A 54630-nucleotide genomic window follows, 5' to 3' on the forward strand; every position below is an offset into this window, starting at 1 on the left:
CCACCACCTCGACACCGGCGCCGAGGCGATGAAGCTGCACCGCGAGTTCGAGGAGCGCACCCCGCGTCCGATCGCCACGGTCACGACGGTGGCGGACCACCTGGACCACATGCGCGAGGTGGCCGGCATCGACCACCTGGGCATCGGCGGCGACTACGACGGCACCGCGTTCACCCCCGACGGGCTGAACGACGTCTCCGGCTACCCGAACCTGCTCGCCGAGTTGCTGGACCGCGGCTGGTCCAGGGCCGACCTGGCCAAGCTGACCTGGCAGAACGCGGTGCGGGTACTGGGCGCGGCCGAGGACGTGGCCCGCGGCCTTCAGGCGACCCGGGCGCCGTCCCTCGCCACCATCGAGTCACTGGACGCCGGCGCCGCCTGACCGTCCAGGGCGGGGTAGTCGTTGTACCCCTCCGCCCCGCCCACGTACATGAAGTACCGGTCCCGGACCGGGTTCAGGGGTGCGCCGCGGCGCAGCCGCTCGACCAGGTCCGGGTTGGCGAGGAACGGCCGGCCGAGCGCCACCAGGTCGGCGCCGGCCGCCAGCATCCCGCGTGCGGCCCGGGCGACGGCCTCGGCGGAGAGGTCGGTCAGGTCCGGGTTGCCGATCAGGACGCCGGGCCAGCCGGCGCGGATCCGCCGGTACCAGCCGCTGGCCGGGTCGGAGCGCACCAGGTGCAGATAGGCGAGGTCCAGCCCCTTCAGACGGTCCAGGAGCGCGGCGTAGAGGCCGTCGGTGTCCTCCTCCAGGACGCCGTTGACGGTGGAGGCGGGGGAGACGCGGATACCCACCCGGTCCGCGCCGATCGCGTCCGCCACCGCCTCGGTCACCTCCGCCGCGAACCGCACCCGCTGCCGCGCGGAGCCGCCGTAGCCGTCGTCCCGGCGGTTGGTGTTGTCCGCGAGGAACTGGTGCAGCAGCATCCCGTTGGCCGAGTGCACCTCCACCCCTTCGAAGCCCGCCGCGACGGCCCGGCGGGCCGCGGCGGCGAAGTCGGCGATCGTGGCGCGGATGTCGTCCGCCGTCATCGCACGGGGCACGGCGGCCGGCCGGTGCCCGCCAGGCGTGAAGATCGTCTCCGGCAGCGGCAGCGGCGAGGGCGCCACCGGGGTCAGTCCGGTGGTCGCCGGATGGCTGACCCGGCCGCCGTGCTGGAGCTGGAGGAACATCCGCCCGCCGGCCGCCCGCACCGCGTCGGTGACCTGGCGCCAGCCGGCCACATGCCGGTCGGTGTGGATCGCGGTGATGTCCGGGTACGTCTGCCCGACGGCGTTCGGCGTCGAACCCTCCGCGACGATCAGGCCGGCCGAGGCGCGCTGGGCGTAGTGGGTGGCCATGATCGGGGTCGGGGTGCCGTCGGCCGCCGCGCGGTTACGGGTCAGCGGGGCCATCACCAGGTGGTTCGGCAGGGCGAGCCGGCCGAGCCGGGCCGGGGCCAGGAAATCCGTTGTCTGCGTCATGCCGGCAAGGTAGAACTTGACACTGATGTCGGATTCAAGCCCGTCCCGGGGAGGCGGCAGATGCGGATCGGTGAACTGGCCCGGCGCACCGGCGTGAGCGAGCGCTCACTGCGCTACTACGAGACCCGGCAACTGCTCAGCAGCGAGCGCACCCCCGGCGGCCACCGCGACTACCCCGACGCGGCCGTCGACCGGGTCATCCGCATCCAGGAGCTGTACGCCGCCGGACTGCACAGCGACAAGATCCGGCAGCTGCTGCCCTGCATGCGCGACCGGGACGGCGGCCCCGCCGCGACCGCCACCCCGAAGCTGGTCGCCGACCTCACCGCCGAACGCGACCGCATCGACCGCATGATCGCCGACCTGCGGCGCTCCCGCGAGACCCTGGACGAGGTGATCCGCACGGCCCGCGACGCCTGAGCGGGCCACCACCCCCCGAACGCCCCACTCACCAGGAAGGCCCCCTCGGCTCCGTGCGACCGTGGCGGTACGCCAGCGACGCAGCCCACGACCTACGGAGCCCGCCATGGCCGACCTGCAGCCCGACAGCGCCACCACGGCCGAGGTCGGTGCGGACGACACCCTGCCGGACACCCCCGACGCCCAGCCGCCCTGCTCCGCGGCCGTCCTGGAACAGGCCCACGCCCTGCTCGCGGCCCACCCGGTCGCCGACGGCCACAGCGGACTGCCCTCGGCCCTGCGGCGGCTGTCCCGGTACGACCTGGAGCTGGGCGAGCCCGCCGTCGACACGGACATACCGCGGCTGCGCGAGGGCCACGTGGGCGCACTGTTCTGGTCGCTGCACCTGCCCGAGGCCACCGGCGGCGACCACCCCACGACCGCGGCCCTGGAACAGCTGGACTTCGCGCGCTCGGTGATCGACGCCCACCCGGAGGGGCTGCGCCTGGTGCACACCGCCGGGGAGATCATCGACGCCCGACACCGCGGCCGGGTCGCCGTGGTGCTGGGCCCCGCCCCGGCCACCGCGCTCGACGACTCCCTCGCCGTCCTGCGCGTCCTGCGCGCCCTCGGCCTGCACGTGCTCACCCTCACGGGCACGGCCTGGGCGGGCGAGCAGGGCCTGAACCGGTTCGGCGAGGAGGTCGTCCGCGAGATGAACCGGATCGGCGTGCTCGCCGACGTCTCCGGCGCCGCCACGGCCACCGTCGAGAGCACCCTCGCGCTCTCCAGGACCCCGGTGCTGTGCACCCGCTCCGCCGCCCGCGCCCTGCGCCCCCACCCGGCCAACCTGCCCGACGGGCTGCTCGCCGCGCTCGGCACGGCGCGGGGCCTGTGCCTGGTGCCGCTGACCGCGGAACAGACCGGGCCGACGGTCCATGACGTCGCCGACCACCTCGACCACGTCCGCGACATGGCCGGCCCGGACTGCGTGGGCCTGTCCGGCACCTACGACACCGGCGTCGTCCACCCCCGCGGCCTCGCCGACGCCTCCCGCTATCCCCACCTGATCGCCGAACTGCTCCGGCGCGGCTGGTCCGACACCGAGCTGTCCCTGCTGACATGGGGCAACGTCCAGCGGGTGCTGCGCAGCGCGCACTCCACCGCCCGCGCCGCGCAGCACCGCCACGGACCGCCCCCGGCGCAACCCGGCCAGCCGGAAGGTCCCTAGGGCCTCTCTTCGCCGGCCGTCGCGGTCCGCTCGCCGGCCGGTGCGGGTTGTGCCCTGCGGCCCGCTGGAAGGCGCCCCCCGGGACGGCTCAGCACGCGCACAGACAGAAGGGGTGCCCCGCCGGATCGGCGTACACCCGGAAGGTCCGCTCGCGGTCCTCCACGTCCAGGGGCCGGGCCCCCAGCTCCAGCACCCCCTTCTCCGCCACGGCCAGGTCCGCCACCCTCAGGTCAAGGTGGAACTGCTGCGACTCCTGCGGCGCCGGCCACTTCGGCGCCACGTACCCCGGCGCCCGCTGGAAGGCCAGCGCCGGCCCGCCGGGCACCTTCAGGTCCACCCACTCGCCGTCCTCCTGGTCCGCCTCCACCGTGCCGCCCAGCACGGAGGCGTAGAAGCCGGCCAGCGCGCGGGGATCGGGACAGTCCAGCACCACGACATCGAGCTTGGCGAGAGCCATCACTACCTCCTCGGGTCACCTGCGGGTCACCTGTCTGGTTACCGGTAAAGGCAAGTAACCGGTAACGGTTACTGCATGCTCCCGCATCAGCGGTAACGTCGCAAGCATGAGTGAGAGATCGGCCGCCCCCGGAGCCCTCGCGCTGGTCGAGTCCCTGGTCAACACGCTGGACCTGGAGACCGGCGCCGACACGCTCGACACGGAGAAAGGGCGCGGCCGCTTCGCGGTCCCCGAAGAGGGACTGGAGGAGACACGGGAACTGCGGGAGTCACTGCGGGCCGTCCTGCTCGCCCACGCCGGGCACCCGCCGCACCGCCCGGTGACCCCGCTCGGCGAGCTGCTGTCCCGGGCGCCCCTGTACCTCGCCGTCGACCAGCAGGACGGATCCGCGGGCATCGCCGCCCCCGCCGGCACCGCACCACTGCTCTCCCGCGTCGCCGCCGCCGTCGCCGAGGCACTCGTCGCCGGCACCTGGAGCCGGCTCAAGGCCTGCGAGGCCGAGGACTGCCACTGGGCCTACTACGACCGCAGCCCGGCCGGGCGCGGCCGCTGGTGCTCGATGCAGGTGTGCGGGGCGCGGGCGAAGATGCGCCGATACCGGGCCAAGGAGAAGTAAGACACAGGAAGTTCACCGGCCGCCCATGTGCCCGGTGGTGCAGAATGCGGAAAGACGCCGGTTCGGCCGACTGAGCCTCGGCCGAACCGGCGTCACCCCGCTGCCTACGCCGTCGGGCGCCCCATCGCCCGGTACGTCCAGCCCGCCCGGCGCCACAGCTCCGGGTCGAGCGTGTTGCGGCCGTCCAGGATCACCCGGTCCGCGGCGACCTCGCCGAGCGCCGCCGGGTCCAGCTCGCGGAACTCCCGCCACTCCGTGAGGTGCAGGACGACATCGGCGCCCCGGACCGCCGCCTGCGCCGAGTCGGCGTACCCCAGGGTCGGGAAGACACGCCGGGCGTTGTCCATGCCCTTCGGGTCGTACACGGTGACCTGACCGCCCTGGAGGTGGATCTGACCGGCCACGTTCAGCGCGGGCGAGTCACGGACGTCGTCCGAGTCGGGCTTGAACGTGGCGCCGAGCACCGCCACCCGCTTGCCGAGGAACGAGCCCCCGCCGAGCGCCTCCCGGGTCATCTCCACCATCTGTCCGCGCCGGCGCATGTTGATGGAGTCGATCTCGCGCAGGAAGGTCAGCGCCTGGTCCGCGCCCAGCTCACCGGCCCGCGCCATGAACGCCCGGATGTCCTTGGGCAGACAGCCGCCGCCGAAGCCGATCCCGGCGCGCAGGAACTTGGCCCCGATCCGGTCGTCGTGCCCGATGGCCTCCGCCAGCTTCGCCACGTCACCGCCCCCGGCCTCGCACACCTCCGCCATCGCGTTGATGAAGGAGATCTTCGTGGCGAGGAAGGAGTTCGCGGCCGTCTTCACCAGCTCGGCGGTCGGGAAGTCCGTCACCACGAACGGGGTGCCCCCACCGATCGGTGTCGCGTACACCTCACGCAGCAGCTTCTCGGCCCGCTCGCTGCGCACGCCCGCCACGATCCGGTCCGGCTGCAGGGTGTCCTGGACGGCGAAGCCCTCGCGCAGGAACTCCGGGTTCCAGGCCAGCTCGGCGTCCGCGCCGGCCGGCGCGTGCTCGGCGAGGTAGCCGGCCAGCCGGTCGGCGGAGCCCACCGGCACGGTCGACTTGCCGACGACCAGCGCCGGGCCGTGCAGATGCGGGGCGAGCGAGGCGATCGCGGCGTCGACGTAACTCATGTCGCAGGCGTACTCACCGTGCTTCTGCGGGGTGTTCACGCAGACGAAGTGCACATCGCCGAAGGCCCCGACCTCCGCCCAGTCCGTGGTGAACCGCAGCCGTCCGGTGGAGCCCTCGAAGCCCGCCACATGCTTCCTCAGCAGCTCCTCGAGCCCCGGCTCGTACATCGGGGTCTCGCCGCGCTCCAGCATCGCGATCTTCTCGGGCACGACATCGAGCCCCAGCACATCGAAGCCCAGCTCGGCCATGGCCGCGGCGTGCGTGGCGCCGAGATAGCCGGTGCCGATCACGGTGATCTTCAGGCTCATGGGGATGCGCTCCAGCTAGGGGACTCTCACGTGCGGTGCCTGAGCATAGTCGGGCCGCCCACCGGGCAATTTCCCGCTGTCGCGTAGCTCACGTAGGCGTCCTACCGGCGGCCCTCTAAAATTTGAGTTACTTAACGGTAATTAGCGTCAGTATCACTGCGTCTTTGGAGCGTGAGAGACCGTGGCCGGATCGGCTGACTTCGACCTGTACCGCCCGTCCGAGGAGCACGACATGCTCCGGGACGCCGTCCGATCCCTGGTCGAGGCGAAGATCGCGCCGTTCGCCGCGGCGGTGGACGAGGAGGCCCGCTTCCCGCAGGAGGCCCTCGACGCCCTGGTCGCAGGCGACCTCCACGCGGTGCACGTCCCCGAGGAGTACGGCGGCGCCGGCGCCGACGCGCTCGCCACGGTCATCGTGATCGAGGAAGTGGCCCGCGCCTGCGTCTCCTCCTCCCTGATCCCGGCCGTGAACAAGCTCGGCTCCCTCCCGGTGATCCTGTCCGGCGGCGAGGCGCTGAAGAAGAAGTACCTGACCCCGCTCGCCAAGGGCGACGCGATGTTCTCGTACTGCCTCTCCGAGCCGGAGGCGGGCTCGGACGCGGCCGGCATGAAGACCAAGGCGGTCCGCGACGGTGACCACTGGATCCTCAACGGCGTCAAGCGCTGGATCACCAACGCGGGCGTCTCCGAGTACTACACGGTGATGGCCGTCACCGACCCCTCCAAGCGCTCCAAGGGCATCTCCGCCTTCGTCGTCGAGAAGTCCGACGAGGGCGTCTCCTTCGGCGCCCCGGAGAAGAAGCTCGGCATCAAGGGCTCCCCGACCCGCGAGGTCTACTTCGACAACGTCCGCATCCCCGCCGACCGCATGATCGGCGAGGAGGGCACCGGCTTCGCGACCGCCATGAAGACCCTGGACCACACCCGCATCACCATCGCGGCCCAGGCCCTCGGCGTCGCCCAGGGCGCCCTCGACTACGCCAAGGGCTACGTCCAGGAGCGCAAGCAGTTCGGCAAGGCGATCGCCGACTTCCAGGGCATCCAGTTCATGCTCGCCGACATGTCGATGAAGATCTCGGCGGCCCGCGCCCTCACCTACCAGGCCGCCGCCGCCTCCGAGCGCGGCGACGCCGACCTCACCTACCTGGGCGCCGCCGCCAAGTGCTTCGCCTCGGACGTGGCGATGGAGGTCACCACCGACGCGGTCCAGCTTCTCGGCGGCTACGGCTACACCCGCGACTACCCGGTGGAGCGCATGATGCGCGACGCGAAGATCACGCAGATTTATGAGGGCACGAACCAAGTTCAGCGGATCGTGATGGCAAGGAACCTTCCCTAGCAGGGTTTTTGCAGGTCAGGAGCTGTTTCGAAGGTCCGGCGGGACGCCCCCGGCGTTCTGTTCGTTGCGGCCTGATCAGGGCCGTTCCTGGGCGTCATGCTGGGGGAATCCTGGGCAGATGCCGGGGTGAAAACAGCCACTGACCTGCACAAACAACACAGCCCCCGGTGCGACGCCGGGGGCTGTTGTCGTACGCGGATCAGGCGACCTCTGATGCCTCCGTCGGGTCGTCGGCGCCGGGCGTCAACATCGTCGCTGTCACCTGTGACGACCTGCACGCAGCGGCCTCCCTGGTCACATACGCCATGAACACGGTGGAGGCCATTGCCACCGGAAGCGGGAGCAAGACCAGGAAGTGTCAGCCGCTCAGTCTCGCGGAGAAGGTTCGGGCCAGGATCGAACTTCATGGAGGATCGGCCACGTCCTCGCAGATCCTCCCGTACGTGGGAGCGACGGCGGCTGACGTCCGAGCACTTCCGGAGGTTGTGGTGACTGTAGAACGGTCAGGCAAGACGGGTCGGCCGGCCACCGTTTTCGCACTCCGCGGTGAGGATTCCGAGTCCGAGCCAGAACCGGTCTCCCACTCTTCCGCCCCCATGCTGGCCGCAGCAGATCGGGAGGCGCAGCGGCCCACCGTGGTCCGCCTGGACGCTTACCGTCCGGAACCGAAGCAGGCCCCGGAGCCTGCGCCAGGACCGAAGCGGCCGGTTCGCCCGCCGGTTTCCGTGACCGAGCGGCCCGAACCGCTCCGAGAGGACCCGTTCCGCGCACTGCTCTAGCGAATAGGCCGGAAAAGCAGAAAACCCCCGCATCCGAACTGCGGGGGTTTTTCTTGCTTCTGAGACACGGCGGGCGCACAGCGACGCGTTCAGGCGCTCACCTCGGAGCGCACCGGAACGGGCGGGTGCACTCCCGTAAGTACCTCCGCTCGGGCAACCAGGTGGGGCGCGAGATCGGAGTACCACCCACGGGCTACGGCTTGCAGCATCTCCGCCAGGGCCCCGAGTTCCCCGATTCGACCGGCCGGGGTGTCGAGGATCGGCGCGAACTCCTTGCGGATGCGGGCGGCTACGTCGGGAACGAGGAGGCTATTGGCGTGGAGGAGTCCCGCGTCGTAACCGAACGGCACCCAGCCCCACCGCTCCCAGTCCAGAAGGCACAGGGGCACGGAGGTGAGGTTGCCCCAGTGCAAGTCACCGTGACCGGTCACCCGCTCCACCTTGGCGGGGGCCGGGATGCCGAGGAACTGGGGGAAGGCCCGTTCGATCCACCCGTCCCGGACGGTCGTCTTCACGCCCTTCGCTTCGGCGAGCAGGGCAAGGGCTTGGCGAAGGTCCGCCCACCACTCGTCGGGCAACCCAGGGTCGTGGTCGATGTCGGCCCGGTCCGGGGACACCACGGGTTGCGTGAGGTAGTCCAAGACTTCCGCCTCGAAGGCCCACTCGCCGTCTGTCCAGTCGTGCACTCCGTGCAGGCGGGGGCGCGGGACGCCGTCAGGCACCAGTTCCGAGGCCCCGACGATGCCCTCCCCCTGCTTCCTGCCCGCGTTGCGTTTCGCTGTCCGGCTGACCCGTAGCCACCGGTCGCCTGCCTGACGCCCGAGGGTGACACCGAGGAAGCCCCACGCGAGCGGACCCGAGCACGTCAGCCCCAGAGCATTGGCCGCCCGGTCGTGGGCGGCCTCCATCAGGGCCTGTACCTCCTTATTCAGAGGCGAGTTCATCCGTCACCTTCCTGAGTTCCGGGGCCGTCAGCGGTGCAGCCAGAGCCTTGGCGGCATCGTCCCAGTGTTCGCGGGTGCTCGCGGAGGTGAGGACGACGTCGAGGCCAGGGCATGAGCCAGCGGCCAGCAGGGCAGCGGCTGCGGCCGACAGGCCGGGGCGGATGAGGTTCACCAGTTCGGGTGTCATGGCATCGAGGAGTTCGCCCCCGTGCAGGGGCGCGGAGCCAAACGTGATCAGCCCCGCTTCCTTCGCCTGTACCAGTGGTCCGCCGCCGTTCAGGGCCTGTGCGATCGGGGCATCCATGATCAGGCTGACGGGCATCTGCAAGCCTGTGAGGTGGTGCTCGGCAGAACCCGCCGCCTGCCGCGCGAGCGTAAGTAGCTCGGGAACGCTGAACGCTCCGGAGGACAGGCCCGACCAGGTGGCGACGCCGTACCCGCCGATCCTGCCCGCATAGGCGAACTTCTCCAGCGCCGTGAAGGCTTCCCGTACACGCCCGTGCAGAGTGGCACGGTCAAGGCCGTGCCCGTGATGCTCAGGGTTGTGCACGAACACCAGGTCCACGCGCCCGAGCGCGGCCAACGAGTGCTTCGTCTGCCAGCGGACGAAGCCCCGTTCAAGGCTGTGCCTACCGGCCGCCTCTTCCTGGGTGAGCACGCCGTCAGTCAGGGCGGTGCGGCCCTGTTCCTCCGTGAAGAAGCCCGTCTTCGTGGCTACCCGGGCGGTCGGGTACTCCCCGAGAAGCGGGCGCAACTCCTCATGCGCCCGACCGTGGGCGTAATGGGGTGCCGTGTCCACCCAGGGGCTACCGGCAGCCAGGGCGGTGCGTGCCGCCTGGCTGACGGCACGCACGCGGTATGTCCCCAGGGAGAGTGCGGCGGTCACAGCGCCGTCCCCGTGACTGTGACGGCGTGGCCGTAGATGAGGACGGAGACCAGTTCGGCCACCTCCTTGACCTCCAGTCCGGCGGAGTCGGCCATCTCGCCCAGCGTGGTCGGCTGGTTGGTCAGCAGTGTGCCCAGCGCGGGAGCGGCGGACTCGGCGAAGTCCCATGCGGTACCGGCCGCCGAGAAGGTGACCGTGCCCTGTTCGCGGTTCGCCGTCAGGCGGCCCCTCGGAGCGGTGAGCTTGACCGTGATCCCCGACCGCGCGGGGAGTCCGCCGACGTACGGCAGGGACGGAATCGCGTGGCCCAGGTCGGTGGTGTCGATCGACTCCGCCCACCGCTCCACGAGGCGCCGGTCAGCCATCATGTCGGCCACCTCACGGTGTACGGCGTCGATGAATTCCGACTGTTCCGCCAGCGAGCCGAAGCGCGGAATGTCCCTGCGCAGCGCGAGGGACGCGCGGAGTTGATCGACGACCCAGAGCATCAGGTCAGCGCCCGTGTGCGGGACCATGCCGAACGTGAGGTGAAGGGATTCTGTCCCCTGGTCAGCGGTGACCGCGTGCCACCAGCCGCGCGGCAGGTAGAGCACGTCACCCGGGGACAGAACGAGGTCTGCCAATGGGTCGCCCTCCGGTTCCTCCGGCGACTCCACGTCCCGGAAGGTGGGCGCTTCACGGGTCATCCCCCACAGGCGCCACCGCTTGGAGCCGTGCAGCTGGACCACCACCACGTCGTGATCGTCCCAGTGCCGGCCGAAGCCTTCCCGTTCGGTCCACGAGGCGTACACGTTGGCCTGTACGGAAGTCCCGAGGAAGCGTTCCAGGCCCTCGGCAGCCGCCCCCACCGTGGGGTGGATCTTCTCCACCGCGTCGAGGACCAGCGACGCCCCGTCCCTGAGCTGGGCGTGGAAGTCAGACGGCTGGATGCGGGACCAGGTGACCGCGCGGCGGTTCGTGGTCGGGATCGCGTAGCGGTGCAGCGGGACCATCTCGCCGTCGACCGATAGGCGCAGCCGGGGCGGTTCCAGCCGCTGCGTGGCGATGATCCGGTTCAGGTCGTCCCAGGAGAACAGGCCCGCCGTGTCGGCGACTCCGGGGAAGTGTGCGTAGGAGCGGTGGTACGTCTGGGCGAGGAACTTGTCCCCGCCCAGACGCCCCGCCCACGAGGCTGCTTCAAGCAACGTGGGCGCTCCCGTCAGTCGTTGCCGTCGGAACGGCCACTGCTGACGTCAGACTCCTGCTCGGCGCGGGTCCGCGCGGCCACGATCTTCCGCTTCGCGACGAGCAGTCCACCCCCGTCTGGAGTCATCGAACTAACGTTCCCTTCCATTGTCGGACTACCTCTCTTCTCGGGAACTCCCACCGGGGATCCGGTAGGAAGCAGAGGGGGCAGCGACGAGCGCGGCGGTTACCGGATCGCAAGGACTCCGGCCAAGAACAGGGCCAGGCCGCCAAGGATCATGGCTAGGTAGAGCGGTCCCGCATGCGGGCCGAGGTGGCGCAGCACCCGCCGCCCTAAGCCGGACATCACGCCGTGCCCGGCGTAGTCAGGCGTCCCGCGCACTGAGGGCACCTGCACGGCGGGTACTTGGTCGGCGAACCCAAGATCAGTGCGTTGCGCGGGTTCACCTTCACCGTGCGCATCGGGCTGTACGTCCTACCGCCGTCGCACGACACGCGCAGCGTCATTCGTCCGCCGTCGCGGTTTCTCGTTTCGTTTCGCTCGGTCGCCGCCATGGGGGAAATCATTGACCCGGAAAGCGGCGGCTGTGTAGTTCTTTCCCGTCATGGACTAAAGATCATGAACGGCAAGCGGCAGACCACTCCGCCAACAAGGCTCGCGCTTCTTCCCCGAACAGTGCATAACTCTCCAGCGTGGAGAACAGCTCCAAGTGCATTTCGATGTCTCTTGGATCTCTCAGGATCACGACACCGGTCGTGTTCTCCACAGTGGCCAGCGTGTTGTCATAGACGGTGAAGGTGTCCATCGGAGCCATGGGCTTGTATCCCGCGATGGGGATAACGCCGAGCTTCACGTTCGTAAGGTGGGTCAGTGAGGTCAGCCGGTCAATTTGCATCGCCATCGCAGCCGGGGGCAGCAGCGGCCACCGAACAGCCTGCTCAGTCAGGATGAAGGTAAACCGCTTCTTCGTGTCGTAAAGAACCTCCTGCCGCTCCAGCTTCCTCGCGATCGTCTTGGTGACATCGGCCGGAGAATGGGCAAGACTGGCCCGGATGTACTCAGGAGTGGATAGCAGTCCTGTAATCATCGAGAGCACAAAGAACCGGAACTCCGTAGACGAGGATTCAAGCGCCGCAAGCTCAGTTTGCTTCTTCTCCAGGCCCCTACGGCGCAGTGACCGAAGGTCTTGCCATTCGGTGTTGGCCAGCCTCGCGAGGGCAATGACCTCCTCGATGACCTCAGGCGGAGCCACCACGGCCCGGAGGATTCTTTCCAGGTCCAGCAGGCTCGGTTGCGCTTTCCCATTCTCGATCCGGCTGATCTTCGATTGGGACATGTTGCAACGCCGAGCGAGCCGGTCCCTAGTGAGGCCGGCTCGCTTGCGTAGTTCTTTCAGCAGGGCTGCCAGTTCCTGTTTAGGCTGCCCCATCTCCGCAGGATCGATCGTCACCCGCTCACGTACTCCAGGAACGGGACTGATTCAGCAACGGCAATCTGCTTCCACTGCCGGTACGGCTCCGGATCACCCTCGTACAGTTCCCGGTTGATCTGCGTCCCGTCCGCCCGGTAGTTCATCAGGACCACCTTGGACTCATCGAACATCCAGAAATCCTGATCCGGAAGTCCCGGATTCTCCCGGTCGGTGAGGTCGAGGATGCGAATATCCTCGCCCACCTTCACGTGGTGTCGGTAGTAATACTCGAACTCGAACCGAAGGTAGGTCGAGAGCGGGCGGGTAACGACGTGCACCCTGCCGACGCTCTTTCCTTCCGAGGTCCATTGCCGGACCTCGTCCATCCAGCCCGACGTGTAATCGTCCGGCGACTTCTCACCTGCGAGGAAGCGTTTCAGTCTCTCCGCTTCCTGGGGCATGGTGTAGACGGGCAGCGTCTCCAACCGCCACGCCTCACGCTCCATGGAATCGAAGCAGTCATTCCACGCGTCACCATCCAAGTGCACGAATTGCCTCCCTGAGAACCGCCTCGGGGATCTCCACGAGCCCCTCCCCGGCGGGCGGGGTAAAGGCGTTGGACACGTCGCCCTGTACCACGAACGACCCAGCCGCCGTGCGGTACACGTTCGGGCAGTCCTTCTCTCCGCACTCGCCGTTGCCGTTGCCCGTGAGCCGGGTGAGTGCCGAACGTTCGGACATGCCAAACCCCCTTGCTCTGACCCCGTTTGGGCCGCCTGACCAACGACAGTAGAAGGGGTGACGCTACGCGTCTATGCGTGCACGCGACTATGCGTGTCCTTGCATAAAGTGGCCCGGACCACCCCGGGACGTGGTCATGCTCCGTGCCTGGGCAGACTGGACGGACCTGGCCGCCGTCGGGGACGGCTGACGACAGCCCCGAGGACGGACGCCGGAGGAGGGTTGGTCACATGACCAACCATCACAGCCTCGAAGGGCGCCGGGCCTGCTCGTCTACCGCGCGACTGGTAGCGCCTCCAGCGCGCCTCCTGCCTGCGCAGGCTGTTGGCGATCATGGGGAAATGCTGGGGAGGCCCGCTCTGGGAGGGGTGTTCGTGCAGGCCAGGGTCATGACCTGTAAAGCGCCCAGATCTATGAGGGCACGAACCAGGTCCAGCGGATCGTCATGGCTCGCAACCTGCCGTAACGGCGAGAGCCACGGTTGTTCGGGAAGGCGCCCCACGGGGCGCCTTTGCGCTGTCCGGGTGCACCTGCCGACCGGTCGGTCACATGCGGGGCGGCCACCGGGGACGTAGGACGGAAGCACACGGGACCCGTCCCGGGTCCCCGCCTCCGAGGAGGAGCCATGACCCAGCCCGGAACGATGACGCCCATGACCCAGCAGATGCAGGACTGCGTCAACGCCTGCATGGCCGCGCACACCATGTGCGAGGAGACCATGAGCTCCTGCATGCAGATGGGCGGCCAGGCCCAGATGCAGATCATGCGCGCGCTCATGGACTGCTCCGAGACGACCCGTATGTGCGCCGACATGATGATGCGCCGCTCGCCCATGTCGGGCGAGATGTGCGCGATGTGCGCCAAAGCGTGCGAGATGTGCGCCGAGGCGTGTATGGCGATGCCGGACGACCCGCAGATGATGCGTTGTGCGGAGGCGTGTCGCCGCGCGGCGGAGATGTGCCGCGCCATGGCGGGCGCCAAGATGTGACGCCCTGCCGAACGCGGTCGAGGGCACCCGTCCGGGTGCCCTCGACCTGTGTACGGCGATGACCGTCAGTTGCTGGAGACCGTGACCTTCTGGTCGTTGTTCAGCTCGTCCACCAGCGTCTTGACCTTCGCCTTGTCCCAGACGAGGTTGCCGCCGACGGAACCGGAGATCGGCATGTTCATGGACGTGCCGTCACCGCCCTGCACGCCCTTCATCGCCCAGAACATCGAGCCCAGGTCCCACAGGCTCATGTCCTTGTCGACGATCAGGGAGTCCAGACCCGCACCCATCACCGGGTAGAACTTGAACGGGTTGAGGATCGTGGACGGGGTGGCCACCTGGTGGGCCAGCGCCGACAGGAACTTCTGCTGGTTCTTGGTGCGCTGCAGGTCGGAGGTGGCGAACGCGTGCCGGGTGCGGACGAAGGCGAGGGCCTGCTGACCGTTCAGGGTCTGCTTGCCCGCCTTGAAGTCGGCGCCGGACCACTTGTCCTTGAAGCCCTTGTCGATGTCGATCTCGACGCCGCCGACCGCGTCCACGATGTTGGCGAAGCCCTGGAAGCCGATCTCGACGTAGTGGTCGATGTGCAGCCCGGTGTTGGCCTCGATCGTGCGCACCAGCAGGGTCGGCCCGTCCTCGGCGTAGGTCGCGTTGAGCTTCTCCTGCCGCCCGGTGGCCGGGTAGACCTTCCCGGACGTCGAGCCCTTGTACGAGGGGACGGTCACGTTCGAGTCGCGCGGCAGCGAGATCAGCGTGTCGCCGTTGTCGCCGACGTGCAGGATCATCATCGAGTCCGTGCGCTTGCCCTCGGCGCCACCGGTGTGCAGCTTCTTCTCGTCCGCCTTGGACATGCCCTCACGGCTGTCCGAGCCGACGATCAGGTAGTTCGTGCCGGAGCCCGACGCGGGCCGGTCGATGACCTTGGCCAGGTCGACCTCGCGGCGCAGCTTGGAGTCGGCCCAGAAGTAGGTGGCGACCGATGTGACGACCAGCACGGTCGCCACGGTGATCGTGGTCCACTTGATCCGGCGCCGCCAGTTCGGCGCGGGGCGCGGGGCGCGGGGCGGCGCATCCGGGCCGCGGCCGCCGGGGGCGCCGTAGACCTGCCCGGTGTTGTAGCCGCTGTCGTAACCGGCGCCGTCGTCGTATCCCTGGCCGTCGACGTACGACGGCTGCTGCGGGACTCCGGCCCCGTACGGCGGCGCCGCCGGGCCGGGGTCGCCGTAGGAGCGCTGCCCGGGCGGTACCGCCGGGCCGCGCTGCACCTGACGCATCACGCGGGCGCCTTCCGGCTGCGCGCCGGCACTGCCGCGTCCGTACCGCGGGCCGCGGTTGTCGTCGGACCATCCCTGGGGCCAGTCATTCATGGGCCCCAGTGTGCAGGGCGCCGCGGTGTGCCTTACAAGGGCTGTCGGAAAATAAGAGCGCCGCTGTTGCGAAGCTGACACAAATTCCCGGAAAGTCACTTCGGCATAAGGTGGAGGGCATGACAGACCAGGCCACGGACGCGATTCCGGACATCGAACCGGACATCCCCGGCAAGCCGACCTCAGCTTCGCGTACCACCCTCAGCCACATCATGACCCACAGCGACACCAATCTGCTGGGGACGGTGCACGGCGGGGTGATCATGAAGCTGGTCGACGACGCGGCGGGCGCCGTGGCCGGCCGGCACTCCGGTGGCCCCGCCGTCACCGCGTCCATGGACGAGATGGCCTTTCTGGAGCCGGTCCGCGTCGGTGACCTGGTCCATGTGAAGGCGCAGGTGAACTGGACCGGCCGGACCTCCATGGAGGTCGGCGTGCGCGTCCTCGCCGAGCGCTGGAACGAGTCGGCGCCGGCCACCCAGGTCGGCTCGGCCTACCTGGTCTTCGCGGCCGTCGACGCCGACGGCAAGCCGCGCCGGGTGCCGCCGGTGCTCCCGGAGACCGACCGGGACCGCCGCCGCTACCAGGAGGCCCAGATCCGCCGCACCCACCGGCTGGCCCGCCGCCGCGCGATCCGCGAGCTGCGCGAGAAGAGGGCCGCGGAGGGGTTCGAGGACTGAACAACTTCCTTGAACCGCCGGGGGGTTGTACGGAAGTGGCAAGTATCACTCCGATCGTCTGTCGATGGTCTGTGCGGATAGTGTGAGCGACCCGGTGGGTGGCGGTGTGCCCGCCCGCCGTCCGACAGACGGAGAGTGACGGGGGGCTGGGCGTGGTGGCCCCTGCGGGGGGTGCTGAGGCGTGGACAGGCCGGGCCGTGAGTGGGGCGACGACATCGATCCCGCGGACCAGTGGGTGCGCAACCCCCACACCGGCGAGTACGAGCTGCGGCCGGGCCCGCCCGCCGAGCAGCCCACCGTGCCCGGGCCCCGTTCCGCACCGGACGCCGGGCCGGGCCGGGAGGGCCGTGGACGGTCCACGGGGCGTCCGCAGCGCAGGGCCGCCGGGAAGGGGCCCGCGGGCAGGAAGTCGGCGGGTAAGAAGAGGTCCACCGGAAAAAGGATCCTGCTGTGGACCAGCGGCACCCTGGCCTTCGTGGTCGTCGCCGGTGCCGTCGGCGGCTACCTCTACCTCAAGCACCTCGACGACAACATCAGCACCACCGACACCGCCGGCGCCACCAGCGACTCCTTCAGCAAGGACAAGGCGTTCAGCGTCCTGGTGATCGGCACCGACAAACGGCAGGGCAAGGGCGACGCCGGCTACGGCGACGCGAACAGCGTCGGGCACGCCGACACCGACATCCTGCTGCACGTCTCCCAGGACCGGACGAACGCGACCGCGCTCAGCATCCCCCGCGACCTGATCACCGACATACCGGACTGCCCGACCAAGCAGCCCGACGACTCCACCAAGGTCATCCCGGGGACGAAGGGCGTCCGCTTCAACCAGAGCCTCGGCCAGCTGGGCCGCGACCCCGGCTGCACGGTCCGTACCGTCGAGCAGCTCGCCGGCGGGATGAAGGTCGACCACTTCATGATGGCCGACTTCAACGCGGTGAAGACGCTGACGACGGCCGTCGGCGGGGTCGACGTCTGCCTGGCGCACCCCGTGAAGGACAAGAAGTCACACCTCGACCTGCCCGCCGGACCGTCGAAGATCGAGGGCGAGCAGGCCCTCGCCTTCGTCCGCACCCGCTACAGCTGGGGCAACCACGGCGACCTCGACCGCATCAAGGTCCAGCAGAAGTTCCTCGGCGCCCTGTTCCGCAAGATGAAGTCCGACTCCACCCTGACCAGTCCGACCCGGCTGATGGACCTGGCGGAGACGGCGACCAGGGCACTCACCGTGGACAAGGGCATCGGGCACATCACCACGCTCAAGGACGTGGCCCTGGAGCTGAAGAAGGTACCGCCGAAGAACATCACCTTCCTCACCCTGCCGGTCCGCGACAACCCCGCCGACGGCCCGGTCCACAAGACGGTCCTCGTGCAGCCGGGGCCCGCCGGGCAGATCTTCTCCGCGATCAAGGGCGATGTCTCCTTCACCGAGGTGAAGAAGCGGCAGAAGGCGACCCAGGACGCCAGGCTCAAGGGCCCGCGGTCGGCGCCCGGCGACGTCCGCGTCGACCTCTACAACGCGGGCGCCCCCGACGGCTCCGCCCAGGCGGCCCTGTCCTGGCTGCAGACACAGAAGGGGGTCACCAAATCCACCCAGCTCGGCAACACGGGGGCGCACCAGCCGAAGACCACGCTGGAGTACGCCCCCGGCCAGGCCGCCCAGGCGCGCGAGCTGGCCGATCTCATGGGGCTGGCCGGCGACGCGCTGAAGCCGGGCAGGAGCGAGACCAACGACCAGGGGCTGCCGGCGATCGTCCTGCGCCTCGGCGCCGACTTCCAGGGCGCGGGCATCCCGGTCGACGGCCCGGCCGAGCCCCCGGCCGTGCCGAAGCAGACGGCCGACGAGGTCAAGTGCGCCTCCTGAGCCGGACAGACGAGGTCAAGTGCGCCTCCTGAGCCGGACAGACCGGGCACGCCGCGGGACTAGGAGCCCGAGCACACCACCTCGTTGCCGCGCACCACGTTCTGCTGCGGCTGCTGCGGGTCGTCGTAGCGGACCTTGCGCACGTCCTTGAAGTCGGCGCCGACGACCACCTTCAGCAGCGGGCCCTGGCTCGGTACGGGGCGCAGTTCGGCGCCGGGCAGGGCGGCGGCCAGGGAGCGGGCCGAGCGGTCCCAGCGGGGGTCGTAGGAGATGACGGTGTGCGGGGCGTGGGCGGGGGCGTCCACCGGCTGGTGGGTCGTGGCGAAGCCGGTCGCCGCGAGCGCCTCGTCGACCCGTTTGGCGAGGCCGGCCGTGCCGGTGCCGTTCGCCACCAGGACCCGGACCTGTCGCGGATCCACCTCCACCGGCGTCGCCGGGGCCGGGCCGTGTTCCGGGCGGTCCGCGGTGAGCGGCCGGTCGTCGCGCAGGGCCGAGAACAGCTGGGCCGCCCTGGTCTCGTCCCACTTCAGGGTCGAGCCGATGCCCTTGGCCGGGTAGTTCAGCTGCCCGATGGGCACGGTGGTGAACTCGGAGGAGGACGGGGAGAAGTTCCGCATGGCCCGGCCGAGGTCGAGCAGCTCGTCGGTGCCGAAGCCCTCGTCGGCGCGGACCGAGCCGAGCACCGCCCGGGTCACGTCCCGGAACCGCATCGGGTTCAGCAGCACCCCCGAGGAGGTCGCCTTGTCGATCAGCTCGGCAAGGAACTGCTGCTGCCGCTTCATCCGGCCCAGGTCGCTCGCCCCGTCGATGTGCCGGGCCCGCACGTACTGCAGCGCCTGACCGCCCATGAGGGTATGGGTGCCGGCGGCGAGGTCGAGGCCGGCGTAGGAGTCCTTCAGCGGCGTCGTCGTGCACACGGTCACCCCGCCGAGGACGTCCACGGTCTTCATGAAGCTGGCGAAGTCGACCTCCAGATAGTGGTCGATCTTCACATGCGTCATGTTCTCGACCGTGCGGACGGTCAGCTGGGGGCCGCCCTCCGCGTAGGCCGCGTTCAGCCTGATCGGGTGCGGTCCGTGCTGCTGCCCGGAGACCGGGTCGGTGTGCGCGGGCACCTCGGCGTAGGAGTCGCGGGGCAGGCTCACCACGGTGGCCCGGTCCCGGTTCGCCGAGATGTGCACGATCATCATCGTGTCGGTGCAGTGGCAGGGCGCCCCGCCCAGCCGGTACGCCCGCCGGTCCCGCTCGGTGATCCGGTCGCGGCCGTCGGTGCCCACCAGCAGCACGTTCGTGCCGTGGCCCGCGCGCGGCCGGTTCTTCATGTCCTTGAAGGCGTCGACCCGGGCGATGCCCGCGTCCAGGCTGCTCATGACCGCGTGCCCGATCCCGGCGGAGGCGAGCACCACGACGGACAGCGTGGTCACCGCCCGCATGGCCCAGCGGGGCCGCCGGGGCGGCCGGACGGACCGCACGGGCCGCACGGGCCGCTCGGGCGGGCGCGGTACACGGCGGGGCGGCTGCGGTCGACGCTGCGGACGCGCAGGGGACCGGGGCGGGCTGGCCAAAGGGGACACCTCCGGACGAGGCCGTACGTGGGATCCGTGAGCACCGTAGGCCGATACGATCTCCAGCCCGGTCTTACGCCCCTGCGGCGCGCACCGGTGTCCCCCGTTCGCGGTAACGTGAGGCCCCTATGAACGCCAAGTCCGACGTGCGGCTCCCCGCTGTGTCCGTGATCATGCCCGTCCTCAACGAGGAGCGGCATCTGCGCGGGGCCGTCCAAGCGATCCTCGCGCAGGAGTACGCCGGCGAGATGGAGGTCGTCATCGCCCTCGGTCCGTCCACGGACCGCACGGACGAGATCGCCGCCGAGCTGGTCAGCGAAGACCCGCGCGTGCACACCGTCCCGAACCCGACCGGCCGCACGCCCGCGGCGCTGAACGCTGCGATCAAGGCCTCCCGGCACCCGGTCGTGGTGCGCGTCGACGGCCACGGCATGCTCTCGCCGAACTACATCGCCACCGCCGTGCGGCTCCTGGAGGAGACCGGCGCGCAGAACGTCGGCGGCATCATGCACGCCGAGGGCGAGAACGACTGGGAGCACGCGGTCGCCGCCGCGATGACCTCGAAGATCGGTGTCGGCAACGCCGCCTTCCACACCGGCGGCGAGGCCGGCCCCGCCGAGACCGTCTACCTCGGCGTCTTCCGCCGCGAGGCCCTGGAGCAGCAGGGCGGATACAACGAGGAGTTCATCCGCGCCCAGGACTGGGAGCTGAACTTCCGCATCCGTGAGGCGGGCGGCCTGATCTGGTTCTCGCCCGAGCTGAAGGTGTCGTACCGGCCGCGGCCGAGCGTGCGCGCCCTCGCCCGGCAGTACAAGGACTACGGCCGCTGGCGGCATGTCGTCGCCCGCTACCACTCCGGCTCCATCAACCTGCGCTACCTCGCCCCGCCGGCGGCGGTGTGCGCGATCGCCGCCGGGATCGTGGCCGGCGCGGCGCTCACCCCGTGGGGCTTCCTCGTCCCCGGCGGCTATCTGGCGGCGATCGTCGCCGGCTCCGTCCCGGCGGGCAGCGGGCTGCCGCTGAAGGCCCGGCTGCAGATCCCGGTGGCCCTGGGCACCATGCACATGTCGTGGGGCTGGGGCTTTCTGACCAGCCCGAAGTCGCTGGCCAAGAAGGTCATCGCGTCCCGGCGCCCGGCGGTGCTCGTCTCGCGCTGAACACGGCGGTGCACCACGAGGCCGGCCGGACCCCGGCCCGGTGCGCGGACGCGAGGGGGCCCGCTGCTCAGGCAGCGGGCCCCCTCACCTCTGTCCGGTCCGTCCGGTCGCGGGCCGGCCGATCACCACTGGTAGGGCTTGTACACAGGCATGCACGGGGTGGAGTCCGAGCCGTTGATGGCGTCGGAGCCACCGGGCAGGTCGCCGGCCTTCGGCTTGGACTGCTTGGGGTAGCCCGTACCGGTGCGCCAGTCCGCGCCGACGACGACCGTGACCCCCGAGACGTCGGTCGACTGCTTCACCGCGGTCATCGGGATGCCGAGTGCCTTCGCCACCGCCTGCGCGTCGCCCTGCAGATCCGCGCTCGGATACTGCACGACCGTACTGTCCTCGGACAGCGTCCCCGAGGTGTCGGCGGTCGCCCGGGTGTAGCCCTTCTGCCCGAGCACCTCGCTGATGTCGTTCGCCCGCCCGCCGACCGCGGCCTCCGTGGCGGTCCGGGTGGCGTTGCGCACCAGCACCCCCAGCCGGCCCGGGTCCGTGGAGGGCGCCTTGGTCGCCGGGGCCGTGCTCGCGACCTGCTTGGCGGCCGACGGCTTGCCGTTCTTGTCGAAGGGCACGTCGTCGCGGAGCATCTGCCACATCTTGTCGGCGTTGGCCTGGTCCGGCACGACGTGCTCGCCGTTCTGCGGGTCGTCGACGTGGGGCATCGTCATCGACGTGATGCGGTTCGTCGGCACCGACTTGAGCTCCATGGCCAGGTCGTACAGCTTCTTGACCGTGCCGATCTCCTCGGAGACCTGGAGCGACTTGGTGGCCGCCTCGGCCAGGTCCATCAGCCGCCCGCTGTCGGTGAACACGTTCTGCTTCTTGAGCGTACGGATCATCGAGTTCAGGTACATGTGCTGGGCGCGGGCCCGCATCAGGTCACTGCCCCAGGCGTGCCGGGTGCGCAGCCACTGCAGGGCCTGCTCGCGGTAGATCTTCTGCGACCCGGCCTTCAGCTTCAGCCCGGAGCCGCCGGGCTGGGCCGACGTCGGGTGGTCCCAGACGTTCTGCTTCACACAGACCTCGACGCCCCCGATGGCGTCCGCCATGTTCACCACACCCGCGAAGTCGATCATCATCCAGTGGTCGATGTAGACCCCGGTGAGGTCCTCCCAGGTGGCCAGCGTGCAGCCGGCGCCGCCCCGGGCCAGGGTGGTGTTGATGATGTCGTCGGTCTCCGGGTACTTCCTGCCGGTCTTGGGGTCGGTGCACTTGGGGATGTGTACGCGGGTGTCCCGGGGGATGCTCACCATGGCGGCGCTCTTGCGGTCCGCGGACAGGTGGATGAGCATCTGCACGTCGGCCAGCGGAGGGGCACCGACGCTCTGCCGGTGCCCGCCGAGCTTCAGGTCCTCCGGGGTGTTACGGCTGTCGGAGCCGATCAGCAGGATGTTCAGCGGCGTCTGCCCGGCCGCGTTCGCCGGCGTCCTGACCGCCTTTGAGTCGTCGCCGCTACTGCGCTGACCCTTGCGGATGTTGGAGTTCAGGTGCTGGTAGTACAGGTAACCGGCGCCGGCCGTACCGAGTATCACCACCGCCAGCACCGTCGCCGACCAGCGCAGGGCGCGCCGTCTGCGCCGTGGCCGCTCGGCCCGTGGATCGCCTCTGCGCCGTCCCCCGCCGTGCCGGCCGGACCCCTCGGTCGCCTTCCGGGACCGCGGTTCGAGCGACATGCCGTCGTCGACCGCAGGGTCCTGCCCGCGCACATCGCTCTGCGTCAAACTTCCTGCCCTCCCCACCCTTGCGCCGTACAACGGGTCCGTCCCGCGCCCAGTTAGACGCGCGACGGACCCGTTGGGTTACCTACGACGCGCACTTCACCTTGTCCGCCGTGGACTTGTCGACGTCCGGTGCCTTCGCCGAAGCGGTGAGCGAGACACCCGCACCCTTGAAGTCCTTGCCCAGGGTCAGCGTCATCGCCGGCAGCCCCTGGGAGTTGGTCACGCTCTTGCCGGGCTTGAGCGCGGAGCCGGGCAGACCCATGAGGTGCGCCAGCTCCCGGGCCTGTGCGGCCTGGTCGGGCGCGTACTCCAGTGTCGTCTTGTCCAGCGGCGCCGGTGCGTTGCCCGCGTTCTCGGACTTGAGCACGCCCTCCTCGGTCTGCATCCACCGGAGGGTGTCCTGCGCGCTGCCGGGGTCGGCACCGCCGTTGAGGACCCGCACCCGTACGTCGGAGGGCGCGGACCGGCTGCCCTTCAGGCGCGCGGCTTCCGCGTCCTTCTCCGCCTTCTGCCTCTTCTTCACCTCGGTGAAGGAGACGTCGTTCTTGATCGCGTCGAAGACCTGGGGCGCGGTGCTCTGGTTGACGACGACCGTCTTGTGGACGACGCCGTCGGCCGGGTTGTCGATCACGGGCACCGTCACGAACGAGATGTTCTTCGGCGGTACCTTCTTCAGCTCCAGCGCGATGTCCTTGAGCGTGCCCACGGAGCCGATGCCCTTGTCGACGGTCAGCGCCTTCGTGGCGGCCTCGGCGAGTTCGACCAGCTTGGTCGGGTTGGTCAGCGTGTCGCTGGAGGACATCTTGCGCATCAGCGAGGCCATGAACTGCTGCTGCACCTTGATGCGGTCCAGGTCGCCCTGGTTGCCCCAGCTGTGCCGGGTCCGGACGAAGGCCAAGGCCTGCTCGCCCTCGACCTTGGACGGGCCGGCGGGCAGCTTCAGGTGGGAATCCTTGTCGTTCACCGCGTGCGCGAGGCACACGTCCACCCCGCCGACCGCCGTCGTCAGCGTCTTCACCGCGTTGAAGTCGACCATCATGAAGTGGTCCGGCACGATCCCGGTGACCTCCTGCACGGTGCGCATGGTGCAGCCGGGGTCGCGGTCGTCCTGGCCCAGGCTGGTGTTGAAGCGCACGTTGTCCGTGCCCGGGATGACCTTCTCGCTGCCGTCCGGCTGTTTCGTCGGGCAGTCCGGCACGTTCACGATCAGGTCGCGCGGGATGCTGAGCGCGGTGGCGTTCGTCCGGTCCTTGGCGACGTGCAGCAGGATGTTGGTGTCGGCGTGCCCGACGCTGCCCTTGTCGCCGTAGCCCTCGTTGCCCTTGCCGGTGCGTTTGTCGGTGCCGATGATCAGGATGTTGAAGGCGTCGTCCTTGCTGAAGCCGTCCTTGGCGGCGCTGCCGACGTCCGTCGTGGTGACGTTGCCTTCGAGGTGCTTGAGATACAGGTAGCCGGCGGTGCCGATGGCGACCAGCACGAACGCCGTGGTGCCGGCGGTCCACACCAGCACCTTCTTCGCCTTCGACTTCTTCTTCACCGGCCGCCGGGCCGCCCGCCGCCCCTGCGGCGTCTCCGGCTCGCCGCCGCGACGCCGGGCCGAGCGCGGCGGCGGTACGTCACCGCCGCGCCCCTGGCGCGTCCCACGGGCGGCGCCGGACGCCGGGCCGTCGCGGCGGCGCGGCGCCCGGGCGTTGTCCGGGGGAGCGGGTCTGCGGGGGCTGGGGACCGACGACTGCGGTGCGGAAGGACCCAGTCGCAGTTCGTATTCGCCGGTGTTCGGATTGAGCACCCACTGGTCTGCGGGGTCGATGTTGTCCGCCCGCCCACGGCCTTGCGCGTCCACGGTTGTCCGAATCCTCCGTCGGGGCCACGCGGCGCCTTCCCCCCAAAGGCGCTCGGGTCTCGGTGAAACAGTGCACGACCCCAGGACGGACCTCGCGGCCAGGTGCACCGGATCGCTCACCCTATCCGCCCAGTTCAGCCTGGAGCGACGCCGGTGACAAATTCCCTCCGCCTACAACTGGGCAATCCGTCGCATTTCCCGGACGGAGATTCGGTGTCTTGATGTGCGCATTACTCACAGGTGTGTTCGGCGGCGGTGTTCCCCTGGAAGGTGGGCGTGGGGGAGGGGTCGCTCCTGCCGTCCGCCTCCTGGGCGCTCTGCGGCGCCTTCCGGGCCACCGCCACGGGCTGATCGGCCCGCAGCCGGGCGAACAGCTTCTCGGCCTCCGGCTCCACGAGTTGGTCACGATTGGCGTCGTAGACGTACGACTCCCTCGGTACGGTCAGGAACTGCACCCGTTCGGTGGGGATGTCGCGCAGCCCGCGTACCAACTGGTACAAGCCACGCAGACTGGCCAGGTCCGGGTCGGTGGTCAGCGAGGAGGTCGCCGCGTCCAGCACCGGGTACAGCTTCACCGGGTTCAGCAGCACGTCGTTGCTCTGCACCTTGTCGACGAGCGCGCCGAGGAACCGCTGCTGGCGTTCCATCCGTTCGGTGTCGCTGCCGTCGCCGAGCGACTTGCGGGCCCGCACGTACCCGAGGGCCTGTTCCCCGTCGAGCAGTACCTTGCCCGCGGGCAGTTTCAGCCGGGCGGCCTTGTCGTCGATGGGTTCCTTCAGGCAGACCTGCACCCCGTCGACGGCGTCCACCATGTCCTTGAAGCCGCTGAAGTCCACGACCATGTGGTGGTCGACCCGAATGTCCGTCAGCTTCTCGACCGTCCGGATCGTGCACGCGGAACCGCCCACCTGGAAGGCGCGGTTGAACATCGCGAACACCGGCAGGCTGCGGCTGCCGTCCGACTGCCGGCAGCCGGGGATGTCCACCATCAGGTCCCTCGGCAGCGACACGGCGGTCGCGCTGCGCCGGTCGGCGGCCAGATGCAGCAGGATCGTGGTGTCGGAACGCTCGCTGCCCAGATCCCGCCCGTAGGCGGAGTTGCCGTCCCCGGCGCGGGTGTCGGAGCCGATCAGCAGGATGTTCTGCGCGCCCCGCACCAGCGTGGTGGGCCGCTCCCGCTCGTACCGGGCCAGTTCGCGGGCGGCCGCCTCGTCCGGTGTGATGTTCGCGCTGAGCTTGGCGTAGACGGCCCAGCCGGCCCCCGCGGCGGCCGCGACCAGCACGGCCAGCCCGAGCGCCGTCCCCTTCGCCCACCGCCGCCGACGCCGCCGCCGCAGCCCGTCCCCGGTGGCCGCGGCCCCGGGGCCGGGGACCTTGCGGGCGGAGTCGGTCACGGGCGGGTACCCCCTCATGGCGTACGAGCGTCACGTCCTGCTCCTACGACCATGGCGGGGGAGGGGGTCCCGCAGCGCCCTTTGCTACTCCGACCGGGGGAAGCGCGGCCCCGTCACCGCCGGACCGCGGTCACCCGCTCACTCTCGATCCGCTGGGCGAGGGCTTCCTCGTCCAGCCGCTCCAGATGCCGGCACAGCACCACCGACCCGCCGACGGCCAGCGGCGCGTACAACCCCGCGCTGACGCCCTCCCACGTGTCGTACGAGAGCCCCGACAGCAGCCTCGAACCCGGCCCGGTCAGCTCCAGCGCGGGCGCCTGGGCCATGGCCCGCTCCACGACCTCCGCCCCGCTGAACTCCCGTCCGGCGACGATCAGCGCGGCGTCCTCCGGGTCCACCGCGGCGAACGGCGCGAACCGGTCCCCCTGCCCCGGCACTTCCACGGCGTAGTCGACGAACCCCTCCGGGGCCTGCGGGAACCTCCCGCCCAGCGGCCGCAGCGCGAGAGCGATCCGCTCTCCCCGGCAGGCCCGCGCCGCGTCCAGCGCGTCCGGCCCGCTGACGACCACGTCGGCGGCGGCGGGATCCCCGCCGAGGTCCGCGACCGCGCCCACCGACGCGCACGCCAGCAGCCACACCGCCGTCTGCCAGTGCGCGGGCAGCAGCAGCGCGACCCGGTCACCGGGTCCGGCGGAGAGCTCGCCCTGGAGGAGGTTCGCGGTCTTGGCCACCCAATTGGCGAAGGTGGCCACGGACAGTTCGACGCGTTCGCCCGTGGCGTCGTCGTAGAAGGTCACCAGCGGGCGGCCGGGGTCCGCGGCGAGCGCGGAAGCCAGCAGGTCGGCAGGGGTGCGATCGGTGGCGTTCACCCGGAAAAGGGTACGCGCGGGCGCTCGCGCCCGGCGTGCGGCGGGGGCACCGGTTCGGCGGAACGGTTGCCGACGGCCCGTCAGTTCACCGATGGACAGATTTGTCTGACTATGTCCAAGATCGTAAGCATGCGTGGATTCCTGACCTCGTCCCTGGGCACCCCGTGGATCGCCGTCTGCTCGATCGGCGTGACCTGCGCCGCGACCCTCGCAGTCCCGCTGACCCCGCCCGCGTCCGCCGCGCCCGCACGCGCCGCCGCCCCGAACGCCGCCGATCCCGTGATCCCCGGAAGCACCCGCTCACTGCCCCTCGGCCCGCTGTCCGCCGAGCGGGTTCGCGGCACCGCCCCGGAGCAGGGTCTGTACCGGCCCGACGGCGAGGACTTCTCGCTGGTCGGCGTCGTCTGGCGCGACCCGGGCACCGCACTGCGCGGCCGGGTCCAGGTGCGGGCCCGGTCGGCCGCGACGGGGGAGTGGTCCCGGTGGCAGGACCTCGACCCGCACAACGCCGACCACGGCGCCGACCCGGGCACGGCGGAACGGGACGCCCGGCGGGTGCGCGGGGCGACCGCGCCGCTGTGGGTGGGCGCTTCGGACGGCGTGGACGTACGGGTCCGCGCCGACGCCGCCCTGCGGGGCGGCCGTACGGGCGGGCAGCGGCCACCGCTGCCGTCGGGACTGCGCGTGGAACTCGTCGACCCCGGCGACGAGGGGCCGCCCGCGGGCGCGCCGGCCGGCCCGCCCCACACCAGCCTGCACACGGCCGCGGCACGGGAGGCCTCGGCCGCCAACACCGACGTCACCCGCTTCGGCGCCATGGCGATCCCGGCGCTGGACAAGCGGGCCACCGAGCGCGAACTCGCCCGCCTCCAGGGCCCGCTGCGGGGCAAGCCGCACATCGGACCGCGCCCGCGGATCGTCACCCGCCGCGGCTGGGGCGCGGACGAGTCACTGCGCCTGAGCGGGTTCACCTACATGAAGAAGATCAAGGCGGCCTTCGTGCACCACACGGCCTCGGGCAACAAGTACGCCTGCTCCCAGGCCTCCTCGGTCATCCGCGGTATCTACCGCTACCACGTCCAGAGCATGGGCTGGCGGGACATGGGCTACAACTTCCTCGTCGACAAGTGCGGAACCATCTACGAAGGCCGGGCCGGCGGCGTGGCGAAGGCGGTCCTCGGCGCGCACACCGCCGGCTTCAACGCCGACAGCATGGGCATCGCCGTGATCGGCACGTACGGCTCGGCGAAGCCGCCCGGCGCCGCGGTGCGGGCCGTCGCCCGGCTCACCGCGTGGAAACTCGGGCTCTACGGGGCCAATCCGCGTGGCAGGACATATCTCACGTCCGGCGGTGGCAACCTCTACCCCAAAGGTAAGAAGGTACGACTGAACGTGATCTCCGGCCATCGGGACGGATACGCCACCGAGTGCCCCGGCAAGCGGCTTTACGCCAAGCTCGGCACGGCCCGTTCCAGCGCGGCGCGCTACCAGGGGCGCTGACGCGGCCGGGGAGCGCGGTCAGCACCGTCTCGGAGGGCCCTGCCGGTCTCACACCGTTCTCATACCGATCTCGCGGGAAAACGCGGGGTCGTCAAGGGCGCCGCCGCTACGGTCTGCATACACTGACCGGCCGAAACGAGTAGAACGAGCAGTTCGGCCGATCCCGGCAGGAAGCAGAGACGACAGGTGACAGAAGCGATCCTCCTGGTCGGCGGCAAAGGCACCCGGCTGCGTCCGCTCACGGTGCACACGCCCAAGCCCATGGTCCCGGCCGCCGGGGTGCCGTTCCTCACGCACCAGCTGGCGCGCGCCAAGGCGGCGGGCGTGGACCACATCGTCCTCGCCACCAGCTATCTGGCCGAGGTCTTCGAGCCGTACTTCGGCGATGGTTCCGGACTCGGCCTGCACATCGAGTACGTGACCGAGGAGGAGCCCCTCGGCACGGGCGGCGCCATCCGCAACGTCGCCTCCCGCCTGCACTCCGGCCCCGACGACCCGGTGCTGATCTTCAACGGCGACATCCTGACGGGCCTGGACATCAGGGCCCTGGTCGACACCCACGCGGCGACGGGCGCGGACGTCTCCCTGCACCTGACCAAGGTGACGGACCCGCGGGCCTACGGCCTGGTCCCCACGGACCCCTCCGGCCGGGTACTGGCCTTCCTGGAGAAGCCGCAGACGCCCGAGGAGATCGTCACCGACCAGATCAACGCGGGGGCGTACGTCTTCCGCCGCTCGGTCATCGACACGATCCCGGTGGGCCGCCCGGTGTCGGTCGAACGCGAGACGTTCCCCGAGCTGCTCGCGGCCGGAGCCCATCTCCAGGGCATGGTCGACTCCACGTACTGGCTGGACCTCGGCACGCCGGCGGCCTTCGTCCGCGGCTCGGCCGACCTTGTCCTGGGCCACGCGCCCTCCCCGGCCGTCCCCGGCCGCTGCGGCGACCGCCTCATCCTCCCCACGGCCACGGTGGCGCCGGACGCGAAGCTGACCGGCGGCACGGTGGTCGGCGAGGGCGCGTTCGTCGCCGAGGGCGCCCGGGTCTCCGGCTCCACCATCCTGCCCGGCGCCGTCATCGAGCCCGGCGCGGTCATCACCGACTCCCTCATCGGCACGCGGGCCCGCGTGGGCGAACGCACGGTCCTGACCGGCACGGTCATCGGCGACGGCGCGGTCATCGGCCCCGACAACGAGCTGCGCGAGGGTGTGCGGGTGTGGTGCGACGCCCGCATCCCGGCGGGGGCGCTCCGCTTCTCCTCCGACCAGTAGCCCACCCCGGGCTACCGGGGATCACGGTCTCGGCACTCCGCCTGCCGTTCGGCCGTTCGGCCGTTCGGCGGAGGCCGCTGGGGGCGCCGTGTGGGTGGCTCGGTGTGCGGCTCGACACGGGTCGCTCGGGGGCGCCGTGTGGTCGCTTCGCCTGCGGCCCGGTGGGGGCTGCTCGCGCAGTTCCCCGCGCCCCTGAGGAACTGCAGCACCGTCGGCTCGAAGGCCCCGCCGTCTCCGCCCAGCGTCCACCCAGCTGCGGGCAGTCGTGCCGCTGGGTCCGTGTCCAGTGGTGCCGCTGGGGCGGTGTCCACCTGGCAGCGGGTCCGTCTCCACCCAGCTGCGGGCAGTCGTGCTACCGGACCGGCGCCCACCTGGCAGCGGGTCCGTCTCCACCCAGCTGCGGGCAGTCGTGCTACTGGACCGGCGCCCACCTGGCAGCGGGTCCGTTTCCACCCAGCTGCGGGCAGTCGTGCTACTGGACCGGCGCCCACCCGGCAGCGGGTCCGTCTCCACCCAAGCTGCGGGCAGTCGTGCCGCTGGGGCGGCACGGGTGGGCGCAGCGGCACCCCGCGAGCGCGGGCAAGTGAACCCCCCGTCGTCTCGCGGCAGCACCGCGCACCCCGCAAGCGCCGGCAAGCGAAGCCGACCCCCGCCCGCGAAGCGCGCAGGGCGCCTCAAAGCAACCCGATGTCCACCCGAGGCATCTTCGGCGCCCGCCGAGCCGGCCCCTGCCCGCTCAACAAGATCAGCCGCACCGCCCGATGCCGCTGCCCGGCATACGGCTCCAGCAAGCGCAGCATCCCCGCGTCATCGGCGTGCCGGTCCCCCGCCAACGCCCACCCCACGATCCCCGGCAGATGCAGATCCCCCACGGTCACCGCATCCGCCGCCCCGTGACTGCGCTGCACGACCTCCGCCGACGTCCACGGCCCGACCCCCGGCACGACCTCCAGCCGCGCCTGTGCCTCGGCCGCCGGCATCCCCACCGCCTGCTCCAGCCGCGCAGCGACCCGCACGGCCCGCAGGATCGTGGACGCCCGCTTGTCGTCGACCCCGGCCCGATGCCACTCCCAGGAGGGAATCAGCGCCCACCCCCGCGGCGCCGGCATCACGAACATCGGCCGCTCCCCGGCGCCCGCCGGTCCCGGCGCCCGCTCCCCGAACCGCCGTACGAGCAACCGCCACGCCCGGTACGCCTCGTCCGTCGTGACCTTCTGCTCCAGCACCGACGGGATGAGGGACTCCAGCACCAGCCCCGTCCGCGTCAGCCGCAGCCCCGGCCGCCGATGCCGCGCCAGCGCCACCACCCGGTGCCGGGGCACGAACGCCTCCGGCTCGTCGGCCGCGCCGAGCCACTCGGGCAACCGGTCCAGCAGCCACTCCGCTCCCGGCCCCCACGCCTCTCCGAGCACCTCACCGCCGTACCCGCGCACCCGTAGCGTGCCCGGCCCGGCGGGCGTACGGCAGGCGCGCCACACGGATCCGTCCGCGGTGGCCCGGAAGGTGGGGTCGGCGGGCCCGCGCCGCAGTGGTCCGAGCACCAGTCCCAGATCGAGCGGCCCCTCGGGCACCCACCGGCGCACCCGGACCGGCGCCGCCGCCTGCCGCGGTATCCCGGCACCGGCACCCGCGGGTACGCCGGCATGGCCTCCGCGCACGGTCGTACGCGTGGGCCGCTGAGGGAAACGTCCTGCCACGAATGAGGTCCTAGGGGAGCCGGTGCCGTCCTCTGAGCCTAGGCGCTGCCCAGGCCCTCTCACCGCACTTCACCGCACTTCGACGAACCCGCTCGCGTCCCGCTCCGGCCTCGGTCTCGGCTCCTCGGCCGGATGCCCGACCGCCACCGCGCCCATCGGCTCCCAGTCGGCGGGCAGCGCGAGCGCCTCGCGCACCACGTCCCGGCAGAACATCGTGGACGACACCCACGCCGAGCCCAGCCGCTCCCCGGCGAGCGCGACCAGCAGGTTCTGCACGCCCGCGCCCATCGCGACGACGAACATCTCCCGCTCGGCGCCGTCCCGCCGCGCGTCCCCGTAGTGGTGCGCGCCGTCCATGACGAGGCACGGCACGACCAGACAGGGAGCGTGACGGAGGACGTCGCCGCGGCGGATCCGCTTCGCGACGGACTCCTCGCTCTTGCCGTCCCGGCGCAGATCGGCGATCCACGCGTCCCGCATGGCGTCCAGCAGCCGGGTCCGGGACTCCGCCGACTCCAGCAGGACGAACCGCCACGGCGTGGTGTGGTGCGGCGCCGGCGCGGTCACGGCCGCCGCCACCGCGCGCCGTACCGCGCCGGGGTCCACCGGTTCGTCCGTGAAGGCCCGGACCGTACGCCGCTGGGTCACCGCCTCCCGGACCGCCTCGGACGTGCCGAGCCGGAACATGTCGTCCCGCGCGGTCCGCACCAGTGCCCGCGCGCCCTCGCCGTCCTCGCGGTCCACCACGTGCGGCAGCCCGCGCACCACGGCCACCGGCCGGCCGGTCGCCTTGCCCTTGACCAGGTCGCCGGCGGCGGCCAGCTCGTCCGCGCTGGCGACGACCGTCGCGCTGAGCGCATTGCCGTGCCCGTCCGTACCCCCGCGCAGGTCGTCCAGCACACGCACCCCGGCCGCGCCGATCGCCACGTCCGTCAGTCCCGCGCGCCAGGGGCGCCCGAAGGTGTCGGTGATGACGACACCGACGTCGACGCCGAGGGCCGCGCGCAGGCCCGCGCGGATCGCCCGCGCGGACGCGTCCGGGTCCTCGGGCAGCAACAGCACCGTGCCGGCGGGGGTGTTGGAGGCGTCGACCCCGGCGGCGGCCATGACCAGGCCCTGCCGGTTCTCCACGATGCGCAGCGCGCCGCGCCGGGCCACGACCCGGACGGTCTCGGCGTCGATGGCCGCCTCCCGGTCGGCGGCCTGCACGACCCGGCCCTCCGCCTTGGAGACGATCTTGGACGTGACGAGCAGCACGTCCCCGTCGGCCAGCCCGGGCTCGGCGGCGGCGATCAGCTTGGCGAGGTCGTCGCCCTGCTGCACCTCGGGGATGCCGGGCAGGGCCCACACCCGGTACTCGGAGCGTTCCTCGCTCACGCTCCCCGCACCTCCTCGGCCAGCTCCAGCGCCTCCCGCGCCATCTGCGCGGATGCGTCGACGTCGGTCATCATCAGCGGCACGGCCCGGCAGCGGATCCCGTCCGCCTCGACGCGCTCGACCGCGGCCGCGTCCACGGTGTCGACCAGCCAGCCGTCCAGCAGCCCGGAGCCATAGTGCTCGGCGACCGCGGCGGCCGTGGACTCCACACCGACCGCCGCGAGCACCTTGTCGGCCATGCCGCGCACGGGCGCGTCCCCGACGATGGGGGACAGGCCGACCACGGGCACGCCCGCGTCCGCGATCGCTTCGCGGACCCCGGGCACGGCGAGGATGGTGCCGATGGACACGACGGGGTTGGACGGCGGGAAGAGGATGACGTCCGCCTGGGCGATGGCCTCCAGCACACCGGGTGCCGGCTTGGCCTGCTCGGCGCCCACGGGCACCACCGCCTGCGCCGGGACCGAGGCGCGCAGCCGTACCCAGTACTCCTGGAAGTGGACAGCCCGGCGCTCGCCCTCGACCTCGACGGCGACATGGGTCTCCACGCGGTCGTCGGTCATCGGGATCAGCTTCACGCCCGGCTTCCAGCGCTCGCACAGCGCCTCGGTGACGGCGCTGAGCGGATATCCCGCGCCGAGCATCTGCGTGCGGACGATGTGCGTGGCGAAGTCCCGGTCACCGAGGCCGAACCACTCGGGTCCGACGCCGTAGGCCGCCAGTTCCTCCTTGAGGTGGAAGGTCTCGTCGGTCCGCCCCCAGCCCTGCTCCTCGTTGATGCCCCCGCCCAGCGTGTACATCACCGTGTCCAGGTCGGGGCAGACCTTCAGCCCGAAGAGATGGATGTCGTCGCCGGTGTTGCCGATCACGGTGACGTCCGCGTCCGGCACGGCCCGCTTCAGACCACGCAGGAAACGGGCACCGCCGATGCCGCCTGCCAGAACCACAATGCGCATGCGCCAAGTCTTGCAGGCGGGTACGACAACGCGTCAGGCAGTCACCGGACGAGCCTCGCAGTGCGGTGCGCTGTGCATGGGCATCGCGGTCAGGCCCGGGTAGTAGACGTGCAGGCTGACCGCCGGCTCCAGCGCGTCGTTGACGACCTCGTGGACGTAGCCCGGCGCGAAAACCCGCTGCGCTCCCGGCGTCAACGCGCGCGTGCCTCGTTCGGTGCGCTCGGTCAGCGTTCCCTCCAGGACGGTGAGGACGCCCGAGGAACGGCCGTGGTCGTGCAGCCCACTGGCCTGCCCGGGCACCCAGGACAGCAGCCACACCTCGTAGCCGGGACCGGTGCGCAGCCGGTGGTACCAGCGGGTGGTCGCGTCGTAGCGGACGAGGTGGGCCCACTGGGAGCGGTCGGCGGCGATCGAGCGGGCGAGGCCCGCGAACTCGGCGACGGTGGCCGGGTGCTCGCGCGGCGGCTGGAGCAGGTGCGGGACTTCGAGGATGTCGCCGGCGATCTGGAGGTCGTTGTCGCTGTTCATGGGGCGCGGTGGTTCCTCAGCGGAAGAAGTGGGGTCCTGGCGGAGGGTCCTGCGAAGGACGGAGCGGCCGGGTCGGCTGGGAGGACTCGGCGACAGCTGGAGCGACGGACGGGCTCAACAGCTGCAACAGCGACAGCAGCTACAGCGAGACCGGGCAGCACCGTGGGACCCGGCGGTGCGGGTCGAGGTGGGTGCCAAGTTCGCGAGCATGCCCACTAGGACACCGGCTCACACCTGAGCTGTCAACTCGACGCCCGGTATGTGGGACAGGTTTCACCTCATCCGGTTCATCTGTCAGGTGAAAGGTTTGTTCACCCGGACCCGGGGACACATGGGGCACATCCGAGCGCTCAAGCCTCGTGCAACGCGATCGAACACAGAGGCGTCCTTCTTCGTACAGAGGGTTGTGCGGGGTTCGACCGCCTCCTCGGCCCTCGCCCGCGTGTCGAGGTTTATGCCGATTTGAACACTTTCCGCATGGCCTTGGTTCCGCAGAGTGAATAACGGGCTCAATAGCAGATCTCGGCTTGACTCGCCCGGAGCAGCACACTTGTAATTTCACTCGTGTCGTTCAGCCGAAATCGGTAGCGGCAACACGGGGACGCGAAAGACAGACGAGGGGCGCACATGACCGAGCTGGTGCAGCAACTGCTGGTCGACGACGCGGACGAGGAACTCGGCTGGCAGGAGCGCGCACTGTGCGCCCAGACCGACCCCGAGTCCTTCTTCCCTGAGAAGGGCGGCTCCACCAGAGAGGCGAAGAAGGTCTGCCTCGCCTGCGAGGTCCGCTCCGAGTGCCTCGAGTACGCCCTCGCCAACGACGAGCGCTTCGGTATCTGGGGCGGCCTGTCCGAGCGGGAACGCCGCCGGCTGAAGAAGGCCGCCATCTGACCGGACATTCAACCCAAAACATCATGAACGGCCCGTCGCCGGTGGGTTATCCACAGGCGGCGGGCCGTCGTCATGGCCAGCCGATAGTGTGGTCGCTCGTCCGAGACGCCCCGCTGTCCCCTCGGCACCCGAGAGGGCGCGGGCGTCCACCGCAGTCCATCGAACCGGGGCCCGCACCTCGATGTCCGTGCACAGCCATACGGCAGCCCAAGACTCGGCTGCCACACCTGAGTTCCCGCGTCACGTGGTGACCGCGGTCCTCGTCTCCCACGACGGCGCCCGCTGGCTGCCCGACGCCCTCGCCGGGCTGCTCGGCCAGGAGCGCCCCGTGCAGTACGCGGTGGCCGCCGACACCGGCAGCGCGGACGACTCCGCCCGGCTGCTCACCGACGCCCTCGGTGACGCAGGCGTCCTGCACCTCGCCCGGCGCACCGGCTTCGGCCAGGCCGTCGAGGAGGCGAGCCGTACGGCCCCGGCCCTCACCGCGGAAGAGCTGCCGTACCTCAAGCGCCCCAGCGGCTGGGACCCGGTCACCCGCTCCTGGCGCGACGACGCCTACGACCTGCCCGACCTGCCGTACGGCGAGCCGATCCAGTGGCTCTGGCTGCTGCACGACGACTGCGCCCCTGAACCCGACGCCCTCGCCCAGCTGCTGCGGGTCGTCGACACCGAACTGGAGCTGGGCCGCGACGACGTGGCGATCGTCGGCCCCAAGCTGCGCGGCTGGTACGACCGTCGGCAGCTGCTCGAGGTCGGCGTCTCCATCGCCCACTCCGGCCGCCGCTGGACCGGCCTGGACCGCCGCGAACAGGACCAGGGCCAGCACGACCACGTCCGCGCCGTGCTGTCCGTCTCCACCGCCGGCATGCTCATCCGCCGCGACGTCTTCGAACAGCTCGGCGGCTTCGACCGCCGACTGCCCCTGATGCGCGACGACGTCGACCTGTGCTGGCGCGCCAACGCCGCCGGCCACCGCGTCCTGATCGCCCCCGAAGCGGTCGTCCGGCACGCCGAGGCCGCCTCCCGCGAGCGCCGCACCGTCGACTGCGTCGGCCGCACCGCCGCCTCCCCGCACAAGGTCGACAAGGCCGGTGCCGTCTACACCCTGCTCGTCAACGCCCGCGGCGCCGCGCTGCCCTGGGTGCTGCTGCGGCTGGTGTTCGGCACCGTCCTGCGCACCCTCGCCTACCTCGTCGGCAAGGTGCCCGGCCAGGCCGTCGACGAGATCCGGGGCCTGCTCAGCACCCTGCTGCGCCCCGAGCGGATCATCGCCGCACGGCGCCGCCGCGGACGCCCGCAGACCGACAAGAGCGAACTGCGCCCGCTCTTCCCGCCCCCCGGCGCCACCGTCCGCGCGACCGTGGAACAGCTCGCCGCCAACTTCAGCAGCGGCTCCGACGACACCGCCCGGGCCGGCCGGCACGGCGGCGCCGTCGAGTCCGGACCCGGCGGCGACGACGCCGACTTCCTGGAGGTCGAGCAATTCGCCCGGCTCAAGCGGATCGCCCGCAGGCCCGGCCCGGTGCTCTTCCTCGCCCTGCTGCTCATCTCCCTGACCGCCTGCCGCGCCCTGCTCTCCGGCGGCGCGCTCGCGGGCGGCGCCCTGCTGCCCGCCCCCGCCGGCGCCGGCGAGCTGTGGTCCCGCTTCGCCGACGCCTGGCACCCGGTCGGCGCGGGCGGCACCCCGCCCGCCCCGCCCTACCTCGCCGTCGTCGCGACCCTCGCCACGATCCTGTTCGGCTCCACCGGACTCGCCGTCACCGTCCTGCTGGTCGCCTCCGTACCGCTCGCCGGATGCACCGCCTACTTCGCCTCCCGGCCGCTCGTCACCTCCCGGCTGCTGCGCGCCTGGGCGGCCATCGCCTACGCCTTCCTGCCCGCCACCACCGGCGCCCTGGCCGGCGGCCGCATCGGCACCGCCGTCCTCGCCGTGCTGCTGCCGCTCATCGCGCGCGCCGGCATCGCCGCGAGCGGCCTCGCGAACCGCTCCGGCGCGCGCGGCAGTTGGCGAGCGACCTGGGCGTACGCGCTGCTGCTGAGCATCACCACCGCCTTCACGCCGATCGTCTGGCCCATCGCGCTGCTCCTCGGCGTCGGCGTGCTCGTCCTGCGCCGCGGCGACCTCGTCGCCCACGTCCTGCGCTTCCTCGCCCAGCTCGGCACCCCGCTGCTGATCCTCGCCCCCTGGTCGCTGACCCTGCTGCCGACCGGCTTCTTCAAGGAAGCCGGCCTGGCCTACGGCACCTCGGCCGCCTCCGCGCTCGACCTGCTCGGCGCGAGCCCCGGCGGCCCCGGCACCGTGAACGGCCTGATGCTCATCGGAATCGTCCTCGCCGCCCTCGCCGCGCTGCTGCGCTCCGAACGGCAGCGGGCCGTCCGCACCGCCTGGGTCGTCGCCCTGGCGGCCCTCGTCCTCGCCGTCCTGTCCAACAGGTCCGCCTGGGCCGGCCCGGCCACCCTCGTCTACGGTCTCGCCCTGCTGGCCGCCGCCGCCCTCGGCGCCGACGGGGCCCGCGCGCGCGTGGCCGAGCAGAGCTTCGGCTGGCGCCAGCCCGTCGCCGCCCTGATCGCCTTCGCCAGCGCCGCGGGCCCGCTGCTCGTCGCCGCCGGCTGGATGCTCCGCGGCGCCGACGGCCCCCTGGAGCGCCGCGACCCCACCCAGGTGCCCGCGTTCGTCGCCGAGGACTCCACCACCGGCGACCGCGCCCGCACCCTGATCCTGGACAGCGACTCCACCGCGCGCGTGCGCTACACCCTGGTCCGTGGCTCCGGTGCCCGCATGGGCGACGCCGAGGTCAGCACCGCCGACGGCCAGAACACCCGGCTCGACAAGGTCGTCGCCAACCTCGTCGCCGGCTCCGGCGCCGACCAGGCCGACGAGCTCGGCGGCTTCGCCGTGCGGTACGTCCTGGTCCACAAGGGCGCGCCCCGCGACATCACCCGCGTCCTCGACACCACCCCCGGCCTGAGCCGGCTCAGCCAGCAGAACGGCAGCGCCCTGTGGCGTGTCGACCAGGAGGTCTCCCGCGCCACCATCGTCCCGGCGGGCGGCTCGGGCACCGCCCAGTCGGTCACCGCCGGGCCGGTGGAGATCCACACCACCGTCCCCGCCGGTCAGGCCGGCCGCGTCCTGCGCCTCGCCGACACCGCCTCCGACGGCTGGACGGCCGCCCTGAACGGCAGGCCGCTCACCCGTACCACGGTCGACGGCTGGGCCCAGGGCTTCCAACTGCCCGCCGACGGCGGCAGGCTGGACGTCACCTATAGCGATCCGATCACCCACACCGCGTGGCTGTGGGCCCAGGGCGCCCTCGCCGTCGTCCTGGTCGTCCTCGCCCTGCCCGGCCGTCGCCGCGATGTCGACGACGACCTGCCCGAGGAGGAGCCGGTGCCCGCCCAGGCCACCGCGGGCGAGGGCCGCCGCGCCCGCCGCCTGCGCGCCCAGGCCGAGGAACAGGCCGCCGCCGACGACGAGCAGCCGGCCGCACCCACACCGCCGGCCGAGCCCCCGGCCGCCGTACCGCAGCAGCAGTCCTATGAGGACTGGGACCAGGCCTCCTACTCGAACACCGGATACCCCGGCTACGGCACCGACCAGTACCAGACCGGCGGCCCGTACCAGCCCTCCGGCTACGACCAGCAGGCGTACCCGGCCGCCGACCCGTACCAGACGGGCCAGTACGACCCGTACGCCTACGGCGGTACGACCGGCCAGATGCCCTACGACCCGACGGCCTACCAGCAGGGCTACGACCCGGCGTACGACCCCGCCCAGCAGGGCTACGACCCGGCCCAGCATCCCCATGGCACCGGCAGCGAGCGTTCCGACGGGAGCCAGCAGTGAACCGCACCACCCTGTCCCTGATCGCCGGCACCACCGCGCTGGCCGCCGTCACCGCGTTCGCCGCGTTCGACGGTCCGTCCGCGTCCGGGGCCGCCGCCCCCAAGCCGGCCGCGAACCTGCCGGTGCAGCGCACGAGCCTGCTGTGTCCGGCACCGAGCATCTCGGACATCGCCGACACGGCGTACACGTCGTTCACGCCCGTCACCCAGGGCGCGGAAAGCAGCGGCAAGGCCCAACTCCAGGCGGCCGAAGAGCAGTCGACGGACGACGCGGGAGCCAAGGACACCAAGGGGTCCAAGGGGGCGAAGAAGACCGCGGACGAGCCGGTGCTGACCCCCAAGGCCCCGGGCACCCCGGCCACCGGCGACACCTCCGGCGCCGACACGCCCGCGCTCATCGGCACCGCCGACGGAAGGTTCGCGCCGGGCTGGACCGTCCAGGAGACCACCGAGGTCGCCGCCGGCACCGGCCGCGGCCTCCAGGGCGTCAACTGCACCGCCGCCGACACCGATTTCTGGTTCCCGGGCGCCGGCACGGCCGCCGGCCGCACCGACTACGTGCACCTGACCAACCCCGACGACTCCGCCGCGGTCGTCGACATCGAGCTGTACGGCAAGGACGGCGCGATCAAGTCCCCGCTCGGCGAGAACCTCACCGTCCCGCCGCACGCGAGCAAGCCGATCCTGCTCTCCACGCTCACCGACGAACGCCAGGCCGACCTGACCGTGCACGTCAGCGTGCGCAGCGGCCGGGTCGGCGCGTCCGTGCAGGCCCTGGACGACAAGGCGGGCGGCGACTGGCTGGCCGCGGCCGTCGACCCGGCCGGCAGCCTGGTGCTGCCCGGCATCCCGAAGGACGCCACCGACGTCCGTCTGATCGCCTTCACTCCCGGCGGCGACGACGCCGACCTGAAGGTCCGCCTGGCCTCGCCGGACGGCCTGATCACCCCGGCGGGCAACGAGACCCTCCATGTGAAGTCGGGCATGACGACCACGGCCGACCTCGGCGAGGTGACCCGCGGCGAGGCGGGCTCCCTGGTCCTGACGCCCACGGACCAGTCGGTCCCGGTCGTCGCGGCCCTCCGGGTCGTGCGCGGCAAGGGCGACAAGCAGGAGACGGCCTTCATCCCGGCCACCGCCCCCGTCGGCTCGCGCGCCACCTCGGCCGACAACAGCGCCAAGGGCACGACACTCGCCCTGACGGCGCCCACCGCCGCCGCCACGGTCAAGGTCACCGCCTCGGCGGGCAGCGAGGGCGGCACGGCGACGTCGAAGACGTACACCGTCAAGGCCGGCACCACGCAGAACGTCACCGTTCCCGTCCCCGCCGGCCTCAAGGGCACCTACGCCCTCACCGTCGAGCCCCTCTCCGGCGGCCCGGTCTACGCCTCCCGCACCCTGACAGCCACCGAGGAGGGAGTCCCCGGCTTCACCATCCAGACCCTCCCGAACGACCGGGGCATGGTGGCGGTACCGACAACGACAGAAGACCTCTCGGTCCTGCAAAAGCCCTGACCGCGCCCGTCCGCCCCGCTCGGATCGCCTCCGGTACCCGCCCCGGCTGCGGGCGGTCGTGCCGCTGGGGCGGCACGGGTGGGCGGAGCGGCATCCCGCAAGCGCGGGCAAGCGAAACGCCCCGTCGTCCCGCGGCAGCCCCGCCGGACTAATCCTCCCCGTACCGCGGATCCACCGTCTCCGGAGTCAGCCCCAACAACTCGGCAACCTGCTCCACCACCACCTCGTGCACCAGCGCGGCCCGCTCATCCCGCCCCTTCGTCCGGATCTCCACCGGCCGCCGGTACACCACCACCCGCGCCCGCCGCCCGTCCCGCGCTGCGACGACCCCGCCCAACGGCACGGCCTCGTCGCTCCAGGCCTGCTCGCCCCGCCCCTCCAGCCGGGGCACGTCCAACACGAGGAAATCGGTGTCGGCCAGCTGCGGCCACCGCCGCTCAAGGCGCTCCACGGAGTCCTGCACCAGGTCCGCGAACACATCGGCACGGCTGGCCGCGAGCGGCACCTGCGGCGGTGCGATCGGCCCCCTCATACCCCGCCCATGACGATCACGGCGACGGGGCCCGGGGCCGGTGGCACGGGGCGGTACACGGTTGTCCATCACCGGGGAAGCGTAGTCCCCGCACGCTCCGCACGCCCGGTCCCACACGGCAACCCGCCCCTCCCCCCACGGCAACCGGCCACCACCCCGGACCGCCCGGCGCCCGCCGCCGATCGGCCCGCCGCCGATCGGCCCATTCCCCTCCGATCGGCCGTATCCACCCCCATGTCGCCAGATGACCGTTCCAGCCAACGAATGGCTCGTTTCCGTAACCCTCCAAGACCGCCGAACACAAGGCATTTGACGGTGTTTGTGCCGACTCGTGACCGTATCGAGGTGGGCCCAAAACCCCACGGGAACCCGTCCGTGCAGGTCAACAAGGTGTCCCCGAAGGGGTGTGTGGGACGTTTCACAGCACGACACGGTGGAGTGACCTGGTGGAGAGTCGTCGCGGCCCGCTCAAGAGTGCGGTACCGTCCAACCTCGTGAGCCCTGTACGTCGCTGTTCGCGCACCGCCTGCGGTCGACCCGCCGTCGCGACGCTGACGTACGTCTACGCCGACTCGACCGCGGTCCTCGGCCCCCTCGCCACCTACGCCGAGCCGCACTGCTACGACCTGTGCGCCGAGCACTCCGAGCGCCTCACCGCCCCCCGCGGCTGGGAGGTCGTACGCCTCCTCGACGGCTCCGCTCCCGCGCGGCCCAGCGGGGACGATCTGGAAGCGCTTGCCAACGCCGTACGCGAGGCCGCCCGCCCCCAGGAGCGCGCTGCCGAGGCGGGCGGCGGCGGAGCCCGCACGGCGGATCCCATGGAGGTCGCCCGCCGCGGACACCTGCGAGTCCTGCGCTCACCGGACAACTGAGCCCACCGCGCCGCACACCTCCCCCTTACCCCCAACGGGTAGTTTGTGGGCACCCATAGAACTTTCAGGAGGGTTGGCCGTGGCTGCTGATCTGTCGCAGATCGTGAAGGCGTACGACGTACGCGGAGTGGTCCCGGACCAGTGGGACGAGTCACTGGCCGGACTGTTCGGCGCGGCCTTCGCCGAGGTGACAGGGGCGGCGGCGATCGTCGTCGGCCACGACATGCGGCCCTCGTCCCCGGCTCTGACCCGCGCCTTCGCGCGCGGCGCGGCGGACCGCGGTGTGGACGTCACCGAGATCGGCCTGTGCTCCACGGACCAGCTGTACTACGCCTCGGGCGCGCTGGACCTGCCCGGCGCCATGTTCACCGCCTCGCACAACCCGGCCCAGTACAACGGCATCAAGATGTGCCGCGCCGGCGCCGCCCCGGTCGGTCAGGACACCGGCCTCGCGCAGATCCGCGAACTGGTCGAGCAGTGGCTGGACTCGGGCGCCCCCGAGCCGGTCGCCGAGCCGGGAACCCTCTCCTCCCGCGAGACGTTGGAGGACTACGCGGCGCACCTGCGCTCCCTGGTCGACCTGACCTCCATCCGCCCCCTGAAGGTCGTGGTCGACGCCGGCAACGGCATGGGCGGCCACACGGTCCCCACGGTCTTCGCCGGCCTGCCCCTGACCCTCGTCCCGATGTACTTCGAACTGGACGGCACCTTCCCCAACCACGAGGCCAACCCCCTCGACCCCGCCAACCTCGTGGACCTGCAGAAGCGCGTCCCGGCGGAGGGCGCCGACCTGGGCATCGCCTTCGACGGCGACGCCGACCGCTGCTTCGTCGTGGACGAGAACGGCGACCCGGTCTCCCCGTCCGCCATCACCGCCCTGGTCGCCAGGCGCGAGCTCGCCCGCAACGGCGGCAAGGGCATGATCATCCACAACCTGATCACCTCCCGCACGGTCCCGGAGGTCGTCACCGAGCACGGCGGCAGCCCGGTCCGCACCCGTGTCGGCCACTCCTTCATCAAGGCCGAGATGGCCCGCACCGGCGCCATCTTCGGCGGCGAGCACTCCGCGCACTACTACTTCAAGGACTTCTGGAACGCCGACACCGGCATGCTGGCCGCCCTGCACGTCCTCGCCGCCCTCGGCGGCCAGCAGGGCCCGCTGTCCTCCCTCGTCTCCCAGTACGACCGCTACACCGGCTCCGGCGAGATCAACTCCACGGTCGCCGACCAGGCCGCCCGCCTCGCCGCGATCCGCTCCGCCTACGAGGGCCGCCCCGGCATCACCCTCGACGACCTCGACGGCCTCACGGTCGCCGCCGCCGACTGGTGGTTCAACGTCCGCCCCTCCAACACCGAGCCCCTCCTGCGGCTGAACGCGGAGGCGAAGGACGAGGCGACCATGACGAAGATCCGCGACGAGGCCCTGGCGATCATCAGGGCCTGACTCCGCGGACGGCGCTTGCCCGGCGGCCTCAGCCGACACCGCCGGGACCCGACGTCACAGCCGACCCAGCGAGCGGCCGGACGGGCAGACGGCGGTCCAGGGGGCGCAGCCCCCTGGGCGGCACGTGAGCCCAGCTCAGCCCGCCCGCCAGCGGTACGCTGACCACCGGCCAAAGAAATACCCCGTCCTCGAAGGGAACGCTCATGCCGCTCGAAGCCGGCCTCCTGGAGATCCTCGCCTGCCCGGCCTGCCACGCCCCTCTCAAGGAGCAGCACAACGACCAGGACACCGAGCTGATCTGCACGAGCCAGGACTGTGGCCTCGCCTACCCGGTCCGCGACGGCATCCCGGTCCTCCTCGTGGACGAGGCCCGCCGCCCCGAGTGACGACGCCCGTCACGTCGTAGACAACCCCCACAGGACCCCCGGCGATCGGAGGCTTCCGCCCATGCTGGACGAATCGCTGCTCGACACCCCGGAGGGCCTGGCCGAGGCCGACCGCCGGGGCCTGCTGCGCGGCGCGGCCGAGGCTGGCGCCCGCGTCCGCACCGCCGCCCGGCACGCCACCGAGGCCGGCGTCGGCGATCTCAAGCCCGACGGCCGCCCGCGCTCCGTGCTGATCGCCGGCCCCGGCGCCGCCGCCACCCACACCGCCGACCTCCTCGGCACCCTGGCGGGCGTGGGCAGCCCCGTGGTCCGCCTGGCCCCGACCGGCGTCGCCTCGGCCGCGGGCGCCCTGCGCTGGGAACTGCCGGGCTGGACCGGCTCCGTCGACCTGCTGCTGATCGCCACCCCGGACGGCACCGAACCCAGCCTCTCCCTCCTCGCCGACCAGGCCTACCGCCGCGGCTGCTCGGTCGCCGCCGTGGCCCCGCCCGGCACCCCGCTCGCGGAGGCGGTCGCCGGCGCCCACGGCCTGTTCGTACCGATGGCGACAGCGCCGTACGACCAGGAGGAACCGCTTGCCGCCTCCTCCTCGGGCGTCTTCTGGGCGCTGCTCACCCCGCTGCTCGCGCTGCTGGACCGCATCGGACTGCTCAGCGCCCCGCCGGAGACGCTGGAGAAGGTCGCCGACCGCCTGGACCACATCGCCGAGCGCTGCGGCCCCGCCATCGCCACCTACAGCAACCCGGCCAAGACCCTGGCCACCGAACTCGCCGACGCCCTGCCCGTGGTGTGGACGGAAGGACCCTCGGCGGGCCCCGCCGGGCGCCGTTTCGCCGCCGCTCTCGCCGAACTCGCCGGCCGCCCCGGACTCGTCTCCGAACTCCCCGAGGCGCTCGCCGCGCACAGCGCCCTGCTGGCCGGACCGCTGGCCGCCAGCGCCGACCCCGACGACTTCTTCCGCGACCGCGTCGAGGAACAGCCCGCGCTGCACGCGCGCGTAGTGCTGCTGCGCGACCGCCCGATCAGCGGCTTCACCGCCGCCCCGGCCGCCCGCGACCTGGCCCTCACCCACGACACGCCGATCAGCGAGCTCGAACCGGAGGAGGGCGGTGAACTGGAGACCCTCGCGGAACTGATCGCCGTCACAGATTTCGCCGCTGTTTACCTGGCGCTCGCTTCGGGGGCCTGATCTTTGCTCCGGGTCCACCGACCCGCGCCCACCACCAGCACGGCAACCGGCTCAGCCGCCGGTCCGGCTGAGCCGCGTACGTACGGAGACAGAGAAGACACATGGACCGCCTCGACAACACCGTCCGCCCCTACGCCTGGGGTTCCCCCACCGCCATCCCGCACCTGCTCGGCGTGGAGCCGACCGGTGAACCGCAGGCGGAGATGTGGATGGGCGCGCATCCGGGAGCCCCCTCGCGCACCGCGCGCGGGACACTCGTCGACGTCATCGACGCCGACCCGAAGGGCGAGCTGGGCGCGGAGACGGTCGCGAAGTTCGGCCCTCACCTGCCCTTCCTCCTGAAGGTCCTCGCTGCCGGCGCCCCCCTCTCCCTCCAGGTGCACCCCAACCTGGAGCAGGCCAAGGAGGGTTACGCCGACGAGGAGCGCCGCGGCATCCCGGTCGACGCACCGCACCGCAACTACAAGGACGCCAACCACAAGCCCGAACTGATCTGCGCGCTCACCGAGTTCGACGGCCTCTGCGGCTTCCGCGACCCCGTCCAGGCCGCCGACCTGCTCGACGGACTCGGCGTCCCCTCCCTCAAGCCGTACGTCGACCTGCTGCACGCCCACCCCGAGGACGCGGCCCTGCGCGAGGTCCTCACCGCGATCCTCACCGCCGACCCGGAGGAAATGGCCCGCACGGTCACCGAGACCGCCGCCGCCTGCACCCGCCTCGGCGGCGACTACGCCCCCTACGCCGTCCTCGCCCACCACTTCCCGGGCGACCCCGGCGTCATCGCGGGCATGCTCCTCAACCGCGTCCGCCTGCAGCCGGGCGAGGCCCTGTTCCTCGGCGCCGGCATCCCGCACGCCTACATCAGCGGCCTCGGCGTCGAGATCATGGCCAACTCCGACAACGTCCTGCGCTGCGGCCTGACCCCGAAGCACGTCGACGTCCCCGAGCTGCTGCGGGTGGTCCGCTTCGAAGCGGGCGACCCGGGCGTGCTCCGCCCCGAGGCCTCCCCGGAGGGCGAGGAGGTCTACGAGACGCCGATCGACGAGTTCCGGCTCTCCCGGTACGTTCTCTCCGAGGGCGGCACCGCCCGCGACCTCACCCTCGCCACCCCGCAGATCCTGCTCTGCACGGCCGGTACGGTCCACGCGGGCGAACACGAGCTGAAGCCGGGGCAGTCGGTCTTCGTCCCCGCCGCGCAGACGGCGGAGATCTCGGGTGCGGGCACGGTCTTCCGCGCCACGGTGGTCCTGTGACGGGGCTGTGGAAAACCGACGTTGTGATCGTATGACCGGGGTTGTGGACACCTGACGCGCCGGCGCCCGGCCGGGCTGCAAGAATGGCCCACCGGCAAAGGCCGGGCAAAGCCGGGGCACGCCCGGACACGGTGGCCGTACGAAGGCGCCGTGAGAAGGCGCCGTACGACGGCGACGACGAGGTCGAAGGGACAACGCGGACACATGAGCGCGTCAGGCGGTACGAAGGCGATCGTGGCGGCACTCGGCGCCAACCTCGCGATCGCGGCGTCGAAGTTCGTGGCGTTCGCGTTCAGCGGCTCCTCGTCCATGCTCGCCGAAGGCGTCCACTCGCTCGCCGACTCCGGCAACCAGTTCCTGCTGCTCATCGGCGGCAAGAAGGCCCAGCGCGAGGCGACCCCGCAGCACCCCTTCGGCTACGGCCGCGAGCGGTTCATCTACGCCTTCCTGGTCTCGATCGTCCTGTTCTCCATCGGCGGCATGTTCGCCGTCTACGAGGGCTACGAGAAGATCGTCCACCCGCACGAACTGGAGAACTGGTACTGGCCGGTGGGCGTCCTGCTCTTCGCGGTCGTCGCCGAGGGCTTCTCCTTCCGCACCGCCATAAAGGAGTCCAACGAGCTGCGCGGCAGACTGTCCTGGGCGCAGTTCATCCGCCGCGCCAAGGCGCCCGAACTGCCCGTCGTCCTGCTGGAGGACTTCGGCGCGCTCATCGGTCTGGTCCTCGCCCTCCTCGGTGTCGGTCTGGCCGTGCTCACCGGTGACGGCGTATGGGACGGCATCGGCACCGTCTGCATCGGCGTCCTGCTCGTCCTGATCGCCCTGGTGCTGGCCGCCGAGACCAAGTCACTGCTGCTCGGCGAGGCGGCGGGCCTCGACGTGATCAAGGAGATCGAGGAGGCGACCGTCGACGGCGACACCGTCACCGGCGTCATCCACATGCGCACGCTGCACCTCGGCCCCGAGGAACTGCTGGTCGCCGCCAAGATCGCCGTCCAGCACGACGACACGGCCGCCGAGGTCGCCAACGCCATCAACGCCGCCGAGGCCCGCATCCGTGCCGCCGTCCCCATCGCCCGCGTCATCTACCTCGAACCGGACATCTACAGCGAGGCCGAGGCCGCCAAGGGCCCCGACCCGGCGGCGACCCCGGGCGGCCCGACCCCCCACGCCACCGACCACTGAGCCCCGTATCCCCCGTCCCGCGGACCATCCCCCGCAGCCGCGTGAGCCGGCCAGAGCCGCAGGGCCCGGAGCAGAGTCACGGGCCCTGCCGCCAGGGGGTACGGAGGGGCCCCACACCCTCTCGTCGGGGGGCCAGGCCCTGGCTGCCGGCACAGCCGCCTGAACGTGCATCCCCGGACCGGCGGACCCGCATCTCCCGGACAGCCTGCCGCGCGAACCGGACCGGCGGAGGGTATGAAACGGACCCGCGGAGGGTGCGAACCGGACCGGCGGCGTGCGGGCCCGGACCGCCGGCCCGGCACCCGCACCCTTTCGCTCATCTCGCCCGGCTCACCCAACTCACCGGACTCACCCGACTTCGGCCAGCACGTCGAGCACCGCCCGCCCGTCCGGCGCGGCCAGCAGCCGCTCCCGGAAGCCGGGATCCGTCAGCTTGCGCGAGAGCAGCGCGAGGATCCGCAGGTGCTCGTCGCCCGCGGCGGCCTCCGGTACGGCGATCATGAAGACCAGCCGGGCCTTCGTGCCGTCCAGCGAACCCCACTCGACCCCCTCGGCCGACCGCGCGAAACCCACGACCGGCGCGGTCACCGCATCGGTCTTCGCATGCGGGATCGCGATCTCCTCACCGAGCCCGGTCGTCCCCTGCGCCTCGCGCCGCAACGCGGTCGCCACCAGTTCGTCCACATCGGCGACCTGCCCGCTCCGCGCCAGCAGTTCCGCCATCTCCCGGATCGCGGCGTCCTTCCCCACCGCTTCGAGCTCGCCCCGCACGGTCCGCTCATCGAGATACCCGGACAACACCCCGGCCCGGCCGCCGGCAGCCGCGCTCTCCCCCTGCGCCGAGACAAGTACCGGGCTTTCCGGACCCCCCGCCTCAGCCCCGCCCACCGAAGTCTCTCCCCGCTGCCCGGGCACGACCGCCCCGGAACCCGCACCGACACCAGCCGCCCGCGCACCGGCACCCGCAGAGGGAGCACCAGCACCCACCACCGCGGCACCCGTACCCACCACCGGATCGCCCGCACCCGCAGCGCCCCCATGCACCGACGACGCACCCGCACCCGCCGACGGCGAGGGACCCGCACCAGGGACACCCGCACCCGCGGACCCACCGTCAGGCACCCCGCGCCCCCGACGCCCACTCACATCCACCATCGCCACGGTCGCCAGCGCGGTGACCCCCGCCCCGATCACGACGGCCACGAAGAACATCGGCACCCCACTCACCGCACCCAGCACGGCCACGATCGGCCCTCCATGCGGCACCGCGTCCTTCACCCCGGCCAGCCCCGCGACCGCACCGGCCACCGCGCCGCCGAGCATGTTCGCCGGAATGACCTGCGCAGGCCGCGCCGCCGCGAACGGGATCGCACCCTCCGAGATGCCGAAACACCCCATGAACAGCGCCGCCAGTCCCGTCTCCCGCTCCTGCTCGGTGTACAGCCCCCGACGGATCAGCGTGGCCAGACCCTGCCCGAGCGGCATCACCGGAATCGCCGCGGCACACATGCCCATCACCGTCTGGTTGCCGCTCGCGATGAGCCCCGCACCGAACAGGAACGCCGTCTTGTTGACCGGCCCACCCATGTCGAACGCGATCATCAGCCCCAGGATCGCGCCGAGCAGGACCGCACTCGTCCCCGTCATCCCGGCGAGCCAGCTCGTCAGGTGCTCGAACATCCACGCGATCGGCTTGCCGATGACATAGACGAAGAACAGCCCGAGCGCGCTCGTGGCCACGATCGGGATCACGATGATCGGCATGATCGGCCGCACGAACCTCGGCACCCGGACCTTCTTGATCCACAGCACCAGATACCCGGCGAGGAACCCGGTAACGATCGCCCCGATGAAGCCCGCGCCCGCCTTGGAGTCGTACAACGCCCCCGTGTTGGCGATCCACCCGCCGATCATGCCCGGCACCAGCGCGGGCCGGTCGGCGATGGCATAGGCGATGTAGCCCGACAGGACCGGGATCATCAGCTGGAACCCGATCCCGCCGATCGCGTTGACGTGCGCCCAGAACGTGCCGTCCGGGATCACATAACCCTTCGCCGTCGCATGCCCGCCGAGGGCCAGCGAGACCGCGATCAGCAGACCGCCGACGACCACGAACGGGATCATGTACGACACGCCGTTCATCAGCGCCTTGTACACCGGCCCCCGCTCCTTGCCGCCCCCGGCGGTCCCGGCGGCCGAACCACCCGCGGCCCCGCCCGGCGCGTACACGGGCGCCGACCGCACCCGGTCGATCAACTGCTCGGGATGGTGGATGCCCTCGGCGACCCCGACCGTCAGCACCCGCTTGCCCGCGAAGCGGCTGAGGTCGACGTCCTTGTCCGCGGCGACGATGATCCCGTCCGCATGTCTGACATCGTTGTCATCGAGGACGTTCTCGGCCCCGATGGACCCCTGTGTCTCCACCTTCATCCCGATGCCACGGCTCGCCGCGGCCTGCGCGAGCTTCTCCGCCGCCATATAGGTGTGCGCGATGCCCGTCGGGCAGGCGGTCACCGCCAGCAGCTTCAGCTGCCGCGGCTCGTCGTCGAGGTCTTCCGCGGAGGGAGGGCCGGCCGGACTGGTCACGTCGATCTCCTAACGCCTTCGTCGCACGAGGCGCCATCCCGGACACCCCGCGAGCGGAACCGGACGGCCCCGGTTCCCCTGCATCCTGCATCACCCCGCCCACGGCCAGAAGACGCCAAAGTCCCTGTCCATACCGGATTGTGGGCTCCCGTTCCCCGGATTCCGCACCCCTGCCGGCCCCGCTCCTGCCCCCACCCCGCACCCCGAAACCGCCGCCCGGGCTCTTCGAACCGACCGGAGGCGGACTGGGGCCGACCGGGCCGTCCGGTGTAGCTTGGGACGGAGCCAGACGTCGCTGCTGATGGCGGTCGGGCGGTCCCCATGCGGACCGGCCGAGGGAGAGAGGGCCTCCGACGGACTGCGCTGCGCGTACGTGGGCATCCCTGTGTCCTCTTCTCGGGCACTCCTGTGTCCGCCGCCGCGCAGACCAGCCGTACCCACCTCGCCCCGATACCGAGGAGCAGCTCGCAATGACGACTGTCGACAACCGACAGGACTTCAAGGTCGCCGACCTCTCGCTGGCCGAGTTCGGCCGCAAGGAGATCACCCTCGCCGAGCACGAGATGCCGGGCCTGATGGCGATCCGCAAGGAATACGCCGAGGCCCAGCCCCTCGCCGGCGCCCGCGTCACCGGCTCCCTGCACATGACCGTGCAGACCGCCGTACTCATCGAGACCCTGGTCGCCCTCGGCGCCCGGGTCCGCTGGGCCTCGTGCAACATCTTCTCCACCCAGGACCACGCGGCCGCCGCCATCGCCGTCGGCCCGAACGGCACGCCGGACAACCCGCAGGGCGTCCCGGTCTTCGCCTGGAAGGGCGAGACCCTGGAGGAGTACTGGTGGTGCACCGAGCAGGCGCTGACCTGGCCGGACAGCCCCACCGGCGGCCCGAACATGATCCTGGACGACGGCGGTGACGCCACCCTCCTCGTCCACAAGGGCGTCGAGTACGAGAAGGACGGCAAGGTCCCCGGCCTGGAGACCGCCGAGTCCGACGAGCACCGCGTCATCCTCCAGCTGCTGCACCGCACCCTGGGTGAGAACCCCCAGAAGTGGACCCAGCTGGCCTCCGAGATCCGCGGTGTCACCGAGGAGACCACCACCGGCGTCCACCGCCTGTACGAGATGCAGCGTGACGGCGTCCTCCTCTTCCCGGCGATCAACGTCAACGACGCCGTGACCAAGTCGAAGTTCGACAACAAGTACGGCTGCCGCCACTCCCTGGTCGACGGCATCAACCGCGCCACCGACGTCCTGATCGGCGGCAAGACCGTCGTCGTGTGCGGTTACGGCGACGTGGGCAAGGGCTGCGCGGAGTCCCTGCGCGGCCAGGGCGCCCGAGTGATCATCACCGAGATCGACCCCATCTGCGCCCTCCAGGCGGCGATGGACGGCTACCAGGTCACCACCCTCGACGAGGTCGTCGAGACCGCCGACATCTTCATCACCACGACCGGCAACAAGGACATCATCCTTGCGTCGGACATGGCGAAGATGAAGCACCAGGCGATCGTCGGCAACATCGGCCACTTCGACAACGAGATCGACATGGCCGGCCTCGCCAAGATCCCCGGCATCGTCAAGGACGAGGTCAAGCCGCAGGTCCACACCTGGAAGTTCCCGGACGGCAAGGTCATCATCGTGCTGTCCGAGGGCCGCCTGCTCAACCTGGGCAACGCCACCGGCCACCCGTCGTTCGTGATGTCCAACTCCTTCGCGGACCAGACGCTGGCCCAGATCGAGCTGTTCACCAAGCCCGACGAGTACCCGACCGGCGTCTATGTGCTGCCCAAGCACCTCGACGAGAAGGTCGCCCGCCTCCACCTGGACGCGCTCGGCGTCAAGCTCACCAAGCTGCGCCCGGAGCAGGCCGCGTACATCGGCGTGGAGGTCGACGGCCCGTACAAGTCGGACCACTACCGCTACTGAGCCGGCGAATCCCGGACCCGCCCGCCGGGGAGCGCGCCGGTGCACCGCCGCGCTCCCCGGCAGCAGGTCCTCAGAGACAGGCCCCCGCACCCCCGTGCCGGGGGCCTGCCCCTTTGGCCGGTCCCGCCCGTCTCCGGCCGCCCATGACCCAGCCGAAACGGCCCCGCCCACGGCCCGACCCCAACCGAACGGCCCGTATCGGCCGGAGTGACCCGGGCGCCGGACCGCCAGCCCGTCAAGACCCAGGACCCCCATGCCCCGCGGCCGCTATTCGCTCCACGATCCGCACGATCGCACCCCCCTCGCCGAAGAACACTTCCAGTGCGCCCCCGGCCCGTCCGGCTGGCGCTATGTCTCCCGGGTGACCAGCCCCGCCGGCGATCACCGCGGCTCGGTCGACCTCGCCCTGGACGACCTGGGCCGCCCCATCCGCCTTGAACTCCACGCGGGTGAGTGGCAGGTGCGCGGCGCCGCCCTCGACGGCGTCACCTGGGTCCGCACCGACCCCACCGGGACCCACGCCACCGAAGGCCATGTGCGCGCCCACGCCTTCACCGGCACGTCCCCCGCGTTCCTCGTCGCCACGGCCCGTCTCCTGCGCCTCACCCCCTCGTCCGACGCGACCCGCGTACGCCTGGTCGCCTTTACGGACCCCGTCCTCGCCCCCCGCACCGTGGACCAGTCCTGGGCCCTGCTGAAAAGCGAAGCACACGCCACTGACAGCGGTCCCCTGATCGTGGACGAGTACCAGGTCACGGACCTGGACACAGGCGAACGCCACACCGTCCACATCGCCGGGGACGTCGTCCTGGCCGCGCCCGGGATCGAGCTGGAGGACCTGCAGTCACCGCCGTCGACGTTCGGCTGAAAGTCGCCGGGCGGACCTCTTCCTACGCCGGCGGTGCGAAACCGGTGGCCGGGCGGTCGGCCGACGGCTCTTCCCGCAGTGGTGCGGCCGGCGGCGCAAGCGGAGCCTGCGGCTGGGCCGTCGAAGAGGCCGGGGAAGCGGGCGGCTGATATCCGGCCGGCGCGCCGGCCGCGGCCACCGGCGGAGCGGATCCACCGGCACCGAACGCCTGCCGGGCCTCACGCGACTGCCGCTCGTGCACCACCGCCGCCAGGAAGGCGGCCGCCGGCAGGTCCTGCGGCACCGACGCGCCCGTCCGCGCCGCGAGGTCGACAGCGAGCCGCTGGGCCATCCCCAGCGAGACCTGAGGTTCGAGCTGCCCCATCCGGGTCAGGTACTGCCGGACCGCAAGCCACAGCCCGTCCGGTACCGCCGACAGATCCAGCCCCGCGAACCGCCCGGCAAGCCACGGAGGCGGCGGCGGAACGAAGGCGGCGCGACCGGCGGGTATCCGCTCACGCACCACCAGCGTGCCTGCGAACACGTCCCCGAGCCGCCGGCCGCGCGCCGACACCAGTGAGGCGATGCAGGCGATCACCCCGAACGTCAGCAGGATCTCGACCACACCGACAGCACCCCGCACCAGCGCGTGCCGGAACCGGATCGGCCCACCGTCGTCCCGCACCACCCGCAGCCCCAGCGCCAGCTTCCCCAGCGACCGCCCGTGGCTGAGCGTCTCCACCGCGATCGGCCCACCGACCAGCACCAGAAGAAACGTCGCGATCGACAGTGCCACCTGCGCGGCCTCGTCCAGAGAAGCCGTCGCCACGAGCACCGCGATGCTGACGACGACGTACGCGACCACGGCCACCACGAGGTCGAGCAGCACGGCCAGGGCCCTGCTCGGCAGCTTGGCAGGCCGCAATTCGAGGGCCACCGCCTCGCCCGTCACCAGCTCACTCACGCCCGTCGTCCTTCCCTGATCTGCCCCCGGGAGCGCAAGTCTGCCAAGCTGTGGGCGCATCGCGCCCCAGTACGACAAGCTGATCGCGATCGAAAGCATCCGCGACGCCACGACGAGCAGCCGACGACCGGCCGAGGAGCAGGCAGACCCGATGGACCTGGACGTCTTCGTCTCCGTACACCGAGCCGAATGGGACCGCCTGGACGCCCTGCTCAGCCGTCGGCGCCGCCTCAACGGCGCCGAGGCCGACGAACTCGTCGCCCTCTACCAGCGCACCGCCACCCATCTCTCCCTCATCCAGTCCAGTGCCCCGGACCCGCAGCTCACGGGACGGCTCAGCCAACTGGTGGCACGCGCGCGCAGTGCCGTCACCGGCACCCGCCGCGCCTCCTGGAGTGACGTCACACGTTTCCTGGGCCAGGGCTTCCCGGCCGCCGTCTACCGCGCCCGCCACTGGTGGGTACCCACAGCACTGGTCTCCACGGCCGTCGCGATCCTCCTGGGCTGGTGGATCGGCGCCCACCCGGACGTACAGTCCTCCATCGCGGCACCCAGCCAACTGCGCGAGCTGACGCGCCCCGGCGGCGAGTACGAGACGTACTACTCCAGCCATCCCGCGGCGGCCTTCGCCGCCCAGGTATGGACGAACAACGCCCGAGCAGCTGCGATGTGCCTCGTCCTCGGCGTCTTCCTGGGCCTGCCTGTCCTGTGGATCCTCTTCGAGAACATGCTCAACCTCGGCGTCGGATTCGGCCTGATGTCCTCCGCCGGCCGCCTGGACACGTTCCTGGGTCTGGTCCTTCCCCACGGCCTGCTCGAACTCACCGCCGTCTTCGTCGCCGCCGGAACGGGACTGCGCCTGGGCTGGACACTGATAGACCCCGGGCCGCGGACCCGCCGCGCGGCTCTCGCGGAGGAAGGACGTGCCGCGATCGGCATGGCGATAGGCCTCGCCCTGGTCCTCTTCGTCTCCGGCGCCATCGAAGGCTTCGTCACCCCGTCCGGCCTGCCCACCTGGGCACGCATCGGAATCGGCGTCCTGGCCGAGCTGGCATTCCTGACGTACGTCTACGTCCTGGGCGGCCGAGCGGTACGCGCAGGGGAGACCGGCGATCTCGAAGCGGCGGACCGCAGCGCCTCGGTCCCCACCGCGGCCTGATGTGCGTCTCACCCCCCTGAGCTGCTAGTCTCCTCTTCGCCCCGCAAAAACCGTTGACACGGATGGCGTGGGGAGGTAGATTCAAACAGTTGCCTGGAACTGGACAAGTTCACGGGTCGCCGTTAGACTCTACAAGCCTCCTGAGAATGTCGAGAACGACTTCTCGGTGAAGCACCTCCCGATTACTCAGAAATGAGCGGCCGGTCAGACCGGCCAAGAACTTCTGATAAAGTCGGAACCGCCGGAAAGGGAAACGCGAGAGCGAGAACCTGGAAAGCACCGAGGAAATCGGATCGAGAAAAGATCTGATAGAGT

Annotated in this window: 46 protein-coding genes (1 of these 46 cut by a window edge); 23 read left to right on the forward strand and 23 right to left on the reverse strand. The window is 71.4% G+C overall.

The window, feature by feature from the left end:
• Positions 1–382 carry the end of a dipeptidase gene (locus tag IO33_RS0131650; RefSeq protein WP_031171330.1) on the forward strand. Its footprint begins 806 nt before the window's first position, so 382 of the gene's 1188 nt are visible here — the last part of the coding sequence; its start codon lies beyond the left edge, outside the window; it ends in the stop codon at positions 380–382.
• Here the strand turns inward: IO33_RS0131650 and IO33_RS0131655 are convergent.
• Entirely contained in the window at positions 322–1461 is a 1140-nt protein-coding gene (locus tag IO33_RS0131655; RefSeq protein ID WP_031171332.1) for an alkene reductase, read from the reverse strand. The two genes, IO33_RS0131650 and IO33_RS0131655, sit on opposite strands and share 61 nt — an antisense overlap.
• A gap of 60 nt (positions 1462–1521) precedes the next feature.
• On the opposite strand from IO33_RS0131655, the gene IO33_RS0131660 reads away from it, so the two are divergent.
• Positions 1522–1881 (forward strand): MerR family transcriptional regulator, encoded by a 360-nt coding sequence (locus tag IO33_RS0131660; RefSeq protein ID WP_031171334.1) that lies wholly within the window; start codon positions 1522–1524, stop codon positions 1879–1881.
• Positions 1882–1987: 106 nt separating this feature from the next.
• The gene (locus IO33_RS0131665; RefSeq protein WP_031171336.1) at positions 1988–3091 is read left to right on the forward strand and encodes a dipeptidase; all 1104 of its coding nucleotides are present in this window, start codon (positions 1988–1990) and stop codon (positions 3089–3091) included.
• An 88-nt stretch (positions 3092–3179) separates the two neighbouring features.
• Here the strand turns inward: IO33_RS0131665 and IO33_RS0131670 are convergent, their stop codons facing one another.
• A complete protein-coding gene (locus tag IO33_RS0131670; protein WP_031171337.1) occupies positions 3180–3548 on the reverse strand; it encodes a VOC family protein in 369 nt (122 codons plus the stop codon).
• A gap of 106 nt (positions 3549–3654) precedes the next feature.
• On the opposite strand from IO33_RS0131670, the gene IO33_RS0131675 reads away from it, so the two are divergent.
• Positions 3655–4164 (forward strand): CGNR zinc finger domain-containing protein, encoded by a 510-nt coding sequence (locus IO33_RS0131675; RefSeq protein ID WP_031171339.1) that lies wholly within the window; start codon positions 3655–3657, stop codon positions 4162–4164.
• A 104-nt stretch (positions 4165–4268) separates the two neighbouring features.
• On the opposite strand, the gene IO33_RS0131680 is transcribed toward IO33_RS0131675, so the two are convergent.
• The gene (locus tag IO33_RS0131680) at positions 4269–5612 is read right to left on the reverse strand and encodes a UDP-glucose dehydrogenase family protein (RefSeq protein WP_031171341.1); all 1344 of its coding nucleotides are present in this window, start codon (positions 5610–5612) and stop codon (positions 4269–4271) included.
• 181 nt (positions 5613–5793) lie between these two features.
• Here IO33_RS0131680 and IO33_RS0131685 point away from each other — a divergent pair, with 181 nt between their 5' ends.
• Positions 5794–6951: an acyl-CoA dehydrogenase family protein gene (locus IO33_RS0131685; RefSeq protein ID WP_031171343.1), complete on the forward strand. Its 1158-nt coding sequence runs from the start codon at positions 5794–5796 to the stop codon at positions 6949–6951.
• A gap of 868 nt (positions 6952–7819) precedes the next feature.
• On the opposite strand, the gene IO33_RS0131695 is transcribed toward IO33_RS0131685, so the two are convergent.
• The 6 genes from IO33_RS0131695 to IO33_RS48005 all read right to left on the reverse strand — a co-directional run bounded on the left by IO33_RS0131695 (position 7820) and on the right by IO33_RS48005 (position 12898).
• Positions 7820–8674, reverse strand: a complete 855-nt coding sequence (locus tag IO33_RS0131695) for a hypothetical protein (RefSeq protein ID WP_031171345.1) — start codon at positions 8672–8674, stop codon at positions 7820–7822.
• Positions 8655–9560, reverse strand: a complete 906-nt coding sequence (locus IO33_RS0131700; protein ID WP_031171346.1) for an aldo/keto reductase — start codon at positions 9558–9560, stop codon at positions 8655–8657. The genes IO33_RS0131695 and IO33_RS0131700 overlap by 20 nt, the downstream gene beginning before the upstream one ends.
• Positions 9557–10744, reverse strand: coding sequence for a cupin domain-containing protein (locus tag IO33_RS0131705; protein ID WP_031171347.1), 1188 nt, complete (start codon positions 10742–10744; stop codon positions 9557–9559). The genes IO33_RS0131700 and IO33_RS0131705 overlap by 4 nt, the downstream gene beginning before the upstream one ends.
• A gap of 618 nt (positions 10745–11362) precedes the next feature.
• The gene (locus tag IO33_RS0131720; RefSeq protein ID WP_031171348.1) at positions 11363–12196 is read right to left on the reverse strand and encodes a helix-turn-helix domain-containing protein; all 834 of its coding nucleotides are present in this window, start codon (positions 12194–12196) and stop codon (positions 11363–11365) included.
• Entirely contained in the window at positions 12193–12705 is a 513-nt protein-coding gene (locus IO33_RS0131725; protein ID WP_031171351.1) for a DUF6879 family protein, read from the reverse strand. Before IO33_RS0131725 ends, IO33_RS0131720 begins: the two co-directional genes overlap by 4 nt.
• Positions 12689–12898, reverse strand: a complete 210-nt coding sequence (locus IO33_RS48005) for a hypothetical protein (protein ID WP_031171353.1) — start codon at positions 12896–12898, stop codon at positions 12689–12691. The genes IO33_RS0131725 and IO33_RS48005 overlap by 17 nt, the downstream gene beginning before the upstream one ends.
• 625 nt (positions 12899–13523) lie before the next feature.
• On the opposite strand from IO33_RS48005, the gene IO33_RS0131735 reads away from it, so the two are divergent.
• On the forward strand, positions 13524–13886 hold the full coding sequence (locus tag IO33_RS0131735; protein ID WP_031171356.1) for a four-helix bundle copper-binding protein: 363 nt from the start codon (positions 13524–13526) through the stop codon (positions 13884–13886).
• Positions 13887–13951: 65 nt separating this feature from the next.
• Here IO33_RS0131735 and IO33_RS0131740 read toward each other — a convergent pair whose 3' ends face one another.
• Positions 13952–15253, reverse strand: coding sequence for an LCP family protein (locus tag IO33_RS0131740; protein ID WP_031171359.1), 1302 nt, complete (start codon positions 15251–15253; stop codon positions 13952–13954).
• Positions 15254–15372: 119 nt separating this feature from the next.
• On the opposite strand from IO33_RS0131740, the gene IO33_RS0131745 reads away from it, so the two are divergent.
• Both IO33_RS0131745 and IO33_RS0131750 read left to right on the forward strand, forming a co-directional pair.
• Positions 15373–15933: an acyl-CoA thioesterase gene (locus tag IO33_RS0131745; RefSeq protein ID WP_031171360.1), complete on the forward strand. Its 561-nt coding sequence runs from the start codon at positions 15373–15375 to the stop codon at positions 15931–15933.
• A gap of 181 nt (positions 15934–16114) precedes the next feature.
• Entirely contained in the window at positions 16115–17797 is a 1683-nt protein-coding gene (locus tag IO33_RS0131750; RefSeq protein ID WP_031171363.1) for an LCP family protein, read from the forward strand.
• A 59-nt stretch (positions 17798–17856) separates the two neighbouring features.
• On the opposite strand, the gene IO33_RS0131755 is transcribed toward IO33_RS0131750, so the two are convergent.
• Positions 17857–19362, reverse strand: a complete 1506-nt coding sequence (locus IO33_RS0131755) for an LCP family protein (RefSeq protein WP_452746355.1) — start codon at positions 19360–19362, stop codon at positions 17857–17859.
• Between the two features lie 128 nt (positions 19363–19490).
• Between IO33_RS0131755 and IO33_RS0131760 the strand changes: the two genes are divergently transcribed.
• Positions 19491–20519 carry a glycosyltransferase family 2 protein gene (locus IO33_RS0131760; protein ID WP_031171367.1) on the forward strand — a complete coding sequence of 343 codons (1029 nt, stop codon included), beginning with the start codon at positions 19491–19493 and terminating at the stop codon, positions 20517–20519.
• A 122-nt stretch (positions 20520–20641) separates the two neighbouring features.
• Here the strand turns inward: IO33_RS0131760 and IO33_RS0131765 are convergent, their stop codons facing one another.
• From IO33_RS0131765 to IO33_RS0131780, 4 genes are all read right to left on the reverse strand, one after another.
• Positions 20642–22240, reverse strand: a complete 1599-nt coding sequence (locus IO33_RS0131765; RefSeq protein ID WP_037686497.1) for an LCP family protein — start codon at positions 22238–22240, stop codon at positions 20642–20644.
• Positions 22241–22370: 130 nt separating this feature from the next.
• Positions 22371–24131: an LCP family protein gene (locus tag IO33_RS0131770; protein ID WP_031171371.1), complete on the reverse strand. Its 1761-nt coding sequence runs from the start codon at positions 24129–24131 to the stop codon at positions 22371–22373.
• A gap of 230 nt (positions 24132–24361) precedes the next feature.
• Complete coding sequence (locus IO33_RS0131775; protein ID WP_031171373.1) at positions 24362–25525, reverse strand: LCP family protein; 1164 nt, start codon at positions 25523–25525, stop codon at positions 24362–24364.
• Positions 25526–25638: 113 nt separating this feature from the next.
• Positions 25639–26394 (reverse strand): TIGR03089 family protein, encoded by a 756-nt coding sequence (locus tag IO33_RS0131780; RefSeq protein ID WP_031171375.1) that lies wholly within the window; start codon positions 26392–26394, stop codon positions 25639–25641.
• Positions 26395–26523: 129 nt separating this feature from the next.
• Here IO33_RS0131780 and IO33_RS0131785 point away from each other — a divergent pair, with 129 nt between their 5' ends.
• Complete coding sequence (locus IO33_RS0131785; RefSeq protein ID WP_245235934.1) at positions 26524–27894, forward strand: peptidoglycan recognition protein family protein; 1371 nt, start codon at positions 26524–26526, stop codon at positions 27892–27894.
• A 186-nt stretch (positions 27895–28080) separates the two neighbouring features.
• On the forward strand, positions 28081–29163 hold the full coding sequence (gene manB / locus IO33_RS0131790; protein WP_031171380.1) for a mannose-1-phosphate guanylyltransferase: 1083 nt from the start codon (positions 28081–28083) through the stop codon (positions 29161–29163).
• A gap of 674 nt (positions 29164–29837) precedes the next feature.
• Here manB and IO33_RS0131795 read toward each other — a convergent pair.
• From IO33_RS0131795 to IO33_RS0131810, 4 genes are all read right to left on the reverse strand, one after another.
• Positions 29838–30860 carry a DNA-3-methyladenine glycosylase family protein gene (locus tag IO33_RS0131795; protein WP_209438950.1) on the reverse strand — a complete coding sequence of 341 codons (1023 nt, stop codon included), beginning with the start codon at positions 30858–30860 and terminating at the stop codon, positions 29838–29840.
• Between the two features lie 69 nt (positions 30861–30929).
• Positions 30930–32237: a coenzyme F420-0:L-glutamate ligase gene (locus tag IO33_RS0131800; RefSeq protein WP_031171384.1), complete on the reverse strand. Its 1308-nt coding sequence runs from the start codon at positions 32235–32237 to the stop codon at positions 30930–30932.
• Positions 32234–33193, reverse strand: a complete 960-nt coding sequence (cofD, locus tag IO33_RS0131805) for a 2-phospho-L-lactate transferase (RefSeq protein WP_031171386.1) — start codon at positions 33191–33193, stop codon at positions 32234–32236. Before cofD ends, IO33_RS0131800 begins: the two co-directional genes overlap by 4 nt.
• Before the next feature lie 33 nt (positions 33194–33226).
• Positions 33227–33721 carry a cysteine dioxygenase gene (locus tag IO33_RS0131810; RefSeq protein ID WP_031171388.1) on the reverse strand — a complete coding sequence of 165 codons (495 nt, stop codon included), beginning with the start codon at positions 33719–33721 and terminating at the stop codon, positions 33227–33229.
• 627 nt (positions 33722–34348) lie between these two features.
• Here IO33_RS0131810 and IO33_RS0131815 point away from each other — a divergent pair.
• The 3 genes from IO33_RS0131815 to IO33_RS0131825 all read left to right on the forward strand — a co-directional run bounded on the left by IO33_RS0131815 (position 34349) and on the right by IO33_RS0131825 (position 39970).
• Positions 34349–34612: a WhiB family transcriptional regulator gene (locus IO33_RS0131815; protein ID WP_010986447.1), complete on the forward strand. Its 264-nt coding sequence runs from the start codon at positions 34349–34351 to the stop codon at positions 34610–34612.
• A gap of 181 nt (positions 34613–34793) precedes the next feature.
• On the forward strand, positions 34794–38456 hold the full coding sequence (locus IO33_RS0131820) for a glycosyltransferase family 2 protein (RefSeq protein ID WP_107069434.1): 3663 nt from the start codon (positions 34794–34796) through the stop codon (positions 38454–38456).
• Complete coding sequence (locus IO33_RS0131825) at positions 38453–39970, forward strand: DUF5719 family protein (RefSeq protein WP_031171393.1); 1518 nt, start codon at positions 38453–38455, stop codon at positions 39968–39970. Before IO33_RS0131820 ends, IO33_RS0131825 begins: the two co-directional genes overlap by 4 nt.
• A 148-nt stretch (positions 39971–40118) precedes the next feature.
• Here IO33_RS0131825 and IO33_RS0131830 read toward each other — a convergent pair whose 3' ends face one another.
• Positions 40119–40502, reverse strand: coding sequence for a metallopeptidase family protein (locus IO33_RS0131830; RefSeq protein WP_031171395.1), 384 nt, complete (start codon positions 40500–40502; stop codon positions 40119–40121).
• Positions 40503–40948: 446 nt separating this feature from the next.
• Here IO33_RS0131830 and IO33_RS0131835 point away from each other — a divergent pair, with 446 nt between their 5' ends.
• The 6 genes from IO33_RS0131835 (at position 40949) to IO33_RS0131860 (ending at position 46831) form a co-directional block, all read left to right on the forward strand.
• Positions 40949–41374, forward strand: a complete 426-nt coding sequence (locus IO33_RS0131835; RefSeq protein WP_031171397.1) for a DUF3499 domain-containing protein — start codon at positions 40949–40951, stop codon at positions 41372–41374.
• A gap of 79 nt (positions 41375–41453) precedes the next feature.
• The gene (locus tag IO33_RS0131840) at positions 41454–42818 is read left to right on the forward strand and encodes a phosphomannomutase/phosphoglucomutase (protein ID WP_031171399.1); all 1365 of its coding nucleotides are present in this window, start codon (positions 41454–41456) and stop codon (positions 42816–42818) included.
• Positions 42819–43021: 203 nt separating this feature from the next.
• Positions 43022–43204 carry a Trm112 family protein gene (locus IO33_RS0131845; RefSeq protein WP_031171400.1) on the forward strand — a complete coding sequence of 61 codons (183 nt, stop codon included), beginning with the start codon at positions 43022–43024 and terminating at the stop codon, positions 43202–43204.
• Between the two features lie 61 nt (positions 43205–43265).
• Positions 43266–44393, forward strand: a complete 1128-nt coding sequence (locus IO33_RS0131850) for an SIS domain-containing protein (RefSeq protein ID WP_031171402.1) — start codon at positions 43266–43268, stop codon at positions 44391–44393.
• Positions 44394–44494: 101 nt separating this feature from the next.
• Entirely contained in the window at positions 44495–45646 is a 1152-nt protein-coding gene (gene manA / locus IO33_RS0131855; protein ID WP_031171405.1) for a mannose-6-phosphate isomerase, class I, read from the forward strand.
• Between the two features lie 204 nt (positions 45647–45850).
• A complete protein-coding gene (locus IO33_RS0131860; protein ID WP_031171407.1) occupies positions 45851–46831 on the forward strand; it encodes a cation diffusion facilitator family transporter in 981 nt (326 codons plus the stop codon).
• Between the two features lie 348 nt (positions 46832–47179).
• Here IO33_RS0131860 and IO33_RS0131865 read toward each other — a convergent pair whose 3' ends face one another.
• On the reverse strand, positions 47180–49417 hold the full coding sequence (locus tag IO33_RS0131865) for a fructose-specific PTS transporter subunit EIIC (protein ID WP_031171409.1): 2238 nt from the start codon (positions 49415–49417) through the stop codon (positions 47180–47182).
• A gap of 470 nt (positions 49418–49887) precedes the next feature.
• Between IO33_RS0131865 and ahcY the strand changes: the two genes are divergently transcribed.
• Both ahcY and IO33_RS0131875 read left to right on the forward strand, forming a co-directional pair.
• Positions 49888–51345: an adenosylhomocysteinase gene (gene ahcY / locus IO33_RS0131870; protein WP_031171411.1), complete on the forward strand. Its 1458-nt coding sequence runs from the start codon at positions 49888–49890 to the stop codon at positions 51343–51345.
• A gap of 253 nt (positions 51346–51598) precedes the next feature.
• Complete coding sequence (locus IO33_RS0131875; RefSeq protein ID WP_031171413.1) at positions 51599–52213, forward strand: hypothetical protein; 615 nt, start codon at positions 51599–51601, stop codon at positions 52211–52213.
• A 22-nt stretch (positions 52214–52235) separates the two neighbouring features.
• Here the strand turns inward: IO33_RS0131875 and IO33_RS0131880 are convergent, their stop codons facing one another.
• Positions 52236–53156 carry an RDD family protein gene (locus tag IO33_RS0131880; protein ID WP_031171415.1) on the reverse strand — a complete coding sequence of 307 codons (921 nt, stop codon included), beginning with the start codon at positions 53154–53156 and terminating at the stop codon, positions 52236–52238.
• A 151-nt stretch (positions 53157–53307) separates the two neighbouring features.
• On the opposite strand from IO33_RS0131880, the gene IO33_RS0131885 reads away from it, so the two are divergent.
• Positions 53308–54315 carry a stage II sporulation protein M gene (locus IO33_RS0131885; protein WP_031171417.1) on the forward strand — a complete coding sequence of 336 codons (1008 nt, stop codon included), beginning with the start codon at positions 53308–53310 and terminating at the stop codon, positions 54313–54315.
• Between the two features lie 109 nt (positions 54316–54424).
• Here IO33_RS0131885 and IO33_RS51825 read toward each other — a convergent pair.
• Positions 54425–54630, reverse strand: a 206-nt coding sequence (locus IO33_RS51825; RefSeq protein ID WP_209438951.1) for a hypothetical protein, incomplete at its 5' end; no start/stop codon positions are given.

Origin of the sequence: Streptomyces durhamensis (assembly GCF_000725475.1) — a bacterium.
In the GTDB taxonomy this organism is placed as follows: Bacteria; Actinomycetota; Actinomycetes; order Streptomycetales; family Streptomycetaceae; genus Streptomyces; species Streptomyces filipinensis.

What these genes read in the sequence shown, in the direction of transcription:
- IO33_RS0131875 (WP_031171413.1), top strand. Translation starts at nt 51,599, where the DNA reads ATGCCCCGCGGCCGCTATTCGCTCCACGATCCGCACGATCGCACCCCC.
- IO33_RS0131695 (WP_031171345.1), bottom strand. Translation starts at nt 8,674, where the DNA reads ATGAACTCGCCTCTGAATAAGGAGGTACAGGCCCTGATGGAGGCCGCC.
- IO33_RS0131765 (WP_037686497.1), bottom strand. Translation starts at nt 22,240, where the DNA reads ATGTCGCTCGAACCGCGGTCCCGGAAGGCGACCGAGGGGTCCGGCCGG.
- IO33_RS0131745 (WP_031171360.1), top strand. Translation starts at nt 15,373, where the DNA reads ATGACAGACCAGGCCACGGACGCGATTCCGGACATCGAACCGGACATC.
- IO33_RS0131845 (WP_031171400.1), top strand. Translation starts at nt 43,022, where the DNA reads ATGCCGCTCGAAGCCGGCCTCCTGGAGATCCTCGCCTGCCCGGCCTGC.
- IO33_RS0131785 (WP_245235934.1), top strand. Translation starts at nt 26,524, where the DNA reads ATGCGTGGATTCCTGACCTCGTCCCTGGGCACCCCGTGGATCGCCGTC.
- IO33_RS0131830 (WP_031171395.1), bottom strand. Translation starts at nt 40,502, where the DNA reads ATGAGGGGGCCGATCGCACCGCCGCAGGTGCCGCTCGCGGCCAGCCGT.
- IO33_RS48005 (WP_031171353.1), bottom strand. Translation starts at nt 12,898, where the DNA reads ATGTCCGAACGTTCGGCACTCACCCGGCTCACGGGCAACGGCAACGGC.
- IO33_RS0131660 (WP_031171334.1), top strand. Translation starts at nt 1,522, where the DNA reads ATGCGGATCGGTGAACTGGCCCGGCGCACCGGCGTGAGCGAGCGCTCA.
- IO33_RS0131820 (WP_107069434.1), top strand. Translation starts at nt 34,794, where the DNA reads ATGTCCGTGCACAGCCATACGGCAGCCCAAGACTCGGCTGCCACACCT.
- manA (WP_031171405.1), top strand. Translation starts at nt 44,495, where the DNA reads ATGGACCGCCTCGACAACACCGTCCGCCCCTACGCCTGGGGTTCCCCC.
- cofD (WP_031171386.1), bottom strand. Translation starts at nt 33,193, where the DNA reads ATGCGCATTGTGGTTCTGGCAGGCGGCATCGGCGGTGCCCGTTTCCTG.
- IO33_RS0131760 (WP_031171367.1), top strand. Translation starts at nt 19,491, where the DNA reads ATGAACGCCAAGTCCGACGTGCGGCTCCCCGCTGTGTCCGTGATCATG.
- IO33_RS0131810 (WP_031171388.1), bottom strand. Translation starts at nt 33,721, where the DNA reads ATGAACAGCGACAACGACCTCCAGATCGCCGGCGACATCCTCGAAGTC.
- IO33_RS0131740 (WP_031171359.1), bottom strand. Translation starts at nt 15,253, where the DNA reads ATGAATGACTGGCCCCAGGGATGGTCCGACGACAACCGCGGCCCGCGG.
- IO33_RS0131680 (WP_031171341.1), bottom strand. Translation starts at nt 5,612, where the DNA reads ATGAGCCTGAAGATCACCGTGATCGGCACCGGCTATCTCGGCGCCACG.
- IO33_RS0131885 (WP_031171417.1), top strand. Translation starts at nt 53,308, where the DNA reads ATGGACCTGGACGTCTTCGTCTCCGTACACCGAGCCGAATGGGACCGC.
- ahcY (WP_031171411.1), top strand. Translation starts at nt 49,888, where the DNA reads ATGACGACTGTCGACAACCGACAGGACTTCAAGGTCGCCGACCTCTCG.
- IO33_RS0131735 (WP_031171356.1), top strand. Translation starts at nt 13,524, where the DNA reads ATGACCCAGCCCGGAACGATGACGCCCATGACCCAGCAGATGCAGGAC.
- IO33_RS0131655 (WP_031171332.1), bottom strand. Translation starts at nt 1,461, where the DNA reads ATGACGCAGACAACGGATTTCCTGGCCCCGGCCCGGCTCGGCCGGCTC.
- IO33_RS0131815 (WP_010986447.1), top strand. Translation starts at nt 34,349, where the DNA reads ATGACCGAGCTGGTGCAGCAACTGCTGGTCGACGACGCGGACGAGGAA.
- IO33_RS0131670 (WP_031171337.1), bottom strand. Translation starts at nt 3,548, where the DNA reads ATGGCTCTCGCCAAGCTCGATGTCGTGGTGCTGGACTGTCCCGATCCC.
- IO33_RS0131675 (WP_031171339.1), top strand. Translation starts at nt 3,655, where the DNA reads ATGAGTGAGAGATCGGCCGCCCCCGGAGCCCTCGCGCTGGTCGAGTCC.
- IO33_RS0131850 (WP_031171402.1), top strand. Translation starts at nt 43,266, where the DNA reads ATGCTGGACGAATCGCTGCTCGACACCCCGGAGGGCCTGGCCGAGGCC.
- IO33_RS0131860 (WP_031171407.1), top strand. Translation starts at nt 45,851, where the DNA reads ATGAGCGCGTCAGGCGGTACGAAGGCGATCGTGGCGGCACTCGGCGCC.
- IO33_RS0131665 (WP_031171336.1), top strand. Translation starts at nt 1,988, where the DNA reads ATGGCCGACCTGCAGCCCGACAGCGCCACCACGGCCGAGGTCGGTGCG.